The sequence below is a fragment of the Nonomuraea antri genome (genome assembly GCF_013283785.1).
GTDB lineage: Bacteria > Actinomycetota > Actinomycetes > Streptosporangiales > Streptosporangiaceae > Nonomuraea > Nonomuraea antri.
Genome location: NZ_JABCPZ010000058.1, coordinates 1 through 48,440 on the forward strand (window position 1 = coordinate 1; position 48,440 = coordinate 48,440).

The 48,440-nt window shown below is 72.9% G+C and carries 39 protein-coding genes and 1 pseudogene; 23 read left to right on the top strand and 17 right to left on the bottom strand.

Annotated elements, in window-relative coordinates; all coding sequences use genetic code 11:
* Positions 1 to 60: 60 nt before the first annotated feature.
* The 4 genes from HII36_RS20475 to HII36_RS20490 all read right to left on the bottom strand — a co-directional run bounded on the left by HII36_RS20475 (position 61) and on the right by HII36_RS20490 (position 7,156).
* Positions 61 to 672, bottom strand: a complete 612-nt coding sequence (locus HII36_RS20475) for a response regulator transcription factor (RefSeq protein WP_268959567.1) — start codon at positions 670 to 672, stop codon at positions 61 to 63.
* A gap of 238 nt (positions 673 to 910) precedes the next feature.
* Positions 911 to 3,265 carry a sensor histidine kinase gene (locus HII36_RS20480; protein ID WP_173524836.1) on the bottom strand — a complete coding sequence of 785 codons (2,355 nt, stop codon included), beginning with the start codon at positions 3,263 to 3,265 and terminating at the stop codon, positions 911 to 913.
* Between the two features lie 107 nt (positions 3,266 to 3,372).
* The gene (locus HII36_RS20485; protein WP_173524837.1) at positions 3,373 to 4,860 is read right to left on the bottom strand and encodes a SagB/ThcOx family dehydrogenase; all 1,488 of its coding nucleotides are present in this window, start codon (positions 4,858 to 4,860) and stop codon (positions 3,373 to 3,375) included.
* Positions 4,861 to 4,885: 25 nt separating this feature from the next.
* Positions 4,886 to 7,156: a TOMM precursor leader peptide-binding protein gene (locus HII36_RS20490; protein WP_173524838.1), complete on the bottom strand. Its 2,271-nt coding sequence runs from the start codon at positions 7,154 to 7,156 to the stop codon at positions 4,886 to 4,888.
* Positions 7,157 to 7,754: 598 nt separating this feature from the next.
* Between HII36_RS20490 and HII36_RS20495 the strand changes: the two genes are divergently transcribed.
* The gene (locus tag HII36_RS20495) at positions 7,755 to 8,630 is read left to right on the top strand and encodes a LysR substrate-binding domain-containing protein (protein WP_173524839.1); all 876 of its coding nucleotides are present in this window, start codon (positions 7,755 to 7,757) and stop codon (positions 8,628 to 8,630) included.
* A gap of 71 nt (positions 8,631 to 8,701) precedes the next feature.
* Here HII36_RS20495 and HII36_RS20500 read toward each other — a convergent pair whose 3' ends face one another.
* The 6 genes from HII36_RS20500 to HII36_RS20525 are packed head-to-tail and all read right to left on the bottom strand — an operon-like array spanning position 8,702 to position 15,262.
* On the bottom strand, positions 8,702 to 9,937 hold the full coding sequence (locus HII36_RS20500) for a sulfate adenylyltransferase subunit 1 (protein ID WP_173524840.1): 1,236 nt from the start codon (positions 9,935 to 9,937) through the stop codon (positions 8,702 to 8,704).
* Positions 9,937 to 10,854: a sulfate adenylyltransferase subunit CysD gene (cysD, locus tag HII36_RS20505; RefSeq protein WP_173524841.1), complete on the bottom strand. Its 918-nt coding sequence runs from the start codon at positions 10,852 to 10,854 to the stop codon at positions 9,937 to 9,939. The genes HII36_RS20500 and cysD overlap by 1 nt, the downstream gene beginning before the upstream one ends.
* Positions 10,851 to 12,719, bottom strand: coding sequence for a M20/M25/M40 family metallo-hydrolase (locus HII36_RS20510; protein WP_173524842.1), 1,869 nt, complete (start codon positions 12,717 to 12,719; stop codon positions 10,851 to 10,853). Before HII36_RS20510 ends, cysD begins: the two co-directional genes overlap by 4 nt.
* Positions 12,720 to 12,733: 14 nt before the next feature.
* Positions 12,734 to 13,504, bottom strand: coding sequence for an SDR family NAD(P)-dependent oxidoreductase (locus HII36_RS20515; protein ID WP_173524843.1), 771 nt, complete (start codon positions 13,502 to 13,504; stop codon positions 12,734 to 12,736).
* Complete coding sequence (locus HII36_RS20520) at positions 13,489 to 14,442, bottom strand: sulfotransferase (RefSeq protein ID WP_173524844.1); 954 nt, start codon at positions 14,440 to 14,442, stop codon at positions 13,489 to 13,491. The genes HII36_RS20515 and HII36_RS20520 overlap by 16 nt, the downstream gene beginning before the upstream one ends.
* Positions 14,435 to 15,262, bottom strand: coding sequence for a family 3 encapsulin nanocompartment shell protein (locus HII36_RS20525; RefSeq protein ID WP_217369740.1), 828 nt, complete (start codon positions 15,260 to 15,262; stop codon positions 14,435 to 14,437). Before HII36_RS20525 ends, HII36_RS20520 begins: the two co-directional genes overlap by 8 nt.
* Positions 15,263 to 15,499: 237 nt before the next feature.
* On the opposite strand from HII36_RS20525, the gene lysW reads away from it, so the two are divergent.
* The 7 genes from lysW to HII36_RS58705 are packed head-to-tail and all read left to right on the top strand — an operon-like array spanning position 15,500 to position 22,227.
* Positions 15,500 to 15,685 (top strand): lysine biosynthesis protein LysW, encoded by a 186-nt coding sequence (gene lysW, locus HII36_RS20530; RefSeq protein WP_236003685.1) that lies wholly within the window; start codon positions 15,500 to 15,502, stop codon positions 15,683 to 15,685.
* A 2-nt stretch (positions 15,686 to 15,687) separates the two neighbouring features.
* Positions 15,688 to 16,548 carry a RimK family alpha-L-glutamate ligase gene (locus HII36_RS20535; protein WP_173524845.1) on the top strand — a complete coding sequence of 287 codons (861 nt, stop codon included), beginning with the start codon at positions 15,688 to 15,690 and terminating at the stop codon, positions 16,546 to 16,548.
* A complete protein-coding gene (gene argC / locus HII36_RS20540; RefSeq protein ID WP_173524846.1) occupies positions 16,545 to 17,615 on the top strand; it encodes an N-acetyl-gamma-glutamyl-phosphate reductase in 1,071 nt (356 codons plus the stop codon). Before HII36_RS20535 ends, argC begins: the two co-directional genes overlap by 4 nt.
* A 14-nt stretch (positions 17,616 to 17,629) precedes the next feature.
* A complete protein-coding gene (locus tag HII36_RS20545) occupies positions 17,630 to 18,484 on the top strand; it encodes a transketolase (RefSeq protein ID WP_173524847.1) in 855 nt (284 codons plus the stop codon).
* The gene (locus tag HII36_RS20550; protein ID WP_173524848.1) at positions 18,481 to 19,428 is read left to right on the top strand and encodes a transketolase family protein; all 948 of its coding nucleotides are present in this window, start codon (positions 18,481 to 18,483) and stop codon (positions 19,426 to 19,428) included. Before HII36_RS20545 ends, HII36_RS20550 begins: the two co-directional genes overlap by 4 nt.
* Positions 19,428 to 21,086, top strand: a complete 1,659-nt coding sequence (locus HII36_RS20555; protein WP_173524849.1) for an AMP-binding protein — start codon at positions 19,428 to 19,430, stop codon at positions 21,084 to 21,086. Before HII36_RS20550 ends, HII36_RS20555 begins: the two co-directional genes overlap by 1 nt.
* Before the next feature lies 1 nt (position 21,087).
* Positions 21,088 to 22,227 carry an acyl-CoA dehydrogenase family protein gene (locus tag HII36_RS58705; protein ID WP_173524850.1) on the top strand — a complete coding sequence of 380 codons (1,140 nt, stop codon included), beginning with the start codon at positions 21,088 to 21,090 and terminating at the stop codon, positions 22,225 to 22,227.
* A 74-nt stretch (positions 22,228 to 22,301) separates the two neighbouring features.
* Here the strand turns inward: HII36_RS58705 and HII36_RS20565 are convergent, their stop codons facing one another.
* Positions 22,302 to 22,859, bottom strand: a complete 558-nt coding sequence (locus HII36_RS20565) for a CGNR zinc finger domain-containing protein (protein WP_173524851.1) — start codon at positions 22,857 to 22,859, stop codon at positions 22,302 to 22,304.
* A gap of 199 nt (positions 22,860 to 23,058) precedes the next feature.
* Here HII36_RS20565 and HII36_RS20570 point away from each other — a divergent pair, with 199 nt between their 5' ends.
* The 13 genes from HII36_RS20570 to HII36_RS20630 all read left to right on the top strand — a co-directional run bounded on the left by HII36_RS20570 (position 23,059) and on the right by HII36_RS20630 (position 39,552).
* Positions 23,059 to 24,462: an MFS transporter gene (locus HII36_RS20570; RefSeq protein ID WP_173524852.1), complete on the top strand. Its 1,404-nt coding sequence runs from the start codon at positions 23,059 to 23,061 to the stop codon at positions 24,460 to 24,462.
* Between the two features lie 173 nt (positions 24,463 to 24,635).
* Positions 24,636 to 25,658 carry a ketoacyl-ACP synthase III family protein gene (locus HII36_RS20575; protein ID WP_173524853.1) on the top strand — a complete coding sequence of 341 codons (1,023 nt, stop codon included), beginning with the start codon at positions 24,636 to 24,638 and terminating at the stop codon, positions 25,656 to 25,658.
* 36 nt (positions 25,659 to 25,694) lie between these two features.
* Positions 25,695 to 26,786: a 3-deoxy-7-phosphoheptulonate synthase gene (locus HII36_RS20580; RefSeq protein ID WP_173524854.1), complete on the top strand. Its 1,092-nt coding sequence runs from the start codon at positions 25,695 to 25,697 to the stop codon at positions 26,784 to 26,786.
* Between the two features lie 25 nt (positions 26,787 to 26,811).
* A complete protein-coding gene (locus HII36_RS20585) occupies positions 26,812 to 29,115 on the top strand; it encodes a non-ribosomal peptide synthetase (protein ID WP_173524855.1) in 2,304 nt (767 codons plus the stop codon).
* An 11-nt stretch (positions 29,116 to 29,126) separates the two neighbouring features.
* Positions 29,127 to 30,302: a 3-hydroxybenzoate 6-monooxygenase gene (locus HII36_RS20590; protein WP_173524856.1), complete on the top strand. Its 1,176-nt coding sequence runs from the start codon at positions 29,127 to 29,129 to the stop codon at positions 30,300 to 30,302.
* Positions 30,303 to 30,407: 105 nt separating this feature from the next.
* Positions 30,408 to 31,748, top strand: coding sequence for a salicylate synthase (locus HII36_RS20595; protein ID WP_173524857.1), 1,341 nt, complete (start codon positions 30,408 to 30,410; stop codon positions 31,746 to 31,748).
* On the top strand, positions 31,745 to 32,788 hold the full coding sequence (locus HII36_RS20600; RefSeq protein WP_173524858.1) for a ketoacyl-ACP synthase III family protein: 1,044 nt from the start codon (positions 31,745 to 31,747) through the stop codon (positions 32,786 to 32,788). Before HII36_RS20595 ends, HII36_RS20600 begins: the two co-directional genes overlap by 4 nt.
* On the top strand, positions 32,785 to 34,440 hold the full coding sequence (locus HII36_RS20605; protein WP_328807799.1) for a (2,3-dihydroxybenzoyl)adenylate synthase: 1,656 nt from the start codon (positions 32,785 to 32,787) through the stop codon (positions 34,438 to 34,440). Before HII36_RS20600 ends, HII36_RS20605 begins: the two co-directional genes overlap by 4 nt.
* Positions 34,441 to 34,447: 7 nt before the next feature.
* Complete coding sequence (locus HII36_RS20610) at positions 34,448 to 34,684, top strand: phosphopantetheine-binding protein (RefSeq protein ID WP_173524859.1); 237 nt, start codon at positions 34,448 to 34,450, stop codon at positions 34,682 to 34,684.
* A complete protein-coding gene (locus tag HII36_RS20615; RefSeq protein ID WP_173524860.1) occupies positions 34,681 to 36,150 on the top strand; it encodes an amidohydrolase family protein in 1,470 nt (489 codons plus the stop codon). The genes HII36_RS20610 and HII36_RS20615 overlap by 4 nt, the downstream gene beginning before the upstream one ends.
* A gap of 3 nt (positions 36,151 to 36,153) precedes the next feature.
* Positions 36,154 to 36,927 carry a 2,3-dihydro-2,3-dihydroxybenzoate dehydrogenase gene (locus tag HII36_RS20620; RefSeq protein WP_173524861.1) on the top strand — a complete coding sequence of 258 codons (774 nt, stop codon included), beginning with the start codon at positions 36,154 to 36,156 and terminating at the stop codon, positions 36,925 to 36,927.
* Between the two features lie 25 nt (positions 36,928 to 36,952).
* Entirely contained in the window at positions 36,953 to 37,600 is a 648-nt protein-coding gene (locus HII36_RS20625; protein WP_173524862.1) for an isochorismatase family protein, read from the top strand.
* Complete coding sequence (locus tag HII36_RS20630) at positions 37,597 to 39,552, top strand: anthranilate synthase family protein (protein WP_328807800.1); 1,956 nt, start codon at positions 37,597 to 37,599, stop codon at positions 39,550 to 39,552. Before HII36_RS20625 ends, HII36_RS20630 begins: the two co-directional genes overlap by 4 nt.
* Before the next feature lie 154 nt (positions 39,553 to 39,706).
* On the opposite strand, the gene HII36_RS20635 is transcribed toward HII36_RS20630, so the two are convergent.
* Positions 39,707 to 40,234 carry a MarR family winged helix-turn-helix transcriptional regulator gene (locus tag HII36_RS20635; RefSeq protein WP_173524863.1) on the bottom strand — a complete coding sequence of 176 codons (528 nt, stop codon included), beginning with the start codon at positions 40,232 to 40,234 and terminating at the stop codon, positions 39,707 to 39,709.
* A gap of 110 nt (positions 40,235 to 40,344) precedes the next feature.
* Between HII36_RS20635 and HII36_RS20640 the strand changes: the two are divergent.
* Together HII36_RS20640 and HII36_RS20645 are read left to right on the top strand one after the other, a co-directional pair.
* A pseudogene (locus HII36_RS20640) lies at positions 40,345 to 41,247 on the top strand (LLM class flavin-dependent oxidoreductase); the annotation flags it as partial.
* A gap of 23 nt (positions 41,248 to 41,270) precedes the next feature.
* The gene (locus HII36_RS20645; protein ID WP_173524865.1) at positions 41,271 to 43,535 is read left to right on the top strand and encodes an LLM class flavin-dependent oxidoreductase; all 2,265 of its coding nucleotides are present in this window, start codon (positions 41,271 to 41,273) and stop codon (positions 43,533 to 43,535) included.
* Here HII36_RS20645 and HII36_RS20650 read toward each other — a convergent pair.
* The 5 genes from HII36_RS20650 to HII36_RS20670 form a co-directional block, all read right to left on the bottom strand.
* Positions 43,516 to 44,409 carry an NAD(P)-dependent oxidoreductase gene (locus HII36_RS20650; RefSeq protein WP_173524866.1) on the bottom strand — a complete coding sequence of 298 codons (894 nt, stop codon included), beginning with the start codon at positions 44,407 to 44,409 and terminating at the stop codon, positions 43,516 to 43,518. The two genes, HII36_RS20645 and HII36_RS20650, sit on opposite strands and share 20 nt — an antisense overlap.
* A gap of 75 nt (positions 44,410 to 44,484) precedes the next feature.
* On the bottom strand, positions 44,485 to 45,624 hold the full coding sequence (locus HII36_RS20655; protein WP_328807801.1) for an AI-2E family transporter: 1,140 nt from the start codon (positions 45,622 to 45,624) through the stop codon (positions 44,485 to 44,487).
* Between the two features lie 69 nt (positions 45,625 to 45,693).
* Positions 45,694 to 46,308, bottom strand: a complete 615-nt coding sequence (locus HII36_RS20660; RefSeq protein WP_173524867.1) for a TetR/AcrR family transcriptional regulator — start codon at positions 46,306 to 46,308, stop codon at positions 45,694 to 45,696.
* Positions 46,309 to 46,363: 55 nt separating this feature from the next.
* The gene (locus HII36_RS20665; protein WP_173524868.1) at positions 46,364 to 47,698 is read right to left on the bottom strand and encodes a hypothetical protein; all 1,335 of its coding nucleotides are present in this window, start codon (positions 47,696 to 47,698) and stop codon (positions 46,364 to 46,366) included.
* A gap of 28 nt (positions 47,699 to 47,726) precedes the next feature.
* The coding region (locus tag HII36_RS20670) for a cupredoxin domain-containing protein (protein ID WP_173524869.1) at positions 47,727 to 48,440 on the bottom strand (714 nt) is incomplete at its 5' end.

Sequence of the window (48,440 nt, forward strand, 5' to 3'; positions counted from 1 at the left end):
GGCTGGATCTGACCCCCGCTCCCCGCACCGCCCGGCTTCCCGCGCCGCGGGGAGCGGGGGTCAGATCCAGCCGGCCTCGGTGGCGATGCGGATGGCGTCCACCCGGTTCCTGGCGTTCAGCTTGGTGACGATCTTCGTCAGGTAGTTGCGCACGGTCCCCACCGACACGTGCATGGCCGCGGCGATCTCCGGCGGCTCCGCGCCCCCCGCCGCCAGCCTGAGCACCTGGATCTCGCGGCCCGACAGCGGCATCTCGCCGACGTCCCAGGCCATCAGCGCCAGCTGCGGGTCGACGATGCGCCGGCCCGCGGCCACCTCGCGCACCGCCTGCGCCAGCCGGTCGGACGGCTGGTCCTTCAGCAGGAACCCGGACACCGAGACCGACAGCGCCCGGCGCAGCGTGCCGGGACGGCCCAGCCCGGTCAGGATGAGCGTGCGGCAGGTGGGCAGCTTGGCGTGCAGCTCCTCGGCCGCCGACAGCCCGTCGATCACCGGCAGGTCGACGTCGATGATGGCGACGTCCGGACGGGTCTGCAGCGCCATCGGGACGATCTTGTCGCCGCTGTCGACCTGGGCCACCACGGTCAGGTCCGGTTCCAGGTCGAGCAGGGTCGCCAGCGCCCCGCGGACCATGTGCACGTCCTCGGCGAGGAGGATCTTCAGCGACAGCAACGTACCGTCCCCCCTGATCAACGTCCAGCGGGGAACGAGGATCCCCGCCCTCGTGCGACCGGGTGAGGCGATTGTCAGCCGCATCCCCGCCATGCCCGGGCCGAGCTCACAAGGCCTACCGATTGCCCCAAAGGGTACTCAGCCGGGGGGAATTCGCAATGCCGACTGATCTTGACCAACAGTCAGTTCGGAAGTCAGTTCGGGTCGCGGCGGACGCCCCGGCGGGAGCGTGCTCGGCTCAGCGAGGCGCGGCCGGCGGCACGAGCGCCGCCACCGGGGTGGCCGCCACCAGGCGGAACGTGCCCTCGTCCGACTCCACGTCGAGCCGGCCGCCGATCGCGCGCAGCCGGGCCGCCAGGTCACCGAGCCCGGTCTCGCCCTCCAGCGGCGGCGCCGCGCCGGCCGGCGCGCCATCGTTGGTGACGCTCATCCGCACCTCGCGCTCGTCCACCGTGGCCGCGACCGCGCAGGTGGCGCCGTCGCTGTGCCGCAGCACGTTCGTGACGGCCTCGCGCAGCACGACCGCGAACACCGCGTCCAGCGACTCGGGCACCGCGTCCACCGGGACGTCCACCCGCACCTCGATCCCGGCGGCGCTCAGCGTGGACATCGCCGAGTCGACCTCGGCGGCCAGCGACATGTGCCGGTACCCGCTGGCCACCGCGCGCACCCCGGCCACCGCCTGCCTGGCGATGTCCAGCACCTCCGCCACCTGCGCCTGCGCCCGGTCGACGGCGCCGGGCAGCAGCCGGTAGGCCAGCTCGCTCTTCATGGTCATCGCGGACAGGTCGTGCCCCAGCAGGTCGTGCAGGTCACGGGCGACGCGCAGCCGCTCGCGGGTCACCGCCAGCCTGGCCATCTCGCCCCTGGCCTGCTCCACCTGCGCCACCAGGCCGGACAACGAGCTGATGCCGTACACCACCAGGCCCGTCAGCAGCGTGGAGAGCGTCAGGTACGCCGTCCACTCCGCGGGATCGCCCACCGCCAGCGAGACCAGCAGCACGCCCAGGCCGGCCGCCGCGTACCAGGCCCACCGCCAGCGGGAGGTGAGCGCGAGCAGCAGCGACCCGGCCAGGAAGCCGCCCATCGACCCCCACGGCACCTCGATCCATGACAGCGGCAGCGCCGACATCGCGGCCTGCAGCGCCAGCGTGCCGCCGCGCGCCCACGGCGACCAGGTGCGCGGCTCGCGCAGCGACAGCAGGATCTGCACGCCCACCAGCGCCGCCACGCACGCGGCGAACCCGATCAGCTCCACCGGCGACGGGCCGAGCGGGAGCACGTTCACCACGATGAGCAGGCCGTACCCGGCCAGCACCACGACGGTGACGAGCCTGGCCACCCGCAGGTGCCACGGCTGGGACGTGATCACGCCCGGGGGAGCGGTCTCGTCGGGCGCGCGCTCGGCGGCCGCCGAGTCGAGCGGCGCCTCGGCCGTCAGCCGGAACCACTCCTCGCCGGCGTCGACCGTCAGCTCGCCGCCGATCGCGGTCAGCCGCACCTCCAGGTTGCCCAGGCCGGATCCGCCGCCGCCGCCGAACTCGCGGGCCGGCGCCGGCTCGACGCCGTCGTTGGCCACGCACAGGCGCACCGTGCCGCCCTCGACGGCGGCCTCGATCACGCAGCTCTGGGCCTTGCTGTGGCGCAGCACGTTCGTGACCGCCTCGCGCAGCACGATCGCCAGCACGGTGTCCAGCGTCTCGGGCAGGCTCTCGCCGCCGAAGCGCACCTCCACCCGCATCTCGGCGGCCACCAGCATCGACTCGGCCGAGGACAGCTCGGCGGCCAGCGACATCGGCCGGTAGCCGCCCGCCACCACGCGCACGTCGGCCAGCGAGCGGCGGGCCACCTCCAGCACGTCACGCAGCTCCTGCCTGGCCCGGTCGGCGGCCGACGGCAGCAGCCGGTAGGCCAGCTCGCTCTTGACCGTCATCGCCGACAGGTCGTGCCCCAGCAGATCGTGCAGGTCACGGGCGACGCGCAGCCGCTCCTGCGCCACCGCCATCCGGGCCAGCTCGCCGCGGGCCGCGTACAGCACGCTGACCAGCGCGGCCAGGGAACTGACGCCGTACACCATCAGGCCGGTGAGCAGCGTGAAGTAGACGCTGTACAGCACGTCCACCGCGGGCATGCCCTCGCTCCACAGCGCGACCAGCACGCCGCCGCCGACGGCGCCGTACAGCGCCCAGCGCGGCGGGCCCGTGACGGCCAGCAGCATGGAACCGGCCAGGAAACCCGCGATCGCGCCCGCCTGCGGCCCCACCCACGCGAACGGCGCGAACGTCGCCGCGGCCTGCGCCGACAGGGTCGCCACCCGCACGGCGGCCGGCCAGGCCGGCGCGTCGGCGGTGGAATGGGCGAGCTGCAGCGCGAACACCGCCGCCAGGCACGCGCCGAACGCGGCCAGCTCCAGGCCGCGCAGATCGCCCACCCACACGAAGATCGACGTGGTGACCACGTAGCCGAACAGCACCGCCGCGGTGACCGCGCGCGCCATCCTGGGCGCGCCGAGACCGCTCGCCCTGACTCCACCGTGGGAACGGGAGCGCCACCATGTCCGGGCACGCTGTGACAACCCGGCGTCTCCAGCCATCGACCGTCTCCTTCCGAAGCCGGACGGTGCCCCCTCCTCGTCAGCCGAGGTGATCGCGTACATCTATACGCAATCTATATCAGGGTCTCGACCTGCGGTAGCCCCGCTCACGCGAGTGCCTGGCGGGCCTTGAGCGCCCAATCGGCGTCGTTGACCGCGTGCCGCTCGGGCGAGCCGTCGTACTCCGGCCTGGCGCGATGGCCGACCACGAACCCGCCGACGCTCGACTCCACCCGCCAGTCCAGGCCGAACGCCCGCGGCGCGAGGTCGGTGTCGCCGCTGTCCACCCGGCAGGCCGCCAGCCCCATGGCGGTGCTGACCAGCGACAGCGTCTGGGTGAGCGCGCCCACGTTCTTCAGCACCAGCGAGTAGCTGAGCCCGTTGTACTTCCACGACAGCCGGCGGAAGCGCGCGGTGATGGTGATCAGGGCAGGCGGGGTGCCGTCCAGGTCGGCGGCCACGCGGCCCATCTCCAGCAGCTCCCCGGCCGTGGCCGGGTCCGCGGGCAGCGGTTCGAGCCGGTGGCCGAGCGGGTCGTAGTGGTAGACGCCGCCGCGCAGGCCCACGCAGCGGTCCACGGTGACGTACAGCTCCAGCTCGTAGCAGCTCCCGCTGCTGGTGTACGGCCGGTCGCTGGTCGAGGTCGTCGAGCTCTCCTGCGACGAGCCGACCAGCGCGCGCACCCGGGCGGTGCGGTAGAGCAGCGCGCCCAGCTCCTCGATCGTCAGCGGCTGCTCGTCGTAGCGGCGGGTGTGCTCGCTGGCCTCGACCGCGGTGGTGAGCGGCGGGTCGGTGGCCACCAGCTCCTCCCACTTCGGCCGCGGCAGCGCCACCGCGCCCTCGGTCGTGACCGGCTTCACGACCGGCTCCACCGCCCACTGCTCGCCCAGCGGGTACGTCGCCCCGAAGTCCTGGTCGTGCCGGCCCAGCGTGGACCGCGTGTGGAACATCAGGTCGAGCGGCGACCAGGCGACCAGCGCCGGGTCGCGGTCCTCGGCGAAACGCACCGGCTGGAACGGGTCACCGCCCTCGGCCTGCACCACCATGCCGGTGGCCAGCAGGTAGGAGATCACCGAGTCGGGCTCGTGCGCGGCCGGGACGGCCGGCCGGATCAGCGTGCCGATCTGGGCCATCGCGTCGGCGCGGTGCAGGATGACCCGGTGCAGCGACAGCGGCGACTCGATGACGTAGTGGTTGCCGTCGGTCCTGATGACCGCGAACCGCGACAGGCGCACCGGGTGGCTCACCGGCCGCTCGGGCAGGCGGAAGCGCGCCTGCTGGGTGAGCGGCACCACCGAGATCAGCGGCTGCTCGGGGTCGAGCCCGAACGAGCGCACCACCAGGTGCTGCATGCCGTCGAGCAGTTCGGCCAGCTCCCGCCGGTCGGCGTCGTCGGTGATGACGTTGTCGAGGGAGATGGGCCCGAGGCCCATCCGCCGCATGGCCTCCAGCACGGCGGGGGCCGGCAGCGGCAGGGCGGCGTCCTCCCAGCGGCTGTGCACCATCACGATGCCCTGCTCGGGCAGCGGCTCGATGTACACGTCCTCGCGGAACGACCACAGGGGGAAAGGCGGTGCGGGCTGTCCGCCTGGCATGGCTCTGCTCCAGTCGCGTCGTGGTTCACATGAACAGGGGGATGGGGTTGAGCTCGTCGTAGCCGGTCGGCTCGGCGAGACGACCCAGCCGTACGGGGACGTCGAAGAGCCTGCCGGGGGCGAAACGGGCCCAGAAGTGCCGGAGTCCGGGGACGATGACCTTGACGACCGGCAGGCCGACGTCCGGCCGGGTCTGGTCGAGAACGAGAACCTCCAGGTCGCGCTCGCGCGCCAGCTCGACGAGGTGGTCGATGTCGTCTCGCAGGTCGCCGTTCGGTGTGTACGCATATGCGCTCAGATCCTTCGGTTTCTGGTCGACGTCGGGCATCAGGTACGGCTGGTTGGCCGTCGTGGCCGTCTCCCACCAGTGCCGGATGTTCGGCTCGGCCTGGCCGTAGCCGGAGCCGTCGGCCTTGGCCCCGACCACGGACGGCAGGAGCTGGCCGAGCTCCGTCAGCGCCCGGCGGAGGGCGACCCGGGGGTCGAAGTGGGCGCCGAAGCCCAGCATGATGTCCTCGGCCGGCTTGTCGATCCGCCGGGAGATCGCCGCCATGACCGGGATGCCCAGGTCGGAGGTGACGTCGAGGACCCAGAACTCACGGCCGACGCTCCGGTACCGCTCGCGCAGGTCGTCGATCCACGGGTCGTGGAAGGAGTCGAGGTCCACGGCGGGCTGGCAGGTTCGGTTGTACCACCACAGTGCTACCCCGTCGCGTTCCACCAATTCGAGGAAGCCCTGCACGATCGCGTCCTCGACGCTGGCGCCCGCGGCGTTGCCGTTGGAGTTGGCGCGCAGCGCCGGGTGGCCGTTCCTGGTGAAGTAGAGCAGGTCGGTGGGGACCAGCCGGTGCCGGTCGCCGGTGAGGGACCACACCGGCGTCCAGTCGATGACCTCGTCGTCGTCGAACGGCTCGGGGATGCGCTGGTAGGCCATGGCGGCCTCGTTCCAGTCGCGGCGGCCGGCGAACTGGCGGGCGTCGAAGAGCTGCACGGCGTCGGGGTGCACGGCCCGCCCGGCGCCCAGGTCGCGGAAGCTGCCGCGCACGGTGGGCTCGTCGCCCATGCGCGCGCCGCAGTAACGTTCGACGGCCTCGCACAGGGCGCCCACCCTGGCCTCGAGCTCGGTGCTGCCCTTGCCGCCGCTCTGGTGGCGCAGCCCGGCGCGCAGGGCCGACAGGCTGTCGTCGGCCATCGCCAGGTTCGGCCCGGACAGGTAGCAGTGCAGGAACGACGGGCTGCGCGGGTCGCGCTGGATCGCGTCGGTGATGCCGGTGATCGGGTCGGCCAGGTGCCGGTAGGACTGCCACACCTGCTCGGGGGCCAGTGCGCGGTGCCCGTTGCCGTCCAGGGCGCTCTTGTCCCTGGAGGCGATGATGACGGGGCGGGTCACTCGGGCCGGGACCAGGCCGGTGTCTCCGCACGAGGGGCACTGCGGGCGCCGGTCCACGCGGTGGCGGCGGCCCTCCAGAGAGATGGTGTCGAGCGTCCATACGCTGTCCTGGCGTTCGTCCCGACGACCGGCCAGCCACTTGGCGGTCTCCAGCGCGGCCAGCTGCAGGCCGAGCGCGCGGGTGGGGGGCAGCGAAGCCTCGGGCGGGCTGATCGGGCCTGACAGGGCGCTGCGCAGCCGCGCCTCGCCGCGCCGGTGCCCGCGCAGCCGGGTGGACAGGCAGTCCCAGCACGGCCCGTGACCGGGCTGGAAGACGGGGCCGATCCACAGGTCGGCGCCGGTCGGCTTGGCCAGCAGCCAGGCCTGGCCGTCGGCCAGCCGCAGCTCGTTGATCCTGGCCAGCTCGGGGTCGAGGTAGTCGTCGCACAGCACCAGGGAGAAGCCGGGGCCCGGGCCGGTCTCGGTCTCCGCGAGGGTGATGTCCATGGCCTTCAGCGCCTGCGCCGCCTGGTTCGCGTCCACGCCGCCCAGTGCGACGAGGCGGACCGGCGCCTGCGTGAGGCCCGTGATGGCCCGGTCGGCGTCCATGCTGGCCAGGTCCCAGTAGGCTTCGGCGGCCGCGTCGCCGTTCGGCGCCGCGGGGCTGCGGGTGCTCACCAGGCCGGCCTGCGCCAGCCGGCCGAGCAGGCGGCCCAGCTCGGCGGGGGAGATCGCGGTGCGCTCCTGGACCTCGGCCAGGCTGTGGCTGCCGTCGAGCAGCGGGGCGAGTTGCTGGATCTGCGCCCCCGAGAGGGCGATGGTGCCTCGGGAGGAGGTGAGGTAGACGGCCTCTCCGGGGATCGTGGCCGCTCTGAGATGGCGCTTGAATCCGATGAGCGGGGGGCCCGCCACGTCTACGGTGTTCATCCGCAATAGCTCCATGGTGCGCAGACGGGCGTGGGATGATCGAGGTCCTCGATGAGGACATGACTCTCATAGTGCCTGGTGGCAGCGCTCTCCTGGTGACTCCAGGCCCTCATGACGCGCTCGGTGAAGCGCCAGTCGCGGTCCGCGAGAGTGATGGCCATCGCGTGCTCCTCGGGCTCTGATTTGATCCGACGAAGCATGAGTCTGAATCCCGGCGGCCGGCGGGCATAGTTTTCCCGTCATTTGTGGGATGTGAAAGTTTCACATAGGGCTCGTGGCCATATGTGTAGGCCCGGCGAGCCCCGCGTCCTAGCGTGATCCCCGTCCATATCGAACGATTGGGGGAGATCATGCGACAGGTTCAGATCAGCAGATCCCAACAGAAGACGACGAACCGCAGGTCGAAGCGGCGTCAGGCGCGAAACTACGCCGACCTCGACACGCGCACTCCCAGCGGCGTCCCGCTGCCGTACTGAGGTACGCCGGAGACGCTCGCGGGAGGTGATGCGGACGGAAAAGAAGAAACCCCGGGGAGCCGGCGTTTTCTCCGCTCCCCGGCGCTTTTCAAACGTCATTTCTGTGAAACCAAGAGGGAGAAATGTATCACGATCTGCAGATAAACCGCCTGAGAGCTCTGGTGGCGGTGGTCGACCTGGGCGGCTTCCGGCGGGCCGCGGAGGCGTTGCACGTGACCCAGCCCGCCGTCAGCCAGCAGATCCGCCAGCTCGGCAACCTCATCAAGGGCCCCATCTTCGTCTCGACCGGCCGCGAGCTGAGGCTCAGCCCGCAGGGCGAGGAACTGCTCGGCTACGCCCGGCGCATCGTGGCGCTCAACGACGAGGCCGTCGACCGGTTCGTGCCGCCGCCCGGCAACGTGCGGGTGTCGATCGGCATCGGCGACCAGCTCGCCGAGGCGCTGCCGGACATCCTGCGCCTGCTGGCCAGGGGCATGCCGCACGCCCAGGTCAGCGTGCGCACCGGCCTGAGCGAATCGCTGGAGGGACAGGTGTCCACCGGCCAGCTCGACCTGGCGCTGCTGCTCCAGCCGCGCCCGCCGCGGCCCAGCACCGGCAACTACGAGCTCGGCCACATGCGCATGGACTGGTTCGGCCAGCCGGCGCACGGCGAGGGCGCCGCACTGCCGCTGACGCTGTTCACCGAGCCGTGCACGCTGCGCAGCCGCATCCTGGAGGCGTTCAACGCCTCCGACGTGCCCTGGCGGGTCGCCTACGAGGGCTCGGAACTCGTCGGGTTACGCGCCGCGGCCAAGGCCGGGCTGGGCGTGGCCTGCCTGGTGGCCAACGGCGACGAGCTGTGGGGACTGCCCAGGACGGTCAGGTTCTCCCTGCCCGAGCCGCCCGGACCCATCCCGGTCACGATGGCCGTCTCCACCGGCTCCGCGACCCCCGGGTTCGTCAGGATCGCCAAGAAGGCCCTGCAGAACGCGCTGCGCGGCTACCCGTTCGCCGATTGAGGGGGTGCGGGATGACACGGCAAAAGCCGGGACCCGCCGCGAAGAGGTCCCGGCTTTCTGGTGACCGGCCGTCAGCCGCTGATGACGCCGGCCGCTCGGGTGGCGCCGTCCGCCGGATCGATCAGCAGGCAGGCGCCGGTGGTGCGCGACTCGGCGTACGGGTCGATCGCCAGAGGCGTCGAGGTCCGCAACACCACCCGCGCGATCTCGTTGACCTTCAACTGCTCGGCCGCCGGCTCGCAGGTCAGGTCGTCCAGCCAGGGGCAGGGCTCGATCTCCTCGACCACGGCCTGCACCGTGCGCGTGCCGTGCTTGACCAGGATCCGCTCGCCCCGCGTCAGCGGCCGCTCGTGCAGGTGGCACGCGGTCGTGTCGAGGCGGGTGGTGAGCGTCGGCGCCGCGTTGGCCGGGACGATGAGGTCCCCGCGCGACACGTCCAGGTCGGCGTCGAGCGCGACGGCGACCGACTGGGGCGCCCAGGCCAGGGGCACCGGACGGCCCAGCACGTCGATCCCGGACACGGTCGCGCTGCGCCCGCTGGGCAGCACCGTGACCCGCTCGCCCGCGCGCAGCACGCCGCCCGCGATGCGCCCGGCGTAGGCGCGCCGGCCGGTGGACCTGATGACGTACTGCACCGGCAGCCGCATCGGAGCGCGCGCCGGATCCTCGACCGTGCGCACGGTCTCCAGCAGCTCCAGGACGGTCGGGCCGCCGTACCAGTCCATGTTCGGCGAGGGCACCGCCACGTTGTCGCCGGTGAGCGCGGAGACCGGGATGGCGGTCACCTCGTCGACGCCCAGACCCGCCGCCAGCGCCGTGAACTGCCCGGCGATCTCGGCGAAGGCGTCCTCGGAGAAGTCCACCAGGTCCATCTTGTTGACCGCGAGCACCACGTGCGGGACCCGCAGCAGCGCGGCCACGGCCGCGTGCCGCCTGGTCTGCGCGCTGATGCCCTTGCGCGCGTCCACCAGCAGCAGCACCAGCTCGACCCCGGACGCGCCGGTGACCATGTTGCGCGTGTACTGCACGTGCCCCGGCGTGTCGGCCAGGATGAAGCGCCGGCGCGGCGTGGCGAAGTAGCGGTAGGCCACGTCGATGGTGATGCCCTGCTCGCGCTCGGCCCGCAGGCCGTCGGTGAGCAGCGCGAGCGCCGCCCCCTCGTGGCCCTGCTTGCGCGAGGCCAGCTCGACCGCCTCCAGCTGGTCGGCCAGCACCGTCTTGGTGTCGTACAGCAGCCGCCCCACCAGCGTGGACTTACCGTCGTCCACCGAACCGGCGGTGGCGAAGCGCAGGAGCGTCGTCTCCATCAGAAGTACCCCTCCCGCTTGCGGTCCTCCATGGCCGCCTCGGAGGCACGGTCGTCGGCGCGGGTCGCGCCCCGCTCCGTCACCCTCGACGCCGTGATCTCCTCGATGACCTCGTCGATCGTGGTCGCCGCCGAGTCCACCGCGCCGGTGCAGGACATGTCGCCGACCGTGCGGTAACGCACCAGCCGCCGGTGCACCTTCTCGGTCGGCCGCGGGCCGCCCCACGAGCCGGGCGCCAGCAGCATGCCGCGCCGCTCGAAGACGTCACGCTCGTGGGCGTAGTAGATCGACGGCAGCTCGATCTCCTCCCTGGCGATGTACTGCCAGACGTCGAGCTCGGTCCAGTTCGACAGCGGGAAGACCCGGACGTGCTCGCCCGGCATGATCCTGCCGTTGTACAGGTCCCACAACTCGGGCCGCTGACGCCGCGGGTCCCACGCGCCGAACTCGTCGCGCGGCGAGAACACCCGCTCCTTGGCCCGCGCCTTCTCCTCGTCCCTGCGCCCGCCGCCGAAGACCGCGTCGAAGGGGCCGGCCGTGATGGCGTCGAGCAGCGGGCCGGTCTGGAGCTGGTTGCGCGAGCCGCCCGGCCGCTCCACCAGCTCGCCCCGGTCGATGTAGTCCTGCACCGAGGCCACGCGCAGGCGCAGCCGGTTCGCGGCCACGATCCGGTCCCGGTAGCCGATGACCTCCGGGAAGTTGTGCCCGGTGTCGACGTGCAGCAGCGGGAACGGGAGCGGGGCCGGGGCGAACGCCTTCAGCGCCAGGTGCAGCATGACGGCCGAGTCCTTGCCGCCGGAGAACAGCAGCACGGGCCGTTCGAACTCGCCCATGGTCTCTCTGATGATGTGCGCGGCCTCCGCCTCCAGCGTGTCCAGATGGGACAGCAGGTGGAGCCCTTCGGTAGTGATCGTCACGGTGTCGTCCTCTCTCGTTCCCTCACCCAGCTCGTGACCGCCCTGGTGAGCACGTCTTTGGCGCGCCTGAACTCCGCGGCCCCGAGCCGTTCCTCCGGGGTGTGATCGAGCGCGGCGTCACCCGGGCCGTAGGCCACCATGGGCACGTCCGCCCAGGTCGTGGCCAGGGTGTTCATGTCGCTGCTGCCCTTCTTGGCCAGGAAGCGCGGCGTCGCGCCGGCCTCGCGGAAGGCCCGCGAGAACGCCTTCACCAAGGGGCTTTTCCTGGGCGTGATCACACCGGGAGTCGCTCGAAGCACCTCCACGCCCACCGCCTCGGCGACCTGCCGCACCAGCGCGACCAGGTCCTCGACCGGCGTCTCCTGCGGCACACGTACATCGAAGACCGCCTCTCCCTGCTGCAGATGTCCGGCGTTGACCGCGTGGATGCCGAGCACGGCCAGCATGGCGTTGGGCGAGGCGGCGGCGATCTCGTCGCGCAGCCGGCCCAGCACGTGCACCATGCGGTCGGCCGCGGTGACGACGCCGTGGCCGGCGGTGTGGCCGACCGGCTCGCTGACGCTCAGCCGTACCTTGAGCAGGCCGTAGTAGCCGATCGTCAGCGCCTCGGCGCCGCTCGGCTCGCCGATGATGACGGCGTCGGCCGGGTAGTGGTCCCGGACGAAGAACGCGCCGCGCGCGGTGCACTCCTCCTCGACCGCGCCGATGACGCGGATCTGCGCGTGCGCGGGCACGTCCATCTCCGCCAGCGTCTCCAGGAAGGCCACCAGGCTGCCCTTGGCGTCCACGCTGCCGCGGGCCCACAACGTCTCGCCCTCCCACCGGGCCGGCCAGCGATGCGGGACGGTGTCCAGGTGGCCCAGCATGAGCAGCCGCTCGGGGCCGGTGCCCCGGGTGGCGACCAGGTTGCCCGCCGCGTCGACCTGGGCGTGGATGCCGTGTTCCGTGCACCAGTCGACCAGGAACTCCGCCAGCTCCCGCTCGTCGCAGGAGACCGAGGAGATCTCCACCACCCGCGACAGCAGCGACAGGTCGGCGGCCGGGGCCGGCGCCCGCCAGAACCGGGTGCCGGAGGCGGGGGAGAGCATGTGCGGGCCGGTGATGGCCACGTCGGCGGCGCCGTTCATGGCGATCTCGGCCGCCCGCACCTTCTGGCGCATCCGGCCGCGCGCGTACTCCTGGCCCTCGCCCCGGTGGATGTGCGGGATGCCGCTGCCCGGGTCGGACGGGTCGGACAGCAGCCCGGCCGTGCCGGTGACCAGCCGCAGATGGTCGGCGTCGAGCGCGTTGGCCACCTCGGCGGCCAGCACGTCGGCGTCCACGTTCAGCGCCGAGCCGCCGGCCTCGTCGGCCACCGGCGGCGACAGGCAGACCACGTCGAACACCTCCAGCAGCTGGCCGAGGCTGTCGGCGTCCACCGAGCTGACCCGGCCGGCGCGGTGGTCGCGCACCACGCTCGGCCGGCCGTCGAGCTCGGCCCGCACCGGCGGGTTGGCCTGGGCCGACACCAGCGCCCCGGTCTGCGCGACCGCGGTGAACACCCGCAGCCCGCGCTCCGACAGCGCCTGGCGCACCCGCGGCAGCGTCACCCGCTCGTAGGCGGCCACGATGTGCGGCATCTCCTCAGGCGGGCAGTAACGCACCTCGTCGCCGCGCATCCGCATGGTCCGCATGGGCCGGCCGATGTCGGCGTAGTGCCTGGCGATCCCGGCCGCGCCGCCCGCCACGAGCAGCAGCCGCGCGCCCCGGGCCCGCAGGTTGGCCAGCTCGTCGAAGACCCCGTCGTGGGCCAGGCTGGCGCTTCCGATCTTGATGACGTACAGGGCCGCCGTGCGGGTGCTGGCGACGTGTCCGAGCACGGACATGCTTCGGCTCCTCTTCAACTGATCCCACGGGTGTTGCCGCCGTCGGCCAGCAGCACCGTGCCGGTCACGTACGAGGCCTGGTCGCTGGCGAGGAAGGCGGCCAGCGCGCCGAAGTCGGCGGCGTTCCCGACCCGGCCGAGCGGGATGCGCTCGGCCACCCGGGCCAGCTCGGCCTCCACGTCGTCGCCGAACTGCACGTCCAGGATGGGGGTGCGGTGGAAGCCCGGCGCCAGCACGTTGACGGTGACTCCGCTCGCGCCGAGCGCGTGCACCAGCCCCTTCATGTAGCCCAGCAGCCCGAGCCTGGCCACCGACGACAGCCCGCTCTCCGGGTGCGGCTGGCGCACCGACTCCGAGGCCATCATGATGACGCGGCCCCAGCCGCCCTCCCTGATGATGGGCAGGGCGGCGAGCGTGAGGCTGATGTGCGGCAGCAGGTTGCCGTCGATGGCCGCGCGGTAGTCGGCCACGCCGAACGCGTCCACCGGGCCGAACGGCACGCCGCCGGTGTTGGTGACGAGGATGTCGATGCCGCCGAAGTGGTTGGCGGTGCGGTCCACCCAGCACGCCGCGGCCTGCTCGTCGCGCAGGTCCACCGGGATGCTCAGCACGTCCGCCTCGCCCATCGCGTTGACCTCGACGTGCGCCTTGGCCAGCTTGTCCGGGTCACGGCCGCAGATGGACAGCGTCGCGCCCTCGGCCGCCAGCGCCTTGGCCACGGCCAGGCCGAGCCCGCTGCTGGAGGCCGCCACCATGGCGACGCGGCCCGTCAGGCCCAGATCCATTTCCTGGCCTCCTTGACGGGCTTGATCGGCAGCAGCGGGTAGCCGTAGCGCACCAGCAGCGGCAGCGCCGGGCCGGTGGCCTCGGCGATCTCGCGCGAGGTCAGGCCCTCGCGCCAGCGCTCGTCGGCGCGGATCACGGCCCGGCCGGTCGAGAGCCGGTCCGGGTTGCCGGTGACCGTGTGGTTGCGGCCGAGCACGACCCCGCCCGACTCGTCCACCGGGGGCTCGCCGTCCAGGCCGGCGAAGCGCATGACCTCCGTCACCACCGCGCGCGGGTCGCGGCACAGGTCCTCGTGCCTGACGCGCAGGTAGCGGCCGGGGAAGGCGCGGCCGATCAGCTCGGAGGCGAGGTTGAACGCGCTCCAGTAGCCGCTGCTGCGGGCCGGGCTCATCGGGTCGATGTAGTCCTTGGCCCGCTTGTAGGAGTAGGCGGTCGGGCGCGGATCGCGGACCACGTGCAGCACCCGGACGTCGAGGTCGGAGCGCCCCAGCAGGGCGGCCGCCTCGGCCGGGTACTTCGAGCCGTCCACGATCAGGCGCTCGCCGCCCAGCCCGGCCAGCCTGCGGTAGACCGCGGCGGTCCGCCCGACGGTCGCGTCCAGCCCGGCGGCGCGCTCGGTGGCGCCGCGCGACTCGGCCAGCCTGGCCCGCACGTGCCTGGTGCGCAGCAGCGCGTGCTGCGCGCGGACCATCCGCCTGGCCGTCTCGTGCCTGCCGTCGCCGCCGGCGGCCAGCACCCGCGACCACAGCGCGCACTTGGTGACCTCGGCGCCGCAGCCGCAGGTGGAGTTGGTGCCGGCCTTCAGCACCCCGTTGTGCCACAGGTAGTGCAGCTCACCGGCGTGCAGGACGCCGGGCAGCTCGCCCAGCACGTTGCCGAGCAGGGTGCTGCCGCTGCGCATCCAGCCGGTGATGTACAGGACCTTGGGCTCAGCCATGCTCGCCGCCCCAGGCCAGCGTCATCAGGTGTTGCGGCAGCCGGACCGCCAGGCCCACCCGGGAGGTGGCCGTGACCTGGTCGCCGTCGCGCGTGATGTCGGCCACGCCGGGCAGCAGCAGCGTCGCCGCGGCGCTGAAGTCGCCGAGCAGCAGCCGGTCGCTGGGGATCATGCGGGTCCGCGACACCTTGACGCCGGCCCCGGCCAGCCTGGCCAGCGCGCCCAGGCGCACCAGCTCCCAGTAGACCGACGGGTGCGCGACGATGCCGTCGCAGGAGCCGCCGGTCTCCTCGACCCGGGCGGCGGCCCAGGTCACGGCCTCCTCCAGGGTCCGGCCGGTACGCGCGTGCCGCATCCCGGGCTGGGACAGCAGGCCGGTGATCGCGCCGTCGGCGGTGCCGTGCAGCAGCGACTCGTTCTCCACGACCGAGAGCCTGACCAGCACCCGGAAGTCGATGTACTGGGCGAGCAGCTGGGGGTCGTCGAGCAGGCCGTCGGGGATGGGCATCGTGACGCTGAGATCGGTCATCCGCGCCTGGGCCAGGCGCGGTGCGAAGGCCGCCTCCGGGGTGGCCGCGTAGGAGTTGCCGACCTCGCCGAGCTCGCCCTTCGGCGGCTCGTACACGAACGTGTACGGCTCGTCGGGCACGTCGGCGGTGCGCAGCAGGTGACGTACCGCGTAGCGAGGACGGGTGGCGAACAGCGGGAACGCCGCGGGCAGGTGGGTGCGGAAGGGCACCGACGTGGTCTCCTCGGTCACGGCCGCGGCGAACAGCTCGCCCGGAGTGGCCTCGGTCCCGCGTTCGGAAGTCGTCAGCATGGGGGCTCGCTTTCCATGTGAATAATTGATTACCAAGGCGAGCGTAAGCGGCGGAACAGATTAAATTACGGCCCCCGGCAGAAGCTCTTCTTATGCTCTGACCTGCACACGATTATTGATGTTCGGCGATAAGCGCCCCTGCTCACAGTGAACAGCAGCTTTTGTTGGAGATATCACCGGCCGCCGGGTTACGGTCTCCATGAAATGCAGTGGACCAATTGTGGAAGGGGCGACCTGATGCAGAAGGTGATGGAAGCGGCGGCCGAGTGCCCGGAGTGCGCGGCCACGGTGCCGTTCGAGTCGGACGCGCGCCCAGGCGAGATCATCGAGTGCCAGGACTGCTCGATCGAGTTGGAGATCGACTCGATCGAGCCCCCGGCGCTCACTCTCGCGCCCGAGGTCGAGGAAGACTGGGGCGAGTAACGATGCCGGCGCCACGCCTTTCCGTCCTCGCGTCGCGGGTGAGATTCGAGGAAAAAGCGATCATGACCGCGCTCGAACGGCGCGGTGCCTCCTACGAATATCTCGATTCCCGCGAGCTGTTCGTATCCGGCGACTCCGAGAAAGCGGAGCACGCGGAAAAGTGCGTACTCAATCGTGAAGTCGGTTACTTCAGGGCGCTCTACGCGGCGAGCGCCCTGGAGGCGGCGGGGGCGAGCGTGCTCAACTCCTCGCACGCCACGCACATCAGCGGCGACAAGTGGCACGCCTCGGCCGCCCTGCTCGGCGCGGGGCTGCCGACGCCCAGGACCACCCTGGCGCTCACGCCGGAGTCCGCGCTGGCCGCGCTCGACGAGCTCGGCTACCCGGCGGTCATCAAGCCGCTGGTCGGATCCTGGGGCCGGCTGGTCACCAAGGTCCCCGACCACGAGACCGCCGCGACCGTGCTCGAGCACGTCGCCGCGCTGCCCTCCCCGCAGGCGCACGTCATCTACCTGCAGGAGCTGGTGGCCAAGGCGGATCGGGACATCCGTGTGATCGTCGTGGGCGGCCGCGCGCTCGGCGGGACCTTCCGCCGCAGCACGCACTGGCGCACGAACGTGGCGAGAGGGGCCGTCAGCGAGCCTCTCACCCTCGGCCCCGACCACGCCGACCTCGCGGTCGCCGCGGCGGCCGCGGTCGGGACGGACATCGCGGGCGTGGACCTCATGGAGAACGGAGACGGTCAGCTGACCGTGCTCGAGGTCAACGACCGTGTGGAGTTCAGAGGCTTCCAGGAAGCCCACGGTTCGAGAGTCGACGTGGCTGACGCCATCGCGGCTCACTTCATCGCGAGGGCGGAATGAACGACAGTCTTCACCGCAAGGCCATACTGCGCGACGACGGCAAGCTGCGCGTCGCGGTCGTCGGAGCGGCCGGATACATCGGCGGCGAGCTCCTGCGCCTGCTCATCTCCCACCCGGGCGTCGAGGTCGCGGCGGCCACGTCGCGCACCCTGCGCGGGCGCCCGATCGACAACATCCACCCCAACCTGCGCGGCCGCACCCGGCTGACCTTCTGTGACGAGGAGCAGCTCGGCCGCTACGACGCGGTGTTCCTGGCCACGCCGCATCGCGAGACGATGCGCCGGATGCCGGAGTTCCTGCCGCTGGCCGACACGATCATCGACCTGTCCGGCGACTTCCGGCTGCACGACCCGGGAGTGTACGAGGACTACTACGGCGTGCCGCACGAGTCGCCCGAACTGATCGAGACGTTCGTCCAGGGCCTGGCCGAGCTGCACCGGGACCGCCTGCGCACGGCCGGCCGGATCAGCGTGCCCGGCTGCATGGCCACCGCCGGCATCCTCGCCCTCGTGCCGCTGGCCGAGGCGGGGCTGATCGAGGGCGGCCTGGCGGTCGACGCCAGGACCGGCTCATCCGGCGCCGGGGCGAAGGCGGGGCCGGAGAACCTGCACGCCGAGCGGAGCGGGGCGATGCGCGTCTTCGCCCCGACCAGGCACCGCCACGAGGCCGAGATCGCGCAGGCCACCGGGCTGCCGGTGAACATGACGGCGACCGGGGTGGAGGCCGTGCGCGGCGTCCAGCTCCTGTGCAACGCGCGCCTGACGCCGGGCGTGGACGAGAAGGCCATCCGCGGCGCCTACCGCGCCCGCTACGGCGACGAGCCCTTCATCAGGGTCGTCGCGCACCGGCGCGGCCTGCACCGCTTCCCGGACTCGAAGATCCTGTCCGGTTCCAACTACTGCGACGTCGGCTTCGCGCTGGAGGACGGCGCCACCAACGTCACCGTGATCTCCGCGCTGGACAACCTGGTGAAGGGCGGGGCGGGCAACGCCGTGCAGTGCCTGAACGTCCGGTACGGCCTGCCCGAATCGATGGGGCTGGAGTTCCCCGGCCTGCACCCGAACTGATCCGAGGAGTGGTCATGACCATCAGCCCCACCACGCCACGCACCTACAGCCTGGCGGACAAGACCGCCCGCATCAGGGAGCACATCGTCGGGATGTGCGCTGGACCCGAGGGCGGTCACGCGGGCGGCTCGCTGTCGCTCGTCGAGATCCTGGCCACCCTGTACTTCCGGATCATGCAGGTCGATCCGGAGTTCCCCGGCGCGCCCGACCGCGACGTGCTGCTGCTGAGCAAGGGGCACGGCGGCATCGCCCTGTACGCCACGCTCAGCGAGGCCGGCTTCTTCCCCGAGGAGTGGCTGAACGACTACGCCAGGCCGGACAGCCACTTCATGGCACACCCCCACCCGGAGATCCCCGGCGTGGAGATGCCGACCGGCTCGCTCGGCCACGGCCTGGCCCTGGGGCTGGGCTTCTCGCTGGCCTTCAGGCTCGACGGCACCGACCGCCGCTGCTTCGTCATCATGGGCGACGGCGAGCTGCAGGAGGGCTCGGTGTGGGAGGCGGCCGCGGTGGCCGCCAACCACCGGCTGGACAACCTGGTCGCCATCGTCGACCGCAACCACCTGCAGATCACCGGCGACACCGACGTGGTCGGCGGCACCGAGCCGCTGGCCGAGCGGTGGCGCGCGTTCGGCTGGCAGGTGCGCGAGGCCGACGGCCACGACGTCGACGAGCTGACCCTGGCGCTCGGCACCCCGCCGGCGCCCGGGCGGCCCACGCTCGTCATCGCCCACACCGTCAAGGGCAAGGGCCTGCCGTTCGTCGAGGGCCAGGTGCGCAGCCACTACGCGCGGCTGAACGAGCGCCAGCACCAGCGGGCGCTGGCCGCGCTGCGCAAGGCGGCGGAGGCGGACGGGGAGCGCCGATGAGCGCCACCGCCCTGCGCGCCTCCCGCGAGGTCTACCGCGATCTCGTCGCCGAGCTGCTGCCCGGCGACGAGCGGCTGGTGTGCCTGGACACCGACACCGGGCTGTTCGGCGGGGTGGACTTCGGCCCCGCCGCCGACCGGTACATCAACCTGGGCATCGCCGAGCACACGCTCATGGGCGCGGCCGCCGGCCTGGCCAAGGAGGGGCGGCACCCGCTGGTCAACACGATGGCGGCGTTCGCCGCCTCGCGGGCCGCGGAAGCCGTCAAGATCGACATCGCGATGAACGGGCTGCCCGTCCTCATCGCGGCCACCCACTCCGGCGTGTCCGCCGGGCATCTCGGCCCCACGCACCACGCGCTGGAGGACCTGGCCGTCATGCGGACGCTGCCCAACATGACCGTCGTGGCGCCGGGCGACGCCGCCACGACCGAGTCCCTGTTCAGGCAGGCCGTCGCGCTGCCGAGCCCGGTCTACTTCCGGCTGGGCCGCGGCCCCACCCCGGCGCTGCCGCCAGGACCTCCGGTCCGGCTGGGCCGGGCGCAGGTGCTGCGCCGCGGCCTGGACGTCACCATCGCCGCCAGCGGCCCGTACCCGGTGCTGGCCGCGCTGGAGGCCGCGGACCTGCTGGCCCGCGACGGCGTCCGGGCGGCCGTGCTGCACGTGCACACGATCAAGCCGCTCGACACCGCCACGCTGGCCGGCTGGGCCAGCGCGACCGGACTGGTGATCACCGTGGAGGAGCACTGGGCCTCGGCCGGGTTCGGCTCGGCGGTCGCCGAGTGCCTGACCGAGATCATGCCGGTCCGGGTGCACCGGGTGGCGATGCCCGACGCGTTCGTCTCGATCGCCGGCGACCAGCGTCACCTGCTGCGCCGTGCCGGCGTCACCGCCGGGGCGGTCGCCGAGCGGGCCCGCGCGGCACTCGGCAGAAAGGACGCCTGATGACCAGCACCACCGCCGAGTCCACCACCGGAGACGTCCTCGCGCTGCCCGCCGAGGCGGAGCTGTTCCGCGCGGCCGGCTGGTGGCGGACGGAGACCATCCTGGACGACCTGCGCCGGGCCGTCGCCGTCCACCCGGCCAAGCCCGCCCTGGTCTGCTACCAGGACGGCGCGGCCGTCACCGTCACCTACGCCGACCTGGCCGAACGCGTCGACCGGCTGGCCACGGGCCTGCTGCGGCTCGGCGTGCGCCGCCACGACGTGGTGAGCCTGCAACTGCCCAACTCCTGGCAGCTGATCGCCTCGATCCTGGCCTGCGCCAGGATCGGCGCGGTCGCCGGCCCGATCGTGCCGATCATGCGCAGGCGCGAGGTCGAGTTCATGACCACGCTGACGCGCAGCCCCGTCTACATCGCCGCGGCCGAGTTCCGCGGCTTCTCCTACGCCGATATGAGCGCCGAGGTCGCCGCGGCGGTCCCGACGCTGCGCCACCGCGTGCTCCTCGGCGCAGGCGACCATGCCGGGGAGGGCGTGCTCGACTTCGAGCGCGACCTGCTGAGCACCGAACCGGCCGGCCCCGACCTGCTGGACGCGCTGGAGGCGGGCCCGGACGACCCGGCCCAGCTCATCTTCACCTCCGGCACGACCGGAGAGCCCAAGGGCGTCGTGCACAGCCACAACACCCTGTACGCGATGAACCGCGCCCAGGCGGACGTGCTCGGCCTGAGCCCCGACGAGGTCACCGCGATGGGCTCGCCCACCACCCACCAGGCCGGATACACCTGGAACTTCGTCATGCCGCTGCTGCTCGGCGCGACCGCCGTCCAGGTCGACACCTGGGACGCCGGCCGGATGCTGGGCATCCTGGAGGAGCGGGCGGTGACGTTCTTCATGGGCGCGCCCACGTTCCTGTCCGACCTCATCGAGGCCCAGCGCGCCGCGCCGCGCGACCTGCGGGCGCTGCGCACGTTCGCCACCGGCAGCGCGCCCATCGCGCCGGCCCTGGTGGAGGACGCCGACCAGGTGCTCGGCTGCCGGGTCTACGCGCTGTGGGGCATGTCGGAGAACGGCTGCGTGACCATCACCAGGCCCGCCGACCCGCCGCTGCGCGCCGCGGAGAGCGACGGCACGGTGGTGCCCGGCATGCGGGTCAGGGTGGCCGACAAGTCCGGCCGCCCGGTGCCGCCGGGGGAGTCGGGGCTGCTGCAGGTGCGCGGCGCGTCCCAGTGCCTGGGCTACTACCGCCGGCCAGAGGTGTACGCCGAGTCGGTGACCGCCGACGGCTGGTTCGACACCGGTGACCTGGCCCGCGACGACGGCCACGGCGGCATCCGCATCACCGGCCGGGTCAAGGACATCATCATGCGCGGCGCGGAGAACATCCCGGTCGTCGAGGTCGAGGGCGCCCTGCTGCGCCACGCGGCGATCAGGGACGCGGCCGTCATCGGCTACCCGGACGAGCGGCTGGGCGAGCGCGCCTGCGCCGTCCTGGTCACCACCGGCGGCCCGCTCACGCTCGACGACCTGCGGGCCCACCTGTCCGGGCTCGGCATGGCCAAGCAGTACTGGCCGGAGCGGGTGGAGATCGTGCCGTCCCTGCCCCGCACCCCCTCGGGGAAGATCCAGAAATTCGCCCTCCGAGACGCGCTGAGGAACTGACGTGGACTTCGACTTCACCACCGCACAGAACGCCCTGGCCAAGCAGGTCAGGAGATTCGCCGCCGAGCGGGTCGCGCCCTTCAGGCGCGACGCCGACGTGCGCGGCTCCTACCGTCCCGGGCTGCTGGCCGACCTGGCCGACGAGGGACTGTTCGCGCTGCGCCTGCCCGAGGCGTACGGCGGCAGGAACCTGGACGCGGTCAGCGCCGGCATCGTCCTGGAGGAACTGGCCGCGGCCGACCTGTCGGTGTGCTTCCCGGTGCTCAACGCCGCGCTGGTGGGCGGCGTGCTGGCGGCCAACGGCAGCCCCGAGCAACTGGCGCGGTGGCTGCCGCCGATCGCCAGGGGCGAGGCCGTGCTGGCGCTCGGCCTGACCGAACCGGGACACGGCACCGACGCCGGCAACATCGAGATGACGGCCAGGCCCGACGGCGACGGATGGATCCTGACCGGCGAGAAGACGTCGATCATGTCCGCCGCCTACGCCACGCACTGCCTGCTGTTCGCCAGGACCGGCGAGGCGGGGCCGCACGGCATCACCGCGTTCTACGTCCCGCTGGAGGAGGTGCGCCGCCAGCGCCTGGACGACCTGGGCTGCCGCGCCGGCGGCCGGGGCCGGCTGGTCTTCGAGGGCCTGCGCGCCGGGCCCGAGCACGTGGTCGGCGGCGTCGGCCGCGGGTTCGCCCAGGTGATGCGCGGCTTCGGCGTCTCCAGGGCGCTGATCGCGCTGATGGCCATCGCGGTCGGCCGGGCGGCGCTGGACGAGGCGTTCGCGCACGCCGGCTCCAGGCAGGCCTTCGGCCAGCCCATCGGCCGGTTCCAGTCGGTGTCGTTCCCGCTGGTGGAGCACGCGACGATGCTGCACGCGGCGCGGCTGGTGTCGTTCGAGGCGCTGTGGCGCGCCGACGCGGGCCTGGACCCGCGCGAGTCGGCCAACATGGCCAAGTGGTGGGCGCCCAGGGCCGCGATGGAGGCCGCGCACCAGGCGCTGCTCACGCTCGGGCACCTCGGCTGGTCGGAGGACGGCCCCGTGGCCCAGCGGCTGCGCGACGTCATCGGGCTGCAGCTCGCCGACGGCACCGCCGCCGCGACCAAGCTTGTGGTCGCCCGCCGCCTGCTCGGCAGGGAGAACGCCCCGTGACCTTTTCGCCGTGCGCGCTCGACCGGGCCGTCCGCCCCAGAAGGGACGACCCGGCCTGCTGGCCTGATCCGGGCTCAGCCGCGCTTCCTGGACTCCCGGTAGGCGCGCATCTTCGACCGGGTGCCGCAGATCTCCATCGAGCACCAGCGGCCGGTGCGGTTGCGGGAGCGGTCGTAGAAGGCCCACTCGCAGGCGTGCTCGTGGCAGGCCTTGAGCCGCTGCCACGACCCCTCGATCACCGACTCGGTCACCGCGGCGAGCACGGTGGCGAACGCGCCGCGCACGCCGTGCTGCGCCGGGCCGAGGCCGATCGCGCCGCTGCCGTCGAACTCCACGACGAGCGGGCAGCCGCGGGCGACGTGCTCGACGGTGCCGCGCGCCGCCGGGTCGGCGTCGCCGCCGTTGTGCTCGCGCAGCAGGGCGCGCAGCGCCTCGCGCAGAATGACGGCCTCACGCCGGTCGAGCTCGCCGGGCGCCGGCACGTCGAAGCCGTGGCGGCGCAGCCAGCCGCCGAAGCCTTCGACGGTGGCGAACTCGTCGGGGCCGAACTCGACGTTGAGGCTATTCACGAAGGACTGCACGAGCGCGAGCCGGCCGGGCGCGATGGCCCTGTTCCCCGGTTGTCCCTTCATACAGACCACATTACCGCCAAAACCATTTCGCCGGTAGTCCTCTCGGAGAACGGATCCAGGCCGCCGGTGCACCTTCGCCTCAGGGAGAGGAGGCACGGCATCCGGGCCCACGAATACCTCCTGACCCCTAACACGTCCCACAGCTAGGCCGAGCGGCCTGGCTGCCATCCAGCCTGGTCTATCCAGAAAGGAAAGGCACATGTCGGAAAACACAGTCCGGCGCCCGCCGCTGGGGCTGCTCTGCACGGCCCAGTTCATGCTGGTGCTCGACTTCGCGATCGTGAACGTGGCCCTGCCGTCCATGCAGCGCGACCTGGGCTTCACCGACGCCGCCCTGCAGTGGGTCGTCGGCGCGTACGCGCTGTTCTACGGCGGCTTCCTGCTGCTCGGCGGGCGGCTCGGCGACCTGGTCGGCCGCAAGCGCATGTTCGTCGGCGGCCTGGCCGTCTTCACCGCCGCCTCGCTGGTGGGCGGCTTCGCCACCGAGCCGATCGTGCTCGTGCTCTCGCGTGCCCTGCAGGGCCTGTCGGCGGCCGCGGTCTCGCCCGCGGTGCTCGCGCTGATCGCCGGCGGCTTCACCGAGCCCAAGGCGCGGGCCAAGGCCATGGGCATCTTCGGCGCCGTCGCGTCGGCCGGCTTCACCGGCGGCGTCCTGTTCGGCGGCATCCTCACCGAGTACCTGGGCTGGCGCTCGGTCATGTGGGTGAACGTCCCGGTCGGCATCCTGCTGGTGCTGGCCGCGATCAAGGCGCTGAACGCCGACCACGCCCAGGCCCGCGGCGGACGGGTGGACGTCCCCGGCGCGATCCTGGTCACCGGCGGCATGAGCGCCATCATCTACGCGCTGACCGTGGCCGCCGAGACCGGCTGGGGCGCGCCCGGCGTGCTGTGGCCGCTCATCGGCGGCGGCGTCGCGCTGATCGCGTTCCTGGTGCTGCAGTCGCGGCTGTCCGCGCCGCTGGTGCCCCTGTCCATCTTCGCCAACCGCGGGGTGACGACGGGCAACGCGATCGCGTTCCTGTCCGGCGGCGTCATGTCGATCTCGACGTTCTTCATGAGCGTCTACATGCAGCAGGTGCTCGGCTTCTCGGCCATCCAGACCGGTCTCGCGTTCTTCCCGCAGGCGCTCATCGTGGTGCTGGCCAGCAAGAACGTGGCCATGACGACCGGTTCCAAGGGCGCTCGCCCGGTGCTGCTCGGCGGCGCGGTGGTGCTGACGGCCGGCTCGCTGCTGCTGACCGGCATCCCGGTGGACGGCTCGTTCTGGGCCGACATCCTGCCGGGCGGCCTGCTGCTCGGCCTCGGTGTCACGGTCATGATGATCAGCACCGCGGTGGCGGGCACGCATGGTGTGCCGATCCAGCGCATGGGCCTGGCCTCCGGGCTCTACAACTCCAGCAGGCAGCTCGGCGTCGGCCTGTGGCTGGCGGTCGGTGTCACGGCCTCCGGTCTCGCGGGCAACGTCGGCATCCAGGCGTACCACACCGCGTTCTGGCTGTCGGCCGGGCTGTCGGTGCTGATCGCCGTGCTGGCCGTGTTCGTGCCCACGACCAGGGCCGCGGCTCCCGCCGCCCCGGCGCGTGAGGCGGTCGCCAGCAAGTAACCCCACCCCCAGAAAGGGCCCGTCCGCGCGGACGGGCCCTTTCTGTTTGACTCGATGGTTACCGTCGTTCTTACTTTGCCGGTTAAGAAGTAGCGCTAATCGCTGGGGCATTGTCCAAGGTTCGTTACCTTCGTAGCGTGTTAGACAGTAACGAGCTGAAAGGACTACCACTGATGCGATTCGATGACATCTGGATCGCCGGGACCGGCGGCGTGATCGGCGACCTGGTGCCGGTGAAGCGGGCCATCGCCGATGGCGCGTACTCCGAGCAGGTCGCCCAGAGCACCGGTGTGGTCTCGGTCTCCCAAGCGACGGCCGCACCGCCCGAGATGGCCGTGACCGCCGGGCGGCAGGCCGTCAAGGAGGCCGCCGAGTACGGCGTGGAGATCGTTCCCGACACCTACTACCTGCACAGTCACAGCCACTACCAGGGCCTGGACATGTGGCCCGCGGCCTGCTGGATCGCCAAGGAGCTGATCGGGACCCGGCTGCAGGGCATGCCGGCGACCGTCCAGGCGGCCTCCAACGGCTCCCTGGCCAGCCTGGAGATCGCGGCGACCGCGCTGAGCGCCCGGCCCGAGCTGCCGAACGCGCTCATCACCATCGCCGACAGGTTCGCGCCGCCCACCGACCGCTGGTACCTGTCTCCCGGCATGGTGTTCGGCGACGGCGGCGCGTCGGTGGTGGTCACCAGGGGCGGCGGCCGGCTGCGGCTGCTGTCGCTGGTGTCGTTCACCGACACCTCCTTGGAAGGACTCGCGCGCGGCAACGAGCCGTTCGGCACCGAGCCGGAGCCGCGGCCGGACATGCGCAAGCGCACCAGGGAGTTCCTGGCCAGTGGCGAGGTGTCGCTGCGCGACGTGCGCGCCCGCTCGGCGGCCGGCGTGACCACCGTGGTCGCCAGGGTGCTGGCCGACGCCGGGCTGGAGATGTCGCAGATCGACTGGTACGCCGCCCCCTTCGTGGGCCGCGCGCTCTACCGCGACAGCTTCGTGCGGCCGCTGGCCGAGACCCCCGCCAACGACCTGTCGGAGCTCGGCCTGACCATCGGCCACCTCGGCCCGGCCGACGCGCTCTACAGCCTGAGCCACCTGGTCAAGGAAGGACTGCTGGCGCCGGGGGGCAAGGTGCTCCTGCTCGGCACCGGCATGGGATTCACGTTCTCCGCGGCCGTGCTCGCGGCCGACGCGGCCTGACCTCTTTACACATTTCTCCCGGAAGGAACAACTCCCATGCACACTGTTCAGGCCATCGTCCCCCGTGTCCAGGTCGTCGAGCCGCTGCCGTCGCCCGCCGAGCTGCGTACCGAGATCCCGCTGTCGGCCCGCGCCGAAGACGTGGTCATGAGCGGCCGCCGGGACATCGCCCGCGTGCTGCGCGGCCAGGACGACCGCCTCGTCGCGGTCGTCGGCCCCTGCTCCGTGCACGACCCCGTGGCCGCGCTGGCCTACGCCGAGCGGCTGGCCGAGCTGGCCCAGCAGGTGTCGGGCGAGATCGTCGTCGCGATGCGCGTCTACGTGGAGAAGCCCCGCACCCGACTCGGCTGGAAGGGCCTGGTCAGCGACCCGTGGCTGGACGGCACCAACGACCTGGCCAACGGCCTGCGCCTGTCCAGGGGCCTCATGTCGGAGATCGCCGGGATGGGCCTGCCCATCGCCTGCGAATTCCTCGACCCGGCCGTGCCCGGCTACCTGTCCGACCTGGTCTCCTGGGCCGCCATCGGCGCCCGCACGGTCGAGAGCCAGATCCACCGGCAGTTCACCAGCGGCCTGGGCATGCCCGTCGGACTGAAGAACGGCACCGCCGGCGACGTGGACAACGCCATCGACGCGATCGTCGCCTCCGCCAGCGGCCACGTCTTCCCCGGCATCGACGAGCACGGCTCCGCCGCGGTCCTGGCCACCAGCGGCAACCCCGACTGCCACCTCGTCCTGCGGGGCGGCGCCGACGGCCCGAACTACGGTCCCGTGCACGTGGCCAGGGCGCTGGAGCGGCTCGGCAAGGCCGGGCTGCCGCGCACCCTGTTCGTCGACGCCAGCCACGCCAACAGCGGCAAGAAGCACGAGCGCCAGCCGATCGTGGTCGGCGAGATCGCCGAGCGGATCGCCCTGGGCGAGAGCGGCATCTCCGGTCTGATGATCGAGAGCTTCCTCACCGCCGGCCGCCAGGACCTGGTCCTCGGCCGCAGCGAATGCCTCACCTTCGGCCAGAGCGTCACCGACGCCTGCGTCGACTGGGAGCAGACCGTCCGCATGATCGACGACCTCGCGCAGTCCGTCACCGCCAGGCGGCGGCTCGCCGAGATCCCGGCGCTCGTGGCCTGACCCAACGGACTCAAGGAGAGAACCCATGGACACCACCACCCTGCCTCTGGCACACCCCGTCGGGGACGACCGCTCCGGGCCCGTGCACCGCCGCGCGGTGCCCATGCCGCAGCGCGGCCAGAACCCCGACAGGTTCGCCGCCGCGGCGCTGGCCGCGCTGATCCACCGCTACACCGGCGAGGGCGACGTGGTCATCGCCGCCCCGGCCGGCGTGATCAAGCTGCGGGTCAGCGGCGCCAGCCCCGCCTGGGACGTGCTGGCCGCCGTCACCGCCGCCGCGCCCGAGCCGTACACCGGGCAGTCCTGCCACGCCGCCGTCGCCAAGTCGGCCGAGGAGCCGCCCGTCGCCCCGCTGACCCTGGTGGTCGGCAGGGACGGGCTGGAACTGGTCATGGCCGCGGCCGAGTTCGACGCCGAGGCGAGCGACCAGTACGCCGCCCACCTGAGCAGGATCCTGCACGCCATCGCCACCGACCCGACCACCCCGGTACGCGACATGGCGCTGCTCACCCCCGAGGAGACCAGGCGCGTCCTGACCGACTGGAACCAGACCGACGAGACCGTCCCGCCCGCCTTCTTCCACGAGATCATCGCCGGCATCGCGGCGGAGACCCCCGACAAGATCGCGGTCGCCTGGGACGGCGGCGAGCTCACCTTCGGCGAGTTCGACGCCCAGGCCAACCGCCTGGCCCGCCGCCTGACCGCGATCGGGGTCAGGCCCCGCGCCACGATCGGCGTGTGCTTCCCGCGCGGCCCGGAGAGCCTGATCGCCCAGCTCGCCTGCTTCAAGCTGGCCGCCGCGGCGATCCTGCTCGACCCGGACTTCCCCGCCGACCGCGTCCGCTTCATGATCGGCGACGCCGGCGCGGCGGTCACGCTGACCATGCGCGCCCACGAGGACAAGGTGGCCGGCATCGCGCCGGTGCTCACCCTCGACGGCGACGACTGGCAGAGCGAGTCCGCCGACCCGGTCGCCGAGCCCGTCACCGAGGACGACCTCATCCACATCTGCTACACCTCGGGCTCCACCGGCGCCCCGAAGGCCGTCCTGGTCAGGCACGGCGCGGCACGCAACTTGATCTACAGCATGCGCACGCTGTGCGAGGTGACCCCGGACTCGCGCGGCACCTGGATGGCCGCCCCCGGCTATGGGATGGTCGAGGTCGAGTGCTTCTCGGTGCTCAGCGCCGGCGCCGCCGTGCACATCCCCGAGCCGTCGGTCGTCACCTCGGCCGAGTGGCTGCGCGACTGGTTCGTCACCAACCGCATCACCCACGCGCTGCTGATGAAGGCGATGGCCGAGCGGCTGTGGACGCTGGAGTGGCCCGCCCACACCGCGCTGCGCAACATCAGGATCTGCGGCGAGCGGGTGCAGACCTGGCCCTCGGCCGACCTGCCCTTCCACGTGCTCAACCTGTACGGCTCGGCCGAGGCGACCGTGGTGGCCATGTGCGACCTGACCGAGCTGGGCGAGAGCCTGGGCCCCGAGGGTCGCGCCCGCAGGACGCCGCCGATCGGCCGGCCCACGCCCAACGTCAAGACGTACGTGCTCGGCGAGGACCTGCGGCCGCTGCCGCCCGGCGTGATCGGCGAGCTGTGCGTGGCCGGAGACAGCCTGTCGGCCGGCTACCTGGGCCGCCCCGAGGCCACCGCGGAGAAGTGGATCGACAACCCGATCGACCCGGAGCGTCACCCCGTGCTGTACCGCTCGGGCGACCTGGCCCGCTACTGGGCCGACGGCAGCATCGAGATCGTCGGCCGCACCGACGGCCAGGTCAAGGTGCGCGGCAACCGGGTGCACCTGGGCGAGATCGAGGTGGTCCTGTCGGACTTCCCCGGCGTGCGCCAGTCGACCGTGCTGGCCAGGAAGGACGCGCACGGCGACACCAGGCTGGTGGCCTACGTCGAGCCGGAGGCCGGCCAGACGCCGCAGGTCAGGGAGATCCGCAGGGAGCTCGCCCGCCGGCTGCCGTCCTTCATGGTGCCCACGGCGTACGTGGTCGGGACGTTCCCGATGACCACCAACGGCAAGATCGACCACAAGGCGCTGCCCGAGCCGCCCAAGTCGCGGCCCGACGTCGACACCCCCTACCAGGAGCCGCGCACCGAGGTGGAGCGCGAGCTGCGCCGGCTGTGGGCAGAGACGCTGGACCTGGAGGGCATCGGCATCCTCGACAACTTCTTCGAGCTGGGCGGCGACTCGATCCGCGCGGCCACGCTGACCGGGCTGATCGGTGAGCTGTTCGACGTCGAGGTGGGCATCGACGAGCTGTTCGAAGAGGCCAGCATCGAGCAGATGGCCGCCGCGATCGCGGCGGCCCGGGGCTGAGGGCGGCGGAGATGGCCGACATCATCGTCGCGGGCGGCGGCATCGGAGGACTGGCCGCCGCCCTGGCCCTGGCGCGCGGGCGCCACCGGGTCACCGTGCTCGAACGCTCCGACACCTTCGCCGAGATCGGCGCGGGCATCCAGCTGGCGCCCAACGCCTTCCACGCGCTCGACCGGCTGGGCGTCGGCGCCGAGGTCCGCGACCGGGCCGTGTTCATCGACGAGCTGCGCTTCATGGACGGCACCAGCGGCGACCAGGTGGCCGTGATGCCGCTGAGCGGGGCCTACCGCTCGCGCTTCGGCAACCCGTACGTGGTGGTGCACCGCGGCGACCTGTACGCGCCGCTGCTGGCGGCCTGCCGGGCCGCGCCCAACGTCGAGCTGCTGCCCGGGCGCACGATCGCCGGCTACGAGCAGGACGGCGACCGGGCCACCGCGATCACCGCGCGGGGGGAGCGGTTCACCGGCGCGGCGCTCATCGGCGCCGACGGGATCCGCTCCACCGTCCGCGCCCAGCTCGTCGGCGACGGCCGGCCGCGGGTCTCCGGCCACACGATCTACCGCTCGGTCATCCCGATGGAGCAGGTGCCGGAAGACCTGCGCTGGAACACGGTCACGCTGTGGGCCGGGCCGCGCTGGCACTTCGTGCACTACCCGATCGGCGGCGGGTCCATGCTGAACCTGGCCGCCACCAGGGACGACGGCGCGCGGTCCGAGGTGGTCGGCGAGCCGGTCGACAAGGCGCACGTGCTCGGCGAGTTCCCCTCGCTGAGCGAGACCGCGCGCCGGCTGCTCGACCTGGGGGAGCGGTGGCGCAGCTGGGTGCTGTGCGACCGCGACCCGGTGCGCGACTGGACCGACGGCCGCGTGGCGTTGCTGGGCGACGCGGCCCACCCGATGCTGCAGTACGCGGCCCAGGGCGCCTGCATGGCCCTGGAGGACGCCGTGGTGCTGGGCAGAATGCTCGACTGCGCCGAGGACGCGATCCCCCGGCGCCTGGCGGACTACAACGCCGAGCGCGGCGAGCGCACGGCCAAGGCGCAGCTGGTCGCCCGCGAGCTGGGCACCAGGCTCTACCACCCGGCGGGCGAGGCCGCCCGCGCCAGGAACGCGATGTTGTCCGCGCTCAGCCCGGACGACCTGTACGACGAGGTCGCCTGGCTGCACGGCACCGCCGTCGCCGCCTGAAGCAGCCGGCCTCCGTTCGAGAAGCAACCCTAATCGCCGGGCCATTGTCCCAACTTGTTACCGACGTAAGACTTTAGATAGTAACCACTGAGGGGAGAACAGCAAATGATCACCACAGGTTCGCGGCACTATTTCGAGACCAGAGTCCCGCTGAACGAGGACCCCGTGCAGGTCGCGGCCCGCCTGGCCGCCTCCGGCCCGTACGCCGACCACGTCGTCTACGAAAGCGACGGCACCTGGGCCTACGCCGCCGGCCGCCGCGCCGAGCTCACCTTGGACCGCACCGGCGCCCGGCTGAGCCAGGAAGGCGCCGACGACGTGGTCCTGCCCTGGGACGGCCGCCCGCTGCGCCAGGTGGCCCGCCTGCTCGACACCGTGAAGGTGCCCGCCTGGCGGGCCTACGGCTGGGCCACCTTCGAACTGTCCTACGCCGACGACGGCGACCCCCGCCACGTCGGCGACAACCGGCTGCTGCACCTGGTGGTGCCGGCCGCCGAGGTCCGCATCGCGCACGGCCGCGCCCACCTGCGCGCCGCCGACCAGGCCACGCTCAGCGCGCTGCTCGACGTGATCGCCGCCTCGGGCGGCGCGCCCGCCGCCGAGCCCAAGCCGCTCGACGTGCGCAACCAGGGCGAGGACGACTACCGCTCCATCGTCCAGTTCGCCGTCGACGAGATCAACTCCGGGCAGCTGCACAAGGTCATCCTGTCGCGTGTCGTCCAGGTCGACGAAGAGGTCGACCTGGTCGGCACCTACCTGGCCGGCCGCCGCGGCAACAACCCGGCCCGCTCGTTCCTGCTCGACCTGGGCGGCATCGAGGCCGTCGGGTTCAGCCCCGAGATCGTCGTCAAGGTCGACGCCGGCGGCCGCGTCATCAGCCAGCCGCTGGCCGGCACCCGCGCGCTCACCGCCGACCTGCTCACCAACGAGCGGCTGCGCGCCGACCTGCTCGGCTCGGCCAAGGAGGTCTACGAGCACGCGATCTCCGTCAAGGTCGGCACCGACGAACTGGTGGACGTGTGCGTACCGGGCTCGATCGAGGTGCCGGAGTTCATGGCCATCCGCGAGCGCGGCAGCGTCCAGCACCTGGCCTCCAAGGTGGCGGGCAAGCTCGCCCCCGGCTACGGCCCCTGGGACGCCTTCGGCGCCGTCTTCCCCGCCGTCACCGCCTCGGGCGTGCCGAAGGACGCCGCCTACAGCGCGATCAGGCGGCACGAGGCCGAGCCGCGCGGGCTCTACAGCGGCGCGGTGCTGACCGTCGACCACACCGGCGAGATGGACGCGGCCCTGGTGCTGCGCAGCGCCTACCGCGTCGGCGGCAGGACCTGGCTGCGCGCCGGCGCCGGGATCGTCGGCCAGTCGACGCCCGAGCGCGAGTTCGAGGAGACCTGCGAGAAGCTCGAGAGCGTGGCGCACTACCTGGTCCCCGCCGGGAGCGCCCGATGAGATTCGACAGCGTCTACCTGGCCGGGCTCGGCACGTACCTGCCGCCTGTGGTGACCGCCGAGCACGCGGTCGCGCAGGACTGGTACGACCGGTCCGACCTGGAGACCTCCGGAATGGCGGCCGTGATGGTCGCCGGCGACCTGCCCGCGCCCGAGATGGCGGCGCGGGCGGCCGGGGTCGCCCTGGCCAGGGCCGGGCACGACCCGGCCGACTTCGGGGCCCTGCTGCACAGCGACAGCTTCCACCAGGGCCCCGACGGCTGGTCGGCCCCCCACTACGTGCTGAAGAACACGCTCAACCGGCCGATCACCGCGCTGGAGGTCCGCCAGGGCTGCCTGGGCATGATCGCCGGCCTGGAACTGGCCGCGCACCGGCTCATCGCCGACCCGGCCAAGGACGCGGTGCTGCTCACCGCCGCCGACAACTTCTCCACCCCGATGGTGGACCGCTGGCGGGCCTCGCGGATGTTCCTGCTCGCCGACGGCGCGGCCGCCGCGGTCGTCTCCAGGCGCGGCGGCATCGCCAGGGTGCTGGCCGTCGGGTCGGTCTCCGACCCGTCCATGGAGGAACTGCACCGCGGCGGCGAGGAGTTGTTCCCGCCCGGCATCACGGTCGGGCGGGGGCTGAACTTCGAGGAGCGCAGCGACCACTGGCGCACCCTGTGGGCGCAGGGCATCGCACCCCCGATGGGCCACTTCGGCGACTGCGTCGCCGAGGCGGCCGACCGGACGCTGGCCGAGGCCGGCACGTCCATGGACAAGATCGTCAAGGTCTGCCACACCGCGTTCGCCCGCGGCGCGCTGGCCGGCATGTTCCTCGACCCGCTCGGCATCGACGCCGACCGCAGCATGTGGGAGTTCACCCGGACGGTCGGCCATGCCGGCGCCGGCGACCTGTTCATCCAGCTGGAGCACCTGTGGACCACCGGCGCCGTCACCACCGGAGACCAGATCCTGCTCATCGGCAGCGCCCCCGGCATGGAGGCCGGCTGCGCCGTCGTCGAGATCACCGCACCCTACGAGCCCGACGGGGAGGAATGATGTTGCCGGGATGCACACCGTGGCCCGCGCCGATCGCGGCCGGCTACCGGCGTGAGGGCCTGTGGCTCGGGGAGAGCCTCGGCGACCTGCTGAAGACCTGGGCCGGCGAACACGGCACGCGGACCGCGCTGGTCAAGGGCGAGCTGCGGCTGTCCTACCGCGACCTGGACGCCCGCGTCGACCGCATGGCCGCCGGATTCCTCAGCCGGGGCATCGGCCCAGGCGACCGGGTCGTGCTGCAGCTGCCGAACGTGCCCGAGTTCGTGATCGTGGCCTTCGCCCTGTTCCGGATCGGCGCCAAGCCGGTGTTCTCGCTGGCCTCGCACCGCGCCAACGAGATCAGGCACCTGCTGGAGCTGTCCGGCGCGGTCGCCTACGTCGTGCCCGGCACCTACCGCGGGTTCGACCACGTGGCGCTGGCCCGGGACATGCTGGCCGAGTCGCCGGCGCTGCGCCTGATCTTCACGCTCGGCGCGGCCGGGCCGGACCCCGCGGTCGTGCCGCTCGCCGAGGTGGACGCCGAGCCCGCGCCGCTGCCCCCGGCCGACCCGTCCGACGTGGCCTTCTTCCTGCTCTCCGGCGGCACCACCGCGCTGCCCAAACTGATCCCGAGGACCCATGACGACTACGCCTACCAACTCAGGGCCGTGGCCGAGGTGTGCGGGCTCACCGCCGCCGACGTCTACCTGGCCGCGCTGCCGGTGGAGTTCAACTTCACCTGGGGCTGCCCCGGCGTCCTCGGCACGCTGTCGACCGGCGGCCGGGTCGTGCTCGCCGACGACCCCACCCCCGACGACTGCTTCACCGCCATCGAGCGCGAACGCGTCACGTTCACCTCGGTCGTGCCCACCGTCGCCCAGCTCTGGCTGGAGGCCATGGAGTGGGGCCCGGCGGACCTGTCCAGCCTGCGCACGATCCAGATCGGCGGCGCCAGGCTCCAGCCGGAGCTGGCCGCCAGGATCGAGCCGGAGCTCGGCTGCCGCCTGCAGCAGGTGTTCGGCATGGCCGAGGGGCTGCTGTCGATGACCCGCGACGACGACGACCCGCAGGCCGTCGTCCACACCCAGGGCCGGCCGATCTCACCGGCCGACGAGGTGCGCATCGTCGACGAGAACGGCGACGACGTGCCCGCCGGGGTGGCCGGTGAACTGCTCACCCGCGGCCCGTACACGCTGCGCGGCTACTACCGGGCCGAGGAGCACAACCGGCGGGCCTTCACCGGCGACGGCTTCTACCGCACCGGCGACGTGGCCAGCCTGACCCCGGAGGGCCGCCTGGTCATCGAGGGCCGGCTGAAGGACGTCATCATCCGCGGCGGCGACAAGATCTCCGCCGGCGAGGTGGAGGGCCACCTGCTCGCCCACCCGCACGTCGCCAGGGCTGCCGTGGTCCCGGTGCCCGACGACTTCCTCGGGGAGCGGATCTACGCCTTCCTCGTCGCACCCGAGTCCGGCGCGGCCGGCGAGCGCCCCGGGCTGCCCGAGCTGAAGCAGGCGCTGCACCAGCGCGGGCTGGCCGAGTTCAAGCTGCCCGACCGCGTGGAGTACGTCGCGGGCTTCCCGCTCACGCCGCTCGGCAAGGTCGACAAGAAGGTGCTGGCCGCGGCGGCCAGAGACCGTAGCGCGCCCAGGGACTGGGCCGAGAAGGGATGAACCAGACATGCAGACCACAGCCAACGCGAGCGCGCTGCGCGAGACCGTCGCCGCACTCATCGGCGCCGCCCCCGAGGACATCGCCGGCGACGCCAACCTCGTCTACCTGGGCGTCGGCTCACTGGAGATGATGCGCCTGGTGACCAGGTACCGCAGACAGGGCGTCACGCTCGACTTCGCCGTCCTGGCCGCCGAGCCGACCCTCGACGCGTGGGAAAGACACCTGAGGGAGGCCGTGAGATGAGCGCGCTGCTGATCAAGGGCGGCTGCCTGTACCCGGCCGACCCCGGCGCCAGCGTCATCCCCGACGGCTCCGTGCTCGTCGCCGGCGACAAGATCGTCGCCGCCGGGCCGACCTCCGCCGTCGAGCCGCTCAGCCAGGGCGCGCGGGTGATCGACGCCCGCGGCAAGATGATCCTGCCGGGCTTCGTCAACGCCCACTGGCACGAGCTGTTCGCCATGCGGCTGCCGTTCAAGGGCACGCTGCGGCCCCCGCACGACCGCGACGACCGGCCCGCTTTCATGGCGCTGGGCGGCGACCTCGGGCAGATCTCGGCCGTCTTCGACTCCTTCCACGACAAGATCGACCAGCTCTCGCCGGACGAGGCCGAGGCCATCGCCCGCTACTCGATGTGGACCCAGCTGCGCACCGGCGTCACCACGCTGGGCGACGTCGGCTCGTTCAACCGCCCCGAGGCGCTCGCCTCGGCCGCCCGCCACCTGGGCATGCGCTGCATGGTCAGCACCTGGGCGAGCGACGCGGTGTGCGTGCCGGGCGAGGGCGTCTTCCGCCGTACCCGCGACGCCGACACGGTGCTGCAGCGCATCGAGGGCGTGCTGCGCGCGGCCACCGCGGACGGCGAGCTGGTGCGCGCCAGGCCGACCGCCGTCTACGGCACCAACATGACCGACGAGCTCGGCGCCGGCCTGGCCGCCCTGTCCGCCAGGTTCGACGTGCCGTTCGCCACCCACGTCGGCGCGCTGCGCCACGAGAGCGAGGCGATGCTCGCCTGCTACGGCGCCACCCCGGTACGCCGCTTCGCCGACCTCGGCCTGCTGTCGGAGCGGTTCATGGCGGTGCACTGCGCGTTCGTCGACGAGGAGGAGCGCAAGCTGCTCGTCGAGGCCGGCGCGCACATCAGCCACTCGCCCGCCAAGTACGGCGGCGCCGGCGAGTCGACGATGACCGAGACCCGGGCCATCCCCGAGTTCCGCCGGGCGGGGCTGGACGTGTCGCTGTCCACCGACGGCGCCGCGCTGCCCGTCGGCGGCATGGCGGAGAACATGAAGATCGCCTGGCAGCTCTACAACGAGATGTACGCCGACCCGACCGAGCTGGCCCCCACCGAGGCGCTGGCCATGGCCACCAGGATCGCCGCCCGCGGACTGGACTGGGACGACCGGATCGGCACCGTCGAGGCCGGCAAGCAGGCCGACCTGGTGCTGATCCCCGCCGACGACTGGCGCTACCTGATCAACCCGCGCCCGCTGGAGAGCTTCCTCGCGCTCGGCGGCTCCGCCGACGTGGACACCGTCCTGGTGGCCGGTCGGGTGCTGGTCGAGGGCGGCCGGGCCACCTGCGCGGACGAGGCGGCGCTGGAGTCGGACTACCTGGAGGCGCTGGCCTCCTTCTCGGTGCGCTGCCTGGGCATCGACCCCGAGGTGGCCGCCAGGGCGACGAGCGGGAAAACCGTCAAGGGCGGAGGTTGAGCGATGCGGCACAAGACAGCCCTGATCACCGGGGCGGCGGGCGGGATCGGCGAGGCCGTCGTCCGGGCCGTGGCCGCCGAGGGCGTGGCCGTGGCCGCGCTCGACGCCAACGCGCAGGCGCTGGCCCTGGTCGTCAAGGAGCTCAGGGCCGAAGGGCACGTGGTGCGCGGCTACCCGGTGGACGTGTCGTCCAGCATGGCCGTCGACGCGGTCGTCTCGGCCGCCGAGCACGAGCTGGGCCCGATCGTCTACCTGGTCAACGCGGCAGGCGTGCTGCGCACCGGCGCCGCGGTCGCGCTCAGCGACGAGGACTGGAGCATGTCGTTCGCGGTCAACGCGACCGGCGTGTTCCACGTCAGCCGGTCGGTGGTCCGCCGGATGATCCCGCGCAGGAAGGGCTCGATCGTCACGGTCACCTCCAACGCCGCAGGCACCCCGCGCTGGAGCATGGCCGCCTACGCCGCCTCCAAGGCGGCCGCGGCCGGGTTCACCCGCTGCCTCGGCCTGGAGGTCGCCAAGTTCGGCATCCGGTGCAACGTCGTCGCGCCGGGCTCGACCAACACCCCGATGCTCACCTCGCTGTGGGGCGACGGCGGCGACGCGCTGCGGGCCTGCCTGGACGGCACGCCGGAGACGTTCCGCGTCGGCATCCCGCTGGGCCGGCTGGCCGAGTCCGCCGACGTCGCCGAGGCCGTGCTGTTCCTGCTCTCCGAGCGGGCGGCGCACATCACCATGCACGATCTGACGGTCGACGGCGGCGCCGCCCTCGGCCGATGACACGAAAGACGAGAGAGGAGGAATCATGGCGATTCCGGTGATCGAGCCGTATCGCATGCCGGTCGAGGACGAGCTGCCGCGCAACATCGCGCCGTGGACCATCGATCCGGCCAGGGCGGTGCTGCTCGTCCACGACATGCAGAACTATTTCCTGCGGCCCTTCCCGCGTGAGCAGGCGCCGCTGACCGACCTGGTGACGAACGTCGCCGCGCTGCGCGCCGGCTTCGCCGCGCACGGCGCGCCGGTGATGTACACCGCGCAGCCTGGCGGGATGAGCGATGAGCAGCGCGGCCTGCTGAAGGATTTCTGGGGTCCGGGGATGTCCAGGGACCCCGAGCACCGGTTGATCGTCGGCGGGCTCGACCCCGCCGACGGCGACGTGGTGCTGACCAAGTGGCGGCCGAGCGCGTTCTGCCGGACCGGGCTGCTGGACCTGATGCGGGCCGCCGGACGCGACCAGTTGGTGATCTGCGGTGTGTACGCCCATGTGGGGATCTTGATGACCGCGCACGAGGGTTTCTCGCACGACATCCAGACGTTCCTGATCGGGGACGCGGTGGCCGACTTCACCCCCGACTACCACCGGATGGCGCTGGAGTACGCCTCGTCCCGGTGCTCGGTGACCATGTCCACCCGGGCCGCGCTGGCCATGCTGGGCGGAGCGGGGCGGTGAGCGCGCGCACGCCGGCCGGTGACCGGCTGCTCGAACGGGTGATGGGGCCCGACGCGCCGCCGTTCGCGCTGCTGCACCGGCCGGGCGCGGGCCGGGCGGACCTGGTCGACCTGCTGGTCGGCGAGACGGCGGAGGTCGGCAGCGTGGCCGACATCCCGCTGCCGCCGGCCGGCGGGCCGGGTCCGGGTGCCGGCTCCGGCGGCCGGCACGAGGTGCTGGCGCTGCTGCCGTACCGGCAGATCCGCGAGCGCGGGTTCGCCTACCCCGACGACGGCGCCCCGCTGCTCACGATGACCGTGACCGACCAGGCCGAGCTGCCCTTCGCCGACGTGCTCGACCGCCTGCCCGACGGCCCCATCGAGCTGGGGGAGGGCGCGTTCGACGCCGACGACGAGGAGTACGCGGCCACCGTCCGCCGGGTCCTGGCCGAGGAGATCGGCCAGGGCACGGGCGCCAACTTCGTCATCAAGCGGGCCTTCACCGCCGAGATCGGCAACTGGTCGACCGGCACCGCGCTGGCCTTCTTCCGCCGGCTGCTCGGCCGCGACCCCGGCTGCCACTGGACGTTCGTGATCCACACCGGCGCGCGCACGTTCGTCGGCGCCTCGCCCGAGCGGCACATCAGCCTCGACCGGGGCAGCGTGACGATGAACCCGATCAGCGGCACCTACCGGTACGGCGACTCCGGTCCCGACCTGTGCGAGCTGCTGACGTTCCTGTCCGACGCCAAGGAGGCCAACGAGCTGTACATGGTGCTCGACGAGGAACTGAAGATGATGGGCCGGGTGTGCGAGGACGGCGGGCGCGTGCTCGGCCCGTACCTGAAGCAGATGGCGCGCCTGGCCCACACCGAATACCTCATCGAGGGCCACAGCAGCCTCGACGTGCGCGACATCCTGCGCGAGACCATGTTCGCGCCCACCGTCACCGGCGGGCCGCTGGAGAGCGCCTGCCGGGTGATCAGCCGCTTCGAGCCCGAGGGCCGCGGCTACTACGCCGGGGTGGTCGCGCTGATCGGCCGCGACGAGGCGGGCGAGCGCGCCCTGGACTCGTCGATCCTCATCCGCACCGCCGACATCGACGCGGCGGGGCGGATGCGGATCGGCGTCGGCGCGACGCTGGTGCGCGACTCCTCGGCCGCCTCCGAGGCGGCCGAGACCCGGGCCAAGGCGGCGGGCCTGCTCGACGCGCTCAACGGCGTCGGCGCCGCGCCCGCCGGGCCCGCCGGGCCCGCGGCCTGCCCGGCCGGTGATCTCAACGAGCACCCGCAGGTCCGCCGGATCCTCGACGAGCGCAACGCCCCGCTCGGCGCGTTCTGGTTCGAGGACGGCGAACGCGACTCCTACCGGATGCCCGAGCTGGCCGGTCGCAAGGTGCTGGTCATCGACGCCGAGGACACCTTCACCGCGATGGCCAGGCACATGCTGGCCGCGCTCGGCTGCGAGGTCACCGTGCACCGCTACGACGAGGACTTCCCGCTGGACGTCTTCGACGCGGTCATCGTCGGCCCCGGCCCAGGCGACCCGCGCGACCACGGCCACGCCAAGATCGCCCGCATCAGGGAGGTGACGCTGCGGCTGCTGGAGCTCGGGGTGCCGTTCTTCTCGGTGTGCCTGGGCCACCAGGTGCTCAGCACGCTGCTCGGCCTGGAGATCGTCCGCAACCCGTTCCCCAACCAGGGCGTGCAGCGGAAGATCGGCTTCATGGGCCGCACCGAGCTCGTGGGCTTCTACAACACCTTCTCCGCCCGCAGCGCGGACGACCGCTTCACCTGCCCGGCGGCCCGCGGCGGGACGGTCGAGGTGTCCAGGGAGGCCGACACCGGGGAGATCCACGCGCTGCGCGGCCCCGGTTTCGCCTCCGTCCAGTTCCATCCCGTGTCGGTGCTGACGCACAACGGCGTGCGCATCCTCGGCGAGGTGATCGCCGACCTCCTGCGGGAGGCCGGCTGACACCGCGCCGCGCACCGGCCCACGCGCCCGCATCCGCTGACCGGCCCACCCGGCTCCCGGCGATCTCCCCCCGCCGCGAACCGGAACCGGCGGCGGCTGCGGGCGCCCTGGCGTGCGGGGCGGTTCGTCCCCTGGTGCGCTCGGGCCGGCCGCTCTAGCCGCCGGCGGCGTCGGCGAGCAGGTGTTCCGCGGTGGTGCACGGGTCGGTCCGCGGGTCGATGCCGCGCGCGTTGCAGGCCACCGTGCGCAGCAGGTCGCGGAACACCTGCCGTTGCGCCGGGCGCAGCGGGCGCAGCAGCGCGTCCTCGGCCAGCCGGACGTGCCGTTCCAGCTCGGCCAGCCGGCGCGCACCCTCCTCGGTGACGACGATCTTGCGCGCCCGCCGGTCCGCCGGGTTCAGCCGGCGTTCGACCAGCCCCGCCTCGACCAGGTCGTCGATGAGGTAGGTCATCACGGTCCTGTCGATGCCCAGGTGGGCGGCCAGCGCGCTCTGCGTGGGCTGGTCGCCGTGCACCACGGTGGACAGGATCTGGTAGCCGCGCATGGTGTGCGGCAGCGGGTCGAGCACCGGCGCGATCACGCTGTGGTAGGCGCTCAGCAGCATGCCGAGCTGCCAGCCGAAGTCTCCGTCGGCGGGCGCGGGACCCTCGTCGTGGCGGGTCTTGGCCGCTTTCGCGCTCATAGGGGAACAATACCCGGCCATGTTCTGTTCGACCATCTGTCTGTCATGCATATCATCTGTGGGACAACACATCTGCGGGACAACGGATAAGGCGGAAAGAGGCGTACGCCATGCCCGACTACGGCCACGACCTGCTCTTCGGGTCCTTCATCACCCCTGTGAACACCGCGCCCGACCAGGTCCTGGCGCTGGCGCGCACGTCCGAGTCCGCCGGGCTCGACCTGGTGACCTTCCAGGACCACCCGTACAACAGCGGGCTGCTCGACACCTGGACGCTGCTGTCCTACGTGGCCGCGCGCACCGAGCGCGTCAGCCTCTCGGCCAACGTGCTCAACCTGCCGCTGCGGCCCCCGGCCGTGACGGCGCGCGCGGCGGCCACCCTGGACCTGCTCAGCGGCGGGCGCTTCGAGCTCGGCCTGGGCGCCGGCGGGTTCTGGGACGCGATCGAGGCCATGGGCGGCCGCAAGCTGACCCCAGGCCAGGGGGTGCAGGCGCTGAGCGAGGCGATCGACATCATCCGCGGCGTCTGGGACGCCGGCGACCGCACCCGGCTGCGCGTCGACGGCGCCTACCACCGGGTCGACGGCGCCAAGCGCGGCCCGGCCCCGGCCCACGACATCGGGATCTGGCTGGGCGCGTACAAGCCGCGCATGCTGGCCCTGACCGGGGAGAAGGCCGACGGGTGGCTGCCGTCGCTGCCGTACCTGCGCGGCGGGCTGGAGGAGATCACGGCGAGCAACGCGATGATCGACGAGGCCGCGGCGGCGGCCGGGCGCGCGCCGTCCGCCGTGCGCCGCCTGCTCAACGTCGGCGGCGGCTTCGGCCCGGCGAGCGGCGGCTTCCTGTCGGGCCCGCCCGAGCAGTGGGTGGAGCAACTGGCCGCGCTGACGCTGGAGTACGGCTTCTCCGGCTACATCCTGATGGGCGACGACCCGGCCGGCCTGGAGATCTTCGGCCGGGAGGTCGCACCGGCGCTGCGCGAGCTCGTCGCGGCCGAGCGCGGCCCCGCCGGTGCGGCGCGGACGGGGGAGTGAGCATGGACTACGGTCATCCACTGCGCTTCGGCGCCCTCGCCGCCGCCGGTGACGGCTCGCCGCGCGACGCGGTCGAGACGGCGGTGCTCGGCGAGGAGCTGGGCCTGGACCTGGTCGCCTTCCCCGACCCCGCCGAGCAGGGGCCGGACGGCTGGACGCTGCTGAGCTGGGCCGCCGCCCGCACCCGCACCATCGGCCTGACGGCCACGCTGAACGCGGCGCTGCGCCCGCCCGCCGTCGTCGCCCGCGCCGCAGCCGGCCTTGACCTGCTCACCGGCGGCCGGGTCGAACTCACCCTGGACGCCCACGCGACAGTCCCGGGCACGCAGGGGTTGACGTCCGATGCGGTGGCGGCGGCCGGTGAGGCCATCGACGTCATCCGGGGCATCTGGTCCGCCGCCGACGACTCCCCGCTGCACGTCGAGGGCCGGCACCACCAGGTCAAGGGCGCGGAACGCGGCCCCGCGCCCGCGCACACCATCCCGCTCTGGCTCGCCGCCCGCGACGCGCCCGCGCTCAGGCTCACCGGGGAGAAGGCCGACGGCTGGCTGACCGTCCTGGACGCCGACCCGGCCCAATCCGCCGAGCCCGGCAACGGCGGCGCTGCGGGGCCCGCGTGGGCCGGGCGGGTGGCGCGGTTGCGTGAGCGGCAGGCGCTGATCGACGCCGCCGCCACCGCCGGCGGCCGTGACCCGCGCGAGATCCGCCGCCTGGCCGTCATCCCCGGCACCGGCGCCACCCCCGACAAGGGCTGGGTGGACGCCCTGCTGCCGCTGGTCATGGAGGCAGGGCTGAGCACGTTCCTGCTGGACACCGGCGACCCCGCCGCGCTGCGCGGCTTCGGCGAGGAGGTCGTCCCGGTGCTGCGCGAGGCCGTCGCCGCCGAGCGCGCGCTGCGCGGCACCGTCGTCGGCGTCCCGCCCGGCCGCGCCGTGCGCAGCCGCCGCCACCCCGGCATCGACTACGACCGGGTGCCCGCCTCGCTGGCGCGGACCGCCGTCGAACCCGGCGACGCCGCCTACCCGGACGTGCGCTCCACCTACGTCCGCGGCGGCGCGCCCGGCCTGGTGCTGCGGCCTGGCAGCCCGTCCGAGGTGGCCGACGCGCTCGCCTTCGCCCGCGCCCAGCCGGTGGGGCTGTCGCTGCGCAGCGGCGGCCACGGCATCAGCGGCCGCTCGACCAACCGCGGCGGCATCGTCATCGACCTGGGCCGGCTCAACACCATCGAGGTCCTGGACGAGGCCACCCGCCTGGTCCGCGTCGGCCCCGGCGCCCGCTGGGGCGAGGTGGCGGCGGCGCTGGCCCCGTACGGGTGGGCGCTCAGCTCGGGCGACTACGGCGGGGTGGGCGTGGGCGGCCTGGCCACCGCGGGCGGCATCGGCTGGCTGGCCCGCGCGCACGGCCTGACCATCGACCACCTGCGCGCCGCCGAACTGGTGCTGGCCGACGGCAGCCACGTGCGCGCCGACGCGAACGAGCACCCCGACCTGCTGTGGGCGGTACGCGGCGCGGGCGCCGGCTTCGGCGCCGTCACCGCCTTCGAGTTCCAGGCCGACGAGGTGGGGGACATCGGGTTCGCCCAGCTCGTCTTCGACGCGAGCGACACCGCCGGCTTCCTGGAACGGTGGGGCGCCACGATCGAGGCGGCGCCGCGCGCGCTGACCGCCTTCCTCATCATCGGCGGCGCCCGCCCCGGGCAGCCGTTGATCGCCCAGGCCATGGCCGTGGTCGACAGCGACGACCCGGACACCGTCATCGACCTGCTGCAACCGCTGGCCGCGACCGCGCCGCTGCTGGACCACTCGGTGCGGATCCTGCCGTACCAGGCGATCATGCACGCGCCGTCCGGGCCGCACCACGGGCAGGGCGAGCCGGTCAGCCGCTCCGCGCTGGCCGAGCACCTCACGCCGGGCCTGGCCGCGGCCGCCGCCCGCCTGGTCGGGGACGGCACGTCGTACTTCTTCCAGATCCGCTCCGTCGGCGGGGCGGTCGCCGACGTCCCGCCCGAGGCCACCGCGTACGCGCACCGGTCGGCCAACTTCTCGCTGGTCGCCTTCGGTTCCAGCAGGACCCGGCTGGACCGGGCCTGGGACGCGATGAGCGAGCACTTCACCGGCCTGTACACCACCTTCGAGACCGACCGGCGGCCGGAACGCCTCACCGACGCCTACCCGCCCGCCACGCTGCGGCGGCTGCGCGAGCTCAAACGCCGCTACGACCCCGGCAACGTCTTCCGCGACAACTTCGTCATCGACCCGGCGGAGTGACCTGGCCGGCGTCGCGGGACTCGATGGCGTGGACGACCCCCGCCATGTCGAGATCGCCGTGCCCGAGCGCGAGCGCCTCACCGAACAGGGCGTGACAGACGTCCAGCAGCGGTGAGGCCACCCCGGACGCCCGCGCCGCCTCGGCGATCAGCCGGTTGTTCTTCAGCACGTCGGCGAGCGCCGCCTGCGGCGCGAAGTCCCGGTCGGCCAGTTTGCGCGCCTTGGCCCGTGAGACGGCGCTGGCCATCGGGCCCGAGTCGAGCACGCGCAGCAGCCGCTCCAGGTCGAGGCCGTGCCGGTCGGCGAAGTGCACGGACTCCGACAGCCCGGTCACCATGGTGATCAGGAAGATGTTCACCGCGAGCTTCATCAGCAGCCCGCCGGGGACCGGCCCGCACTCGACCGTCTCGTGGCACATCGGGCCGAGCAGCGGGCGCACCCGGGCGACGGCGTCCGGCTCCCCGGCCAGCATCGCCACCAGGTGCCCGGCCCGGGCGGGCTCGCGCGAGCCCGACACGGGCGCCTCGACGTAGCCGGCGCCGGCCGCCCGCAGGTCCGACTCCAGGCCGGCGGAGTAGACGGGCGAGGTGGTGCCCATGTGCACGATCGTCCGGCCGGCCACCCCGGCGGCGACCGTGCCCGCGCGGCGGCCGAGCACGGCGTCGATCGCGTCGCCGTCGGACAGCATGAGGAAGATCACCTCCGCCCGCTCGAACACCTCGGCCGGGCCGTCGGCCACCTTCGCGCCCGCCGCGCCCACCGGCTCGGCCCGGCTCGCGGTGCGGTTCCAGACGACCAGCGGGGTGCCCGCCCTGGCCAGGTTGAGCGCCATGGGCAGCCCCATGAGCCCGAGACCGATGAAACCGACGTCCATGCTCCCCCTCCTGCGTTGCGCGGGGCACCGTTGTACGCCGGCGGGAGCACCCGCGTCTTGAACGCTGGTGCGGGGTCAGTGCCGTTCCTGGCGGGGGAGCACCACCTCGGCCAGCAGCAGCTGCACCGCGGCCGCCGCCGGGATGGCCAGCAGCGCGCCCACCACGCCCAGCAGCGCGCCGCCGATGAGCGCGGCCACGATGGTGGTGGCGGCGGGCACGTCCACCGACGACTTCATCACCCTGGGCGCGATCAGATAGTTCTCGACCTGCTGGTAGACGACGAAGAAGACCAGCGTGGCGATCGCCACCGCGGGCGAGACGAACAGCGCGACCAGCGTGGCCACCCCCGCCCCGATGAACGCCCCGATCATCGGGATCAGGTCGGTGACCGCCACGATGATCGCCAGGGCCAGCGCGTACGGCACCCCGGCGATGGACAGGAACACGAACGTCGTCACCCCGGCGATCAGGGAGATGAGCAGGTTGCCCGCCACGTACCCGCCGACCTTGTCGAGGATCTCGTCACCCAGCAGCCTGGCCCGGTCGCGGCGGCTGCGCGGGATCAGCCGGTAGCCGGTGCGGGTGATCGACGGCAGCGCGGCCAGGAAGTACAGGGTCAGGATCAGCACGGTCAGGCCGGAGAACACGGCGCTGACCACCACGGCCGCCACCCCCAGCAGGCCGCCGAACAGCTGGCGGCCGATCTCGCCGCTCGTCAGGTACTGCTGGGCGCGTTCGAGCAGGCCGAACCGCTGGTCGAGCTCGCGGATCTGCGCGTTGTCCTGCAAAGTCGCGATGTAGGTGGGCAGCCGTCTGACGAACTCGCCCGCCTGCTCCGACACGGCCGGCACCAGGGCCAGCGCGAAGACGGCGAAGAAGACGATCACGCCGAGGAACACCACCGTGATCGCCCACGCCCTGGCCAGGCCGCGCCGTCCCAGCCACCGCACCACCGGGTTGAGCCCGACGGCGAGGAACAGCGAGATGAGGATGAGGATCAGCACCGACGCGGTCGCCGACAGCGCCTGCACCAGCAGCCAGGCGGTGAGCACGCCGAGCGCGGCGGTGAAGCCGAAGGAGAACGGGCTGCTCCCGAACGGCCGCGCGGGCCGCTCGGGCCGTTCCGGCAACCCGAGCAGTTCCGGCGGTCGCGGCGACGGCGCCTGCGGTGGCGGTTCCGTCGGCTGCGGGGGTCTGGGCGAGGTCTCGGGCACGGCGGCTCCTCGGAGGTGGCCATCCTCCTGCCCGGGAAAACCGCCGGCGCACCTGCCGGACCCCGTGATCTACTTTGTAAAGGCGCCGGGCCGGTGCTCCAGCGAGAAGCGGACGAGGTAGGCGCGGGCCAGCTCCTTGGTCTCGGCGATGACCAGCGCGTCGCCCGCCGGATCGTCGCGGAAGGCGTAACGCAGCACCGCGTCGCACGCCTCCACCGCGATGCGCAGCGCCCGCTGGAAGTCCGGGCCGACCGGCGCGCCCAGGTGCTCGGTGAGCAGCGCGGCCAGGCGCAGGCTGAGCGCCTCGCTGCTGCCGAAGTCCATCGTGGCGAACCCGGCGACGCCGCGCCGCATCGTCACGTACTCGTCCACGACCAGGTCGACCACGGCGTTCCAGTCGCGTCCGGTGCGGGGCAGCCGGGTGGCCAGGCGGTCGCTGTACTGCTCCATGTTGCGTTCGCCGAGCGCGGTCACCAGGGCGCGCTTGTCGCGGAAGAAGCGGTAGAGCGAGCCGATCGGCACGCCGGCGCGCTGGGCGACCGCGCGGGTGGTCAGGTCGTCGTAGCCGACCTCGTCCAGCAGCGCGGCGCACGCGTCGACGATGCGGTCGAGCCGCTCGGCGCTGCGCCGCTGCACCGGCGCGCGCCGCAGCGGCGCGCTCTCCTCACGGGCCTGCGCCCCCATGCACACCTCTTCTTCGCGTCGGCGCGCCATGATCGGCACGCCCCGAGTGCAGAGCCTATGCCGCGAGCAGCAAGGTCAATCCGCCGAGTGTGTAGCAGACCATGAGGACGAACAGCGGGATCTGCCCCGCCACGGCCCTGGCCGGGGCGAACAGCCGCACCGACCGGTCGTGCGCGGCGATCACGCCGAGCACGTGCCCGGCCACGATGGACAGCACCTGCACGGTGGCGATCGTGCCGGGGCCGACGACGGACTCGTCCACGGTGCGCGCGGCGGTGCCGAACAGGTCCAGGCCGGTGTCCAGCGGGTCCGAGGCCAGGATGAACGCCCGCTGCCCCTCGATGACCAGCAGCGAGAAGTAGTGGGCGACCAGGTAGCCGACCGCGATCGGCACCAGCGAGTGGGCGAACGCGCCCAGTTCGCCGCGCCGGCCCAGGCCCCGCGCTCCCGAGCCGATGAGCCCGGCGACCGCGATGCACGCCGCGTACAGCAGGGCGACCCCGGCGACGGCGGCGAGCAGGCCGAGGGTGCCGGTGGCGGTCGGTCCGATGGCGGCGGTCTGCAGGGTGTTGACCCAGGTGGGGGCATCGGAGAAGCCGTCGTACGCGGTGGAGGCGAGCATGACGCACACGGTCGCGACCAGCCCGGGCGCGGGGCGCACCGCGTCCAGGCCGTGGAACGGGTTGCGCAGCACGAGCCTGCCGTCGGCGCGGCGGCCGAGCGGGGCGAGCCGGCCGATCAGCGCCGAGTACGCCTCGAACGCGTCGCACCTGTCGAACCAGCGCGGCCCGTACGCCAGCGCCCCGGCCAGGTGGACGACGGCGTAGCAGCCGAAGAACGCCAGCATGGACGCGTTGGCGGCGGGCTCGGGCGCGACCAGTTCCAGCCAGGTGAATGCGAGCAGCCCGGCCGCGGCCGGCCAGTACCCGAGCCGGGCGGGCGGCTCCCTGCCGGAGTCGGCCGCGGACCGGCGCAGCATCCGCGACAGGGCCAGGTGCAGCGTCCGCAGCGGGTTGACCAGCCGCCACACCGGCCCGAGCAGCAGCGACGCGGGCACCAGCCCGACCCAGAACACGACGTAGACGAACGTGGCCGCCGGGTTGCGTTCCGGGTCGTCCGGCCCGAACAGCGCCGCGACCAGCGTGAACGCGGCGCCCAGCAGGCCGAGCGCGCGCAGCGCGGTCCTCGTCGCGGGGGCGTCGGCGAGCCGTCGCAACGGTTCGGGCAGCGCCCGGCCGGCCTCGCGCCCGCGGAACCTGGACTCGGCCCACAACACGGCCAGGCCGAGGAACGACACGAGCAACGCGGCCAGCGCCCCCGCGAACGCGTAGAACGCGGGGATGGGCAGGTCGTGCCGCGACCCGATCCCGTGGGCCAGGATCTCGCTCATCGAACCACCGTCCGGGCCGGGATCTCGCTCATCGGACGACCAGCTGGGTCAGGACGAGGCCGGAGTCGTGCGTCTCCACCTCGAACAGCCCGCTCTTGTCCGCGGTGAACTCGATCACGGCCGGAGTGCCGGGGGTGAGGGGGCGTTCCAGGTCGAAGCCGTGGACGTGCACGGTGTCGGCCCGGTCGCCGGTGACCTCCAGCCGTACCCGGTCGCCCCGGCCGACCTCGACCCGGCCGGGCGGCGGGGTGACCTGGCCGCCGCTGATCCGCACCGCGACGGTGACCGCGGCGCCGGCCGGGGCGGTGGTGTCCTTGGGTTCTTCGACGGTCCCTTCGACGGTGGCGGTGCCCTCCACCGGCTTGCCCGCCACCGACCAGAGCGTGTGGTCGTCGGCGCTGAGCCGGACGGTCAGCGTGTGCGGCCCGGCCGGGACCGCGTCGGCGGGCAGGTGGTGCCAGGGCGCGTACAGGCGGGCGATCTTCTTACCGTCCAGGTACAGGTGGGCGTGCCCGGTGCCGGGCAGTGCGGCGCCGCCGACGCTGTCGGGGGTGAACGCGAACCGTTCGGTGACCAGGTGCAGGTTCCAGCCCGAGTCGCTGTCGGGGCGCACCTCCAGGCGTACCGAGGGGGCCTCGGCGGCGGGCACGTCGCGGGTGCGGTGGTCGCCGTGGGCGTGCGGCGGCCCGGGGGTGCCCGCGGAGGCGGTGGCGGGGGCGTGGTCGGTGCCTGGCCGGTGATG

Bases quoted from the DNA above. Each gene is read 5' to 3' on its own strand.
- HII36_RS20480 (WP_173524836.1), bottom strand. From the start codon at position 3,265: ATGGCTGGAGACGCCGGGTTGTCACAGCGTGCCCGGACATGGTGGCGC.
- HII36_RS20485 (WP_173524837.1), bottom strand. From the start codon at position 4,860: ATGCCAGGCGGACAGCCCGCACCGCCTTTCCCCCTGTGGTCGTTCCGC.
- HII36_RS20490 (WP_173524838.1), bottom strand. From the start codon at position 7,156: ATGAACACCGTAGACGTGGCGGGCCCCCCGCTCATCGGATTCAAGCGC.
- HII36_RS20495 (WP_173524839.1), top strand. From the start codon at position 7,755: ATGTATCACGATCTGCAGATAAACCGCCTGAGAGCTCTGGTGGCGGTG.
- HII36_RS20500 (WP_173524840.1), bottom strand. From the start codon at position 9,937: ATGGAGACGACGCTCCTGCGCTTCGCCACCGCCGGTTCGGTGGACGAC.
- HII36_RS20510 (WP_173524842.1), bottom strand. From the start codon at position 12,719: ATGTCCGTGCTCGGACACGTCGCCAGCACCCGCACGGCGGCCCTGTAC.
- HII36_RS20515 (WP_173524843.1), bottom strand. From the start codon at position 13,504: ATGGATCTGGGCCTGACGGGCCGCGTCGCCATGGTGGCGGCCTCCAGC.
- HII36_RS20520 (WP_173524844.1), bottom strand. From the start codon at position 14,442: ATGGCTGAGCCCAAGGTCCTGTACATCACCGGCTGGATGCGCAGCGGC.
- HII36_RS20525 (WP_217369740.1), bottom strand. From the start codon at position 15,262: ATGCTGACGACTTCCGAACGCGGGACCGAGGCCACTCCGGGCGAGCTG.
- lysW (WP_236003685.1), top strand. From the start codon at position 15,500: ATGCAGAAGGTGATGGAAGCGGCGGCCGAGTGCCCGGAGTGCGCGGCC.
- HII36_RS20535 (WP_173524845.1), top strand. From the start codon at position 15,688: ATGCCGGCGCCACGCCTTTCCGTCCTCGCGTCGCGGGTGAGATTCGAG.
- argC (WP_173524846.1), top strand. From the start codon at position 16,545: ATGAACGACAGTCTTCACCGCAAGGCCATACTGCGCGACGACGGCAAG.
- HII36_RS20545 (WP_173524847.1), top strand. From the start codon at position 17,630: ATGACCATCAGCCCCACCACGCCACGCACCTACAGCCTGGCGGACAAG.
- HII36_RS20550 (WP_173524848.1), top strand. From the start codon at position 18,481: ATGAGCGCCACCGCCCTGCGCGCCTCCCGCGAGGTCTACCGCGATCTC.
- HII36_RS20555 (WP_173524849.1), top strand. From the start codon at position 19,428: ATGACCAGCACCACCGCCGAGTCCACCACCGGAGACGTCCTCGCGCTG.
- HII36_RS20565 (WP_173524851.1), bottom strand. From the start codon at position 22,859: ATGAAGGGACAACCGGGGAACAGGGCCATCGCGCCCGGCCGGCTCGCG.
- HII36_RS20570 (WP_173524852.1), top strand. From the start codon at position 23,059: ATGTCGGAAAACACAGTCCGGCGCCCGCCGCTGGGGCTGCTCTGCACG.
- HII36_RS20575 (WP_173524853.1), top strand. From the start codon at position 24,636: ATGCGATTCGATGACATCTGGATCGCCGGGACCGGCGGCGTGATCGGC.
- HII36_RS20580 (WP_173524854.1), top strand. From the start codon at position 25,695: ATGCACACTGTTCAGGCCATCGTCCCCCGTGTCCAGGTCGTCGAGCCG.
- HII36_RS20585 (WP_173524855.1), top strand. From the start codon at position 26,812: ATGGACACCACCACCCTGCCTCTGGCACACCCCGTCGGGGACGACCGC.
- HII36_RS20590 (WP_173524856.1), top strand. From the start codon at position 29,127: ATGGCCGACATCATCGTCGCGGGCGGCGGCATCGGAGGACTGGCCGCC.
- HII36_RS20595 (WP_173524857.1), top strand. From the start codon at position 30,408: ATGATCACCACAGGTTCGCGGCACTATTTCGAGACCAGAGTCCCGCTG.
- HII36_RS20600 (WP_173524858.1), top strand. From the start codon at position 31,745: ATGAGATTCGACAGCGTCTACCTGGCCGGGCTCGGCACGTACCTGCCG.
- HII36_RS20605 (WP_328807799.1), top strand. From the start codon at position 32,785: ATGATGTTGCCGGGATGCACACCGTGGCCCGCGCCGATCGCGGCCGGC.
- HII36_RS20610 (WP_173524859.1), top strand. From the start codon at position 34,448: ATGCAGACCACAGCCAACGCGAGCGCGCTGCGCGAGACCGTCGCCGCA.
- HII36_RS20615 (WP_173524860.1), top strand. From the start codon at position 34,681: ATGAGCGCGCTGCTGATCAAGGGCGGCTGCCTGTACCCGGCCGACCCC.
- HII36_RS20620 (WP_173524861.1), top strand. From the start codon at position 36,154: ATGCGGCACAAGACAGCCCTGATCACCGGGGCGGCGGGCGGGATCGGC.
- HII36_RS20625 (WP_173524862.1), top strand. From the start codon at position 36,953: ATGGCGATTCCGGTGATCGAGCCGTATCGCATGCCGGTCGAGGACGAG.
- HII36_RS20635 (WP_173524863.1), bottom strand. From the start codon at position 40,234: ATGAGCGCGAAAGCGGCCAAGACCCGCCACGACGAGGGTCCCGCGCCC.
- HII36_RS20645 (WP_173524865.1), top strand. From the start codon at position 41,271: ATGGACTACGGTCATCCACTGCGCTTCGGCGCCCTCGCCGCCGCCGGT.
- HII36_RS20650 (WP_173524866.1), bottom strand. From the start codon at position 44,409: ATGGACGTCGGTTTCATCGGTCTCGGGCTCATGGGGCTGCCCATGGCG.
- HII36_RS20660 (WP_173524867.1), bottom strand. From the start codon at position 46,308: ATGGGGGCGCAGGCCCGTGAGGAGAGCGCGCCGCTGCGGCGCGCGCCG.
- HII36_RS20665 (WP_173524868.1), bottom strand. From the start codon at position 47,698: ATGAGCGAGATCCTGGCCCACGGGATCGGGTCGCGGCACGACCTGCCC.